The organism is Paenibacillus sp. F024, assembly GCF_057814255.1.
The window spans coordinates 115,343-172,638 of sequence record NZ_JBVASZ010000009.1 but is presented as its reverse complement, the minus strand read 5'-3'; the positions used below and the strand labels follow the sequence as shown (position 1 = coordinate 172,638).

General features: G+C 52.3%; 52 protein-coding genes and 1 riboswitch (2 of these 53 running past the window's edge). Of the genes, 18 read left to right on the top strand and 34 right to left on the bottom strand.

Annotated elements, in window-relative coordinates; genetic code table 11:
• The 9 genes from ACZYR9_RS12015 to rpoE form a co-directional block, all read right to left on the bottom strand.
• Nucleotides 1-331 carry the 5' portion of a hypothetical protein gene (locus tag ACZYR9_RS12015; RefSeq protein ID WP_488978726.1) on the bottom strand. The gene continues 59 nt to the left of window position 1, outside the view, so only the first 331 of its 390 coding nucleotides appear in the window; it begins with the start codon at nt 329-331; the stop codon falls past the left edge of the window.
• 87 nt (nt 332-418) lie between these two features.
• Entirely contained in the window at nt 419-616 is a 198-nt protein-coding gene (rpmE, locus tag ACZYR9_RS12010; RefSeq protein WP_488978725.1) for a 50S ribosomal protein L31, read from the bottom strand.
• Nucleotides 617-701: 85 nt separating this feature from the next.
• Nucleotides 702-1,976 carry a radical SAM family protein gene (locus tag ACZYR9_RS12005; protein ID WP_488978724.1) on the bottom strand — a complete coding sequence of 425 codons (1,275 nt, stop codon included), beginning with the start codon at nt 1,974-1,976 and terminating at the stop codon, nt 702-704.
• Between the two features lie 12 nt (nt 1,977-1,988).
• Nucleotides 1,989-3,296, bottom strand: coding sequence for a transcription termination factor Rho (rho, locus tag ACZYR9_RS12000; protein ID WP_488978723.1), 1,308 nt, complete (start codon nt 3,294-3,296; stop codon nt 1,989-1,991).
• A gap of 90 nt (nt 3,297-3,386) precedes the next feature.
• The gene (gene murA / locus ACZYR9_RS11995; RefSeq protein ID WP_488978722.1) at nt 3,387-4,640 is read right to left on the bottom strand and encodes a UDP-N-acetylglucosamine 1-carboxyvinyltransferase; all 1,254 of its coding nucleotides are present in this window, start codon (nt 4,638-4,640) and stop codon (nt 3,387-3,389) included.
• 243 nt (nt 4,641-4,883) lie between these two features.
• Nucleotides 4,884-5,738 carry a class II fructose-1,6-bisphosphate aldolase gene (gene fba, locus ACZYR9_RS11990; RefSeq protein WP_488978721.1) on the bottom strand — a complete coding sequence of 285 codons (855 nt, stop codon included), beginning with the start codon at nt 5,736-5,738 and terminating at the stop codon, nt 4,884-4,886.
• Between the two features lie 236 nt (nt 5,739-5,974).
• On the bottom strand, nt 5,975-6,367 hold the full coding sequence (locus ACZYR9_RS11985) for a response regulator (RefSeq protein WP_054817043.1): 393 nt from the start codon (nt 6,365-6,367) through the stop codon (nt 5,975-5,977).
• A 259-nt stretch (nt 6,368-6,626) separates the two neighbouring features.
• Nucleotides 6,627-8,228 carry a CTP synthase gene (gene pyrG, locus ACZYR9_RS11980; RefSeq protein ID WP_488978720.1) on the bottom strand — a complete coding sequence of 534 codons (1,602 nt, stop codon included), beginning with the start codon at nt 8,226-8,228 and terminating at the stop codon, nt 6,627-6,629.
• A 175-nt stretch (nt 8,229-8,403) separates the two neighbouring features.
• Nucleotides 8,404-8,985: a DNA-directed RNA polymerase subunit delta gene (gene rpoE, locus ACZYR9_RS11975; RefSeq protein ID WP_488978719.1), complete on the bottom strand. Its 582-nt coding sequence runs from the start codon at nt 8,983-8,985 to the stop codon at nt 8,404-8,406.
• A 471-nt stretch (nt 8,986-9,456) separates the two neighbouring features.
• Between rpoE and ACZYR9_RS11970 the strand changes: the two genes are divergently transcribed.
• Nucleotides 9,457-10,629 carry a S8 family peptidase gene (locus ACZYR9_RS11970; RefSeq protein WP_488978718.1) on the top strand — a complete coding sequence of 391 codons (1,173 nt, stop codon included), beginning with the start codon at nt 9,457-9,459 and terminating at the stop codon, nt 10,627-10,629.
• A gap of 6 nt (nt 10,630-10,635) precedes the next feature.
• Here the strand turns inward: ACZYR9_RS11970 and ACZYR9_RS11965 are convergent, their stop codons facing one another.
• The 3 genes from ACZYR9_RS11965 to speE form a co-directional block, all read right to left on the bottom strand.
• Nucleotides 10,636-11,136 carry a YwiB family protein gene (locus tag ACZYR9_RS11965; protein WP_488978717.1) on the bottom strand — a complete coding sequence of 167 codons (501 nt, stop codon included), beginning with the start codon at nt 11,134-11,136 and terminating at the stop codon, nt 10,636-10,638.
• A gap of 233 nt (nt 11,137-11,369) precedes the next feature.
• Nucleotides 11,370-12,239: an agmatinase gene (gene speB / locus ACZYR9_RS11960; RefSeq protein ID WP_488978716.1), complete on the bottom strand. Its 870-nt coding sequence runs from the start codon at nt 12,237-12,239 to the stop codon at nt 11,370-11,372.
• Between the two features lie 27 nt (nt 12,240-12,266).
• Nucleotides 12,267-13,094 carry a polyamine aminopropyltransferase gene (gene speE / locus ACZYR9_RS11955; protein ID WP_488978715.1) on the bottom strand — a complete coding sequence of 276 codons (828 nt, stop codon included), beginning with the start codon at nt 13,092-13,094 and terminating at the stop codon, nt 12,267-12,269.
• A 282-nt stretch (nt 13,095-13,376) separates the two neighbouring features.
• Here speE and ACZYR9_RS11950 point away from each other — a divergent pair, with 282 nt between their 5' ends.
• Nucleotides 13,377-15,449, top strand: a complete 2,073-nt coding sequence (locus tag ACZYR9_RS11950; RefSeq protein WP_488978714.1) for a transglycosylase domain-containing protein — start codon at nt 13,377-13,379, stop codon at nt 15,447-15,449.
• Nucleotides 15,450-15,550: 101 nt separating this feature from the next.
• On the opposite strand, the gene ACZYR9_RS11945 is transcribed toward ACZYR9_RS11950, so the two are convergent.
• From ACZYR9_RS11945 to ACZYR9_RS11925, 5 genes are all read right to left on the bottom strand, one after another.
• Nucleotides 15,551-15,991, bottom strand: coding sequence for a Dps family protein (locus ACZYR9_RS11945; protein WP_488978713.1), 441 nt, complete (start codon nt 15,989-15,991; stop codon nt 15,551-15,553).
• Nucleotides 15,992-16,029: 38 nt separating this feature from the next.
• Complete coding sequence (locus ACZYR9_RS11940) at nt 16,030-17,484, bottom strand: catalase (protein ID WP_488978712.1); 1,455 nt, start codon at nt 17,482-17,484, stop codon at nt 16,030-16,032.
• Nucleotides 17,485-17,614: 130 nt separating this feature from the next.
• Complete coding sequence (locus ACZYR9_RS11935; RefSeq protein WP_488978711.1) at nt 17,615-18,391, bottom strand: winged helix-turn-helix domain-containing protein; 777 nt, start codon at nt 18,389-18,391, stop codon at nt 17,615-17,617.
• Nucleotides 18,370-18,762: a Fur family transcriptional regulator gene (locus ACZYR9_RS11930; RefSeq protein WP_488978710.1), complete on the bottom strand. Its 393-nt coding sequence runs from the start codon at nt 18,760-18,762 to the stop codon at nt 18,370-18,372. The genes ACZYR9_RS11935 and ACZYR9_RS11930 overlap by 22 nt, the downstream gene beginning before the upstream one ends.
• 246 nt (nt 18,763-19,008) lie before the next feature.
• Complete coding sequence (locus ACZYR9_RS11925; protein WP_488978709.1) at nt 19,009-19,509, bottom strand: YwhD family protein; 501 nt, start codon at nt 19,507-19,509, stop codon at nt 19,009-19,011.
• 214 nt (nt 19,510-19,723) lie between these two features.
• Between ACZYR9_RS11925 and ACZYR9_RS11920 the strand changes: the two genes are divergently transcribed.
• The 4 genes from ACZYR9_RS11920 to ACZYR9_RS11905 all read left to right on the top strand — a co-directional run bounded on the left by ACZYR9_RS11920 (nt 19,724) and on the right by ACZYR9_RS11905 (nt 25,159).
• Nucleotides 19,724-21,931: a M1 family metallopeptidase gene (locus tag ACZYR9_RS11920; RefSeq protein WP_488978708.1), complete on the top strand. Its 2,208-nt coding sequence runs from the start codon at nt 19,724-19,726 to the stop codon at nt 21,929-21,931.
• Nucleotides 21,932-21,945: 14 nt separating this feature from the next.
• On the top strand, nt 21,946-22,758 hold the full coding sequence (locus ACZYR9_RS11915; protein ID WP_488978707.1) for a hypothetical protein: 813 nt from the start codon (nt 21,946-21,948) through the stop codon (nt 22,756-22,758).
• 250 nt (nt 22,759-23,008) lie between these two features.
• A riboswitch (cyclic di-AMP (ydaO/yuaA leader) is annotated at nt 23,009-23,148 on the top strand.
• 4 nt (nt 23,149-23,152) lie between these two features.
• Complete coding sequence (locus ACZYR9_RS11910) at nt 23,153-23,626, top strand: C40 family peptidase (RefSeq protein WP_488978706.1); 474 nt, start codon at nt 23,153-23,155, stop codon at nt 23,624-23,626.
• Between the two features lie 156 nt (nt 23,627-23,782).
• Nucleotides 23,783-25,159: a cryptochrome/photolyase family protein gene (locus ACZYR9_RS11905; RefSeq protein ID WP_488978705.1), complete on the top strand. Its 1,377-nt coding sequence runs from the start codon at nt 23,783-23,785 to the stop codon at nt 25,157-25,159.
• A gap of 108 nt (nt 25,160-25,267) precedes the next feature.
• On the opposite strand, the gene ACZYR9_RS11900 is transcribed toward ACZYR9_RS11905, so the two are convergent.
• Complete coding sequence (locus tag ACZYR9_RS11900) at nt 25,268-26,104, bottom strand: sulfurtransferase (RefSeq protein WP_488978704.1); 837 nt, start codon at nt 26,102-26,104, stop codon at nt 25,268-25,270.
• 77 nt (nt 26,105-26,181) lie between these two features.
• Here ACZYR9_RS11900 and ACZYR9_RS11895 point away from each other — a divergent pair, with 77 nt between their 5' ends.
• Complete coding sequence (locus tag ACZYR9_RS11895; protein ID WP_488978703.1) at nt 26,182-26,670, top strand: GNAT family N-acetyltransferase; 489 nt, start codon at nt 26,182-26,184, stop codon at nt 26,668-26,670.
• 19 nt (nt 26,671-26,689) lie between these two features.
• Here ACZYR9_RS11895 and ACZYR9_RS11890 read toward each other — a convergent pair whose 3' ends face one another.
• Together ACZYR9_RS11890 and ACZYR9_RS11885 are read right to left on the bottom strand one after the other, a co-directional pair.
• The gene (locus ACZYR9_RS11890) at nt 26,690-26,992 is read right to left on the bottom strand and encodes a 4a-hydroxytetrahydrobiopterin dehydratase (protein WP_488978702.1); all 303 of its coding nucleotides are present in this window, start codon (nt 26,990-26,992) and stop codon (nt 26,690-26,692) included.
• 11 nt (nt 26,993-27,003) lie between these two features.
• Nucleotides 27,004-27,297, bottom strand: a complete 294-nt coding sequence (locus ACZYR9_RS11885; protein WP_488978701.1) for a hypothetical protein — start codon at nt 27,295-27,297, stop codon at nt 27,004-27,006.
• Nucleotides 27,298-27,474: 177 nt separating this feature from the next.
• Here ACZYR9_RS11885 and ACZYR9_RS11880 point away from each other — a divergent pair, with 177 nt between their 5' ends.
• Together ACZYR9_RS11880 and ACZYR9_RS11875 are read left to right on the top strand one after the other, a co-directional pair.
• Nucleotides 27,475-29,076, top strand: coding sequence for an SWIM zinc finger family protein (locus ACZYR9_RS11880; RefSeq protein ID WP_488978700.1), 1,602 nt, complete (start codon nt 27,475-27,477; stop codon nt 29,074-29,076).
• On the top strand, nt 29,064-31,961 hold the full coding sequence (locus ACZYR9_RS11875; protein ID WP_488978699.1) for a DEAD/DEAH box helicase: 2,898 nt from the start codon (nt 29,064-29,066) through the stop codon (nt 31,959-31,961). Before ACZYR9_RS11880 ends, ACZYR9_RS11875 begins: the two co-directional genes overlap by 13 nt.
• A gap of 31 nt (nt 31,962-31,992) precedes the next feature.
• Here ACZYR9_RS11875 and ACZYR9_RS11870 read toward each other — a convergent pair whose 3' ends face one another.
• Nucleotides 31,993-32,145 carry a hypothetical protein gene (locus tag ACZYR9_RS11870; protein ID WP_488978698.1) on the bottom strand — a complete coding sequence of 51 codons (153 nt, stop codon included), beginning with the start codon at nt 32,143-32,145 and terminating at the stop codon, nt 31,993-31,995.
• A 176-nt stretch (nt 32,146-32,321) separates the two neighbouring features.
• Here ACZYR9_RS11870 and ACZYR9_RS11865 point away from each other — a divergent pair, with 176 nt between their 5' ends.
• Nucleotides 32,322-35,222, top strand: a complete 2,901-nt coding sequence (locus ACZYR9_RS11865; protein WP_488978697.1) for an ATP-binding protein — start codon at nt 32,322-32,324, stop codon at nt 35,220-35,222.
• Between the two features lie 6 nt (nt 35,223-35,228).
• Here the strand turns inward: ACZYR9_RS11865 and ACZYR9_RS11860 are convergent, their stop codons facing one another.
• A complete protein-coding gene (locus ACZYR9_RS11860) occupies nt 35,229-36,251 on the bottom strand; it encodes a metallophosphoesterase family protein (RefSeq protein WP_488978696.1) in 1,023 nt (340 codons plus the stop codon).
• A 351-nt stretch (nt 36,252-36,602) separates the two neighbouring features.
• Here ACZYR9_RS11860 and ACZYR9_RS11855 point away from each other — a divergent pair, with 351 nt between their 5' ends.
• A complete protein-coding gene (locus ACZYR9_RS11855; RefSeq protein WP_488978695.1) occupies nt 36,603-36,770 on the top strand; it encodes a hypothetical protein in 168 nt (55 codons plus the stop codon).
• A gap of 101 nt (nt 36,771-36,871) precedes the next feature.
• Here ACZYR9_RS11855 and ACZYR9_RS11850 read toward each other — a convergent pair whose 3' ends face one another.
• From ACZYR9_RS11850 to ACZYR9_RS11835, 4 genes are all read right to left on the bottom strand, one after another.
• Complete coding sequence (locus tag ACZYR9_RS11850) at nt 36,872-39,094, bottom strand: methyl-accepting chemotaxis protein (protein WP_488978694.1); 2,223 nt, start codon at nt 39,092-39,094, stop codon at nt 36,872-36,874.
• A gap of 159 nt (nt 39,095-39,253) precedes the next feature.
• A complete protein-coding gene (locus ACZYR9_RS11845; RefSeq protein ID WP_488978693.1) occupies nt 39,254-40,846 on the bottom strand; it encodes a UDP-glucose--hexose-1-phosphate uridylyltransferase in 1,593 nt (530 codons plus the stop codon).
• 43 nt (nt 40,847-40,889) lie between these two features.
• A complete protein-coding gene (galE, locus tag ACZYR9_RS11840; RefSeq protein WP_488978692.1) occupies nt 40,890-41,876 on the bottom strand; it encodes a UDP-glucose 4-epimerase GalE in 987 nt (328 codons plus the stop codon).
• Between the two features lie 41 nt (nt 41,877-41,917).
• Nucleotides 41,918-43,087 (bottom strand): galactokinase, encoded by a 1,170-nt coding sequence (locus ACZYR9_RS11835; protein WP_488978691.1) that lies wholly within the window; start codon nt 43,085-43,087, stop codon nt 41,918-41,920.
• A gap of 323 nt (nt 43,088-43,410) precedes the next feature.
• Here ACZYR9_RS11835 and ACZYR9_RS11830 point away from each other — a divergent pair, with 323 nt between their 5' ends.
• Nucleotides 43,411-44,307 carry an AraC family transcriptional regulator gene (locus ACZYR9_RS11830; RefSeq protein WP_488978690.1) on the top strand — a complete coding sequence of 299 codons (897 nt, stop codon included), beginning with the start codon at nt 43,411-43,413 and terminating at the stop codon, nt 44,305-44,307.
• Between the two features lie 32 nt (nt 44,308-44,339).
• Here ACZYR9_RS11830 and ACZYR9_RS11825 read toward each other — a convergent pair whose 3' ends face one another.
• Nucleotides 44,340-46,316, bottom strand: coding sequence for a sensor histidine kinase (locus tag ACZYR9_RS11825; protein ID WP_488978689.1), 1,977 nt, complete (start codon nt 46,314-46,316; stop codon nt 44,340-44,342).
• A gap of 372 nt (nt 46,317-46,688) precedes the next feature.
• Here ACZYR9_RS11825 and ACZYR9_RS11820 point away from each other — a divergent pair, with 372 nt between their 5' ends.
• Nucleotides 46,689-47,381, top strand: coding sequence for a response regulator (locus ACZYR9_RS11820; RefSeq protein WP_488978688.1), 693 nt, complete (start codon nt 46,689-46,691; stop codon nt 47,379-47,381).
• Nucleotide 47,382: 1 nt separating this feature from the next.
• Here ACZYR9_RS11820 and rluF read toward each other — a convergent pair whose 3' ends face one another.
• The gene (gene rluF / locus ACZYR9_RS11815; protein WP_488978687.1) at nt 47,383-48,087 is read right to left on the bottom strand and encodes a 23S rRNA pseudouridine(2604) synthase RluF; all 705 of its coding nucleotides are present in this window, start codon (nt 48,085-48,087) and stop codon (nt 47,383-47,385) included.
• Between the two features lie 182 nt (nt 48,088-48,269).
• On the opposite strand from rluF, the gene ACZYR9_RS11810 reads away from it, so the two are divergent.
• Both ACZYR9_RS11810 and ACZYR9_RS11805 read left to right on the top strand, forming a co-directional pair.
• Entirely contained in the window at nt 48,270-48,731 is a 462-nt protein-coding gene (locus ACZYR9_RS11810) for a hypothetical protein (protein ID WP_488978686.1), read from the top strand.
• Between the two features lie 134 nt (nt 48,732-48,865).
• A complete protein-coding gene (locus ACZYR9_RS11805) occupies nt 48,866-51,184 on the top strand; it encodes a transglycosylase domain-containing protein (RefSeq protein ID WP_488978685.1) in 2,319 nt (772 codons plus the stop codon).
• Between the two features lie 144 nt (nt 51,185-51,328).
• Here ACZYR9_RS11805 and ACZYR9_RS11800 read toward each other — a convergent pair whose 3' ends face one another.
• Nucleotides 51,329-52,669 (bottom strand): MFS transporter, encoded by a 1,341-nt coding sequence (locus ACZYR9_RS11800; protein ID WP_488978684.1) that lies wholly within the window; start codon nt 52,667-52,669, stop codon nt 51,329-51,331.
• 158 nt (nt 52,670-52,827) lie between these two features.
• Here ACZYR9_RS11800 and ACZYR9_RS11795 point away from each other — a divergent pair, with 158 nt between their 5' ends.
• Nucleotides 52,828-52,995, top strand: a complete 168-nt coding sequence (locus ACZYR9_RS11795) for a hypothetical protein (protein ID WP_488978683.1) — start codon at nt 52,828-52,830, stop codon at nt 52,993-52,995.
• Entirely contained in the window at nt 52,988-53,164 is a 177-nt protein-coding gene (locus ACZYR9_RS11790; RefSeq protein ID WP_488978682.1) for a hypothetical protein, read from the top strand. The genes ACZYR9_RS11795 and ACZYR9_RS11790 overlap by 8 nt, the downstream gene beginning before the upstream one ends.
• 208 nt (nt 53,165-53,372) lie before the next feature.
• Here ACZYR9_RS11790 and ACZYR9_RS11785 read toward each other — a convergent pair whose 3' ends face one another.
• Nucleotides 53,373-54,377 carry a hypothetical protein gene (locus ACZYR9_RS11785; RefSeq protein WP_488978681.1) on the bottom strand — a complete coding sequence of 335 codons (1,005 nt, stop codon included), beginning with the start codon at nt 54,375-54,377 and terminating at the stop codon, nt 53,373-53,375.
• Nucleotides 54,378-54,486: 109 nt separating this feature from the next.
• Nucleotides 54,487-55,017: a hypothetical protein gene (locus tag ACZYR9_RS11780; protein ID WP_488978680.1), complete on the bottom strand. Its 531-nt coding sequence runs from the start codon at nt 55,015-55,017 to the stop codon at nt 54,487-54,489.
• Between the two features lie 164 nt (nt 55,018-55,181).
• Between ACZYR9_RS11780 and ACZYR9_RS11775 the strand changes: the two genes are divergently transcribed.
• The gene (locus ACZYR9_RS11775; RefSeq protein WP_488978679.1) at nt 55,182-55,331 is read left to right on the top strand and encodes a hypothetical protein; all 150 of its coding nucleotides are present in this window, start codon (nt 55,182-55,184) and stop codon (nt 55,329-55,331) included.
• A gap of 38 nt (nt 55,332-55,369) precedes the next feature.
• Here the strand turns inward: ACZYR9_RS11775 and ACZYR9_RS11770 are convergent, their stop codons facing one another.
• The 3 genes from ACZYR9_RS11770 to ACZYR9_RS11760 all read right to left on the bottom strand — a co-directional run.
• A complete protein-coding gene (locus tag ACZYR9_RS11770) occupies nt 55,370-55,912 on the bottom strand; it encodes a DNA-deoxyinosine glycosylase (protein ID WP_488978678.1) in 543 nt (180 codons plus the stop codon).
• On the bottom strand, nt 55,909-56,826 hold the full coding sequence (locus ACZYR9_RS11765; protein ID WP_488978677.1) for a DMT family transporter: 918 nt from the start codon (nt 56,824-56,826) through the stop codon (nt 55,909-55,911). The genes ACZYR9_RS11770 and ACZYR9_RS11765 overlap by 4 nt, the downstream gene beginning before the upstream one ends.
• Nucleotides 56,827-56,934: 108 nt before the next feature.
• Nucleotides 56,935-57,296 carry the 3' portion of a class I SAM-dependent methyltransferase gene (locus tag ACZYR9_RS11760; RefSeq protein ID WP_488978676.1) on the bottom strand. The gene runs 838 nt beyond the window's last position, so the window shows 362 of its 1,200 coding nt (coding positions 839-1,200); its start codon lies beyond the right edge, outside the window; it ends in the stop codon at nt 56,935-56,937.

The following is a 57,296-nucleotide window of genomic DNA, read 5'->3' as shown; positions in this document are numbered from 1 at the left end:
CCTGCGCTTCGCGTTTGATGAAGGCTATCTCATCCATGCTTGTCCCGGCAGGTACATCGAGCCGCACGTGGGCTACAGGGCCATTAAGAGTGATCGTTGTGTTGGTGACCATTGGAAACCGTTCTTTCACGGCTGTTTCCATCACGCGAGCGTCATCGGAGTAGGTCCGGTATGACTTGCTTAACGGCATGTTCGGATTTACTTCCGTAATTCCCAGCAAGCCGTCTCTGCTGTGCGTCTTCACTTCCTGCCTTGCTTTAACGCTCCCGCAGCCCGTTATATAGCAGCCCAGCAGCAATGCCGTTACCAGAAAATAAATTCTAAATTTCATAAAAAAGCACCTCCTGCAGCACTAAGATACGTAATCTTAGAATAGCCACAGGAGGCGCGGTTCATGCTGTATAGAATCTGACAAAAATTAAATGCCGTATTTCTTTTTGAATTTATCGACGCGACCGCCGGCATCCAGGAATTTCTGCTTACCGGTGAAGAATGGGTGGCAAGCGGAGCAAATCTCTACGCGGAGGTTTTGCTTGATGGATCCCGTTTCAAACGTGTTACCGCAAGCGCAAGTAACCGTCGTTTGATGATATGTCGGATGAATAGCTTCTTTCATTACTCTTTCACCTCTTTTGCCCTGAAACACCATGTGAATCAGAGTTATCTTCTAGCACACATGATCGGATTATACCATGCAGCTATCAGCGTTGCAAGTGCTTCTTTCGCTTATCAGCCAGTTCTTGCGGAATATGCGTATAAGAGCCAAACACAACACCCGGAAGCTCCTCCCGGAAAATATCGAGCATCTGCTTCATTCCATAACGCTCACCGCGGGGCTTGGGAATCAGCTCCAAATAGCTTTCCGGATCTATGTTCAAATTCCTCAGCTGGATGAGCTTCAGATCGGTTCGGCGCACGAAATCGATCATGGCCTCCATCTCTTCCTCACGGTCTGTTACACCCGGGAAAATTAAATAGTTAATCGAAGTGACAACGCCATGATCCGCGGCATAGCGGAGTGATTTCTCTACATTCTTCAGCGTATAGCCGCGCGGCTTGTAGTATGCATTATAGTGGTCGTCCAGCGCACTGATCGTACTGACCCGCATCAGGTCCAGCCCTGCGTCGACAATACCGCGGATATGATCGGTCAGTCCCGCATTCGTATTAATGTTAATAAAACCCGTGCTCGTTTGACGACGGACCTCCCGCATCGCTTCGATAATAATCTTGGCCTGTGTCGACGGCTCGCCTTCACAGCCTTGCCCGAAGCTGATAATGCTCTCAGGGGCCTTGAGATGCTCCAGCATCACCTCAACGACTTCCTCAACGGTAGGCTTGAAGTTCATCCGGGTCTGCGGCGCAGGGAACCCGCTGTCCTCAGGCTGTTCGGAGATACAGCCGAAGCAGCCGGCATTGCAGGAGAAGGACACGGGAACGGCGCCTTCCCAACGATTCAGGAAGGTGTTCGAAGCCGTTAAACATTCGTATCCGAGTGCACAATTCGATAAGTGCTGATACAACCGGTTATCTTTGTATTGACCCAAAATTCGCTGAACCTGAAGCTCAAGTTCATCCGGATCACAATTCCGGGGATTCCAACGCTCAGGATCGTCACTCGCTTCAGCCGCGACGTAGAAACCTCCGTCCTTCCAAACGACCGCCGTGTAGCCGAACAAAGGAAGTACTTTGGTCTTATCGGCCTTCACATAGCCAGGCAGGAGCAGTCGGGTGAAGCCCTGCGGCAGCAAAGCGCCCACAGCCGATACTTCTCCGGGTACGATTTGCATTTCGCCCGTTCGAGTGTCGATGCCGATGGGGCGTGTATCCGGCAAACTGACAAGGGTAGCTCCCTCCGGCAGCGGAATAAGCTCTTCCTCTAAAATCTCCGTTACCGCGTCGCCGCTGCGTCCAAGACCCGTAAACTCCGGATGATCGTAAACGTTGCCGTCACGATCGGCATAAACCAAATTCATGAATCAACCCTCCTACGAGACAGAATGCTTCACCCGTCGGGAAGCGCTGCCCCCGCCCCCGGATTGCGGACTGCCACCGGTAGGCTCCAGCGTTTCCAGAAACTCTTGGTTCGTTTTTGTCTCGCCAAACTTCTTAAAGAAAGCTTCAATATAATCGTGGGAATCATTCATCCCTTTGCGTATCGCCCATACTTTATCAAGCTCCTCTTTGGTCAGCAGCATCTCTTCGCGGCGCGTTCCGGAGCGGCGAATATCGATCGCCGGGAAAATACGTCGTTCGGCCAGCTTGCGGTCAAGGTGAAGCTCCAGGTTACCGGTACCCTTAAACTCTTCATAAATAACGTCATCCATCCGCGAACCCGTCTCTATAAGTGCGGTGGCGAGAATCGTTAAGCTTCCGCCTTCCTCAATGTTGCGCGCGGCACCGAAGAAGCGCTTCGGACGGTGGAATGCGCCGGGGTCAATCCCCCCGGAAAGCGTGCGTCCTGTCGGCGGAACGACGAGGTTGTACGCACGAGCCAAACGTGTGATACTATCGAGCAATATAACCACGTCTTTCTTGTGCTCAACCAGCCGCTGAGCGCGTTCAAGCACCAGCTCCGCCACCTTGATGTGATTTTCCGGGACCTCGTCAAAGGTGGATGCGACCACTTCACCTTTCACCGAACGCTGCATATCCGTCACTTCCTCCGGACGTTCGTCGATCAGAAGAACAAACAATTCTACATCAGGATGATTCGTCGAGATGCTATTGGCAATTTCTTTAAGCAGCAGCGTTTTCCCCGCTTTCGGAGGGGCAACGATCAAACCGCGTTGTCCGAATCCTACGGGAGCTAACAGATCCATCAATCGGGTAGAAAGTTTAGTAGGGGAGGTTTCCAGGATTAGTTTCTTTTGTGGATAAAGAGGTGTCAGCGCCGGGAAGTGCAGGCGTTCCGCCGCCGTTTCCGGATCCTCTCCGTTCACGGCTTCCACATGCAGCAAACCAAAATACCGTTCGTTTTCTTTAGGAGGCCGGCACTTCCCTGAAACCATGTCACCGGAGCGAAGATCGAATCTGCGAATCTGGGAAGCGGAGATATAAATATCTTCACTGCTGGGCAAGTAGTTGATCGGCCGTAAAAATCCAAAACCCTCTTGCAAAACGTCCAACACGCCCTGCATAAACATCAAGCCGCTTTGTTCGGCTTGAGCACGTAAGATCGCAAAAATAAGTTCCTTTTTCTTCATCTGCCCGTAATACGGAATTTGATGCTTTTTAGCAAGCGTATATAATTCCGTGAGCTTCAGCGCTTCCAATTGCGCCAGATGCATATCCATACCTATCCAACCACCAAACTATTAAATTTTCAACTACAGAAAATATCTACTATAACCATACCCATTTCGAAAGAAAAGTATACCGAGGTTTCAATCCTGCTGACGCCAAACCTCGGCTCCCAGATTTGATAGATTGGTTACGAGATGATCGTAGCCCCGATCGATATATTCCACGCCAGTGATTTCAGTAACGCCTTGTGCAACGGTCAATCCCGCGATGACGAGCGCCGCTCCTGCGCGAAGATCGGTAGCTTTGACTTTGGCTGCCATAAGAGGTCCTCCCTCGATTATCGCCGAGCGCCCCTCAACTTTAATATTGGCCCCCATGCGAACGAGTTCAGGGATGTGCTTGAACCGGTTGCTGTACACATAGTCCGTCAGAATGCTGGTACCCTTGGCTTGCGTGAGCAGACTGCTCATAGGAGACTGAAGGTCCGTTGCAAAGCCCGGATAAACCAGCGCCTTCACATCCACACTTTCGTAATCAAGCTGCCCTACGACACGAATCGATTCGTCCATTTCGTATATATGCACGCCCATCTCCTGCATCTTGGCCGTAATGGCCTCCAAATGCTTAGGGATAACGTTGTCCACAATCACGTCACCGCGTGTCGCTGCAGCGGCAATCATATAAGTTCCCGCTTGAATTCGATCCGGAATAATGGAATGCCTGCAGCCATGAAGCGCATCCACACCTTCAATCCGTATGGTCTCGGTTCCTGCGCCTTTAATTTTGGCTCCCATCGAATTCAAAAGCGTTGCTACATCTATAATTTCAGGCTCTTTGGCCGCATTTTCGATCGTTGTGACGCCTTTGGCTCGCGAGGCCGCCAGCATAATATTTATCGTCGCTCCTACACTGACGACATCGAGATATATTTTAGCTCCGCGCAGCTCTTTTGCTTTGATGTGCAGGGCCCCGTTCTCATTGGTGACCGATGCGCCCAATGCTTCGAAGCCTTTGATATGCTGATCGATGGGCCGCGGCTCAAAATTACACCCGCCGGGCATGCCGATCGTCGTTTCCCGGAATCGACCTAACAGCGCACCCATTAAATAATATGACGCTCTAAGCTTTTTAACATTACCGTTAGGCATAGGCCTGGAAACCAACCGACTCGAATCTATGATCATTCTGTCTTTTTGCCAATCTACAGTTGCGCCAAGTTCCTCCAGAATCTCCGTATATATCGCAACATCACTCAATGCCGGTAAATTATCCAGCGTTACGGCGGATTCTGATAAAATGGCAGCCGGTATAAGCGCGATGGCGCTGTTCTTGGCTCCGCTGATTTGAACCGTTCCACGCAGCGGACGCCCGCCGGCAATCATCAGTTTTTCCATTTCGTTGTTCTTCCTCCTACTTCACCACAATAAGGCGTTCAAACAAAATACAAATAACTTTGCGTGCGGGATGATAACAAAACCCCTAACGAGGCCATTCAAGGATGAGCGCCCGCAATTCAGAGGCAGGTTTTCTTGTGATTAAAGAAAGCGTTCAGCTCACTGAAAATGCATTCTTTCTTTATCGTTTTAAAAAAACAGAAGGGAAACACACCTAAAACCGGTGTATTTCCCGCTGTATCCTTAAGCTTGGTTGGAACTTCCGAACAGCTGGATTTTGGATTTGACCACTTCAACCATGGCCTTGCGAGCAGGAGTGAGGTATTTGCGAGGATCGTACACTTTCGCATCTTTGTTCAGCACATCGCGGATCGTTTGCGTGCAAGCGACTTGATTCTCAGTATTGACATTGATCTTGCCTACACCTGCCGCAATGGCTTTGCGAATCATCTCATCCGGAACGCCGGAGCCGCCATGCAGTACAACCGGAACCGGAATGGCGCTCGCCACCTTCTCGATGATATCAAAGCGGATATTCGGCTCTCCTGCGTACATTCCATGCGCTGTACCTACAGCAATGGCCAGGCAATCGACTCCCGTTTCTTCGTAAAAACGGATCGCTTCTTCAGGCTTGGCCAAAGACGCGTCAGCCTCGTCCACACTAATATCGTCTTCTACGCCGCCGATGGTGCCAAGCTCTCCTTCAACGGATACGCCCATCGCATGAGCCGCCTTTACCACTTCTTTGGTCAAACGAATATTTTCTTCAAACGAGTAGTGTGAGCCATCGAACATAACAGAGCTGAAGCCGGCACGGATACATTTCATGGCCACTTCAAAGCTGCTGCCGTGATCCAGATGCAGCGCGATCGGAAGTCCGGACTTCTTCGCTGCAGCTTCGGCCAACGCTACCGTATATTCCATACCCATATATTTCAATGCACCTTCGGAAACACCAAAAATGAAAGGCGATTTTAATTCTTCGGCCGCCTCCGTAATTGCTTGGGCGAATTCCAGGTTATTCATGTTAAACTGGCCTACGGCAAATTTATTTGCTTTGGCTTTAGGTAAAAATTCATTCATAGAAACAAGTGGCATGGTATTTCTCTCCTCCTAGTATAAATTGAACTCTTCGGCTTGTATACCGTTCTAAAGTCATACTGGCCCATTATACCATACAAATGCGCAAACGAGAATCCCGGGGTCAATGTGCGTCCCGGTATCCACAGCTGTACTCGGGCTGGGGTGGATCGGTTTTTTTCCAGCATCAATCGAATGTTCGGTCTTCTTTGGAACGTAAGCTTTGTCGCTTCTTTAGAAAAAAGAGACCCTTTTCAGGATCCCACGGCGTATGAGCTGTTATTCGAGGAACGAAGATGCTGATTGACGGCTTGCCGAAGCTCATCAATATCAAAAGGCTTCGTAAAGTGCATAATCGCTCCAAGATCGGTTGCTTCTTTAATCATATCCAGTTCCCCGTAAGCCGTCATCATGATGACTTTGATCGAGGCGTCAATACTTTTGATGTGCTTCAAGATATCAAGACCGTCCATACCGGGAATCTTCATATCCAAAAGAACAAGATCAGGCGACACGTTTCTTACGATCTCCAACGCAAGCTTGCCATTGGAAGCTTGGTAGGTTTCGTACCCTTCGCTGCTGAATACCTCCATCAGCAAAATACGGATACCGTTCTGGTCGTCTACGATGAGCAATTTCTTCTTCAAATGAGTACCCTCCCGTTTTGGTTTCCCTAATCAAACCTGGAAATTCCGTCCTGATTTGTATACCTAACAAAATATTCTATACCGGGAACACGATTCCTGCTGTCTCCGGCAAAAAAATTTGAAAAGATTTACAAATCAAGCAGACATTACAGACTTCGTCCGTATTACCGATATAGGAGGGGCAACGCCCCCCTTTTCTATATTTATTCGGCTGTCCGCCTATCCATACGGAGGGCAGGGCACTCCAGACTAACCAATATTACCGTGCGTGGGAGTAAGCCGCTTGAACAAAGTGTTTAAACAGCGGCTGCGGACGGTTCGGTCTCGAAGTGAACTCCGGATGGAACTGCACCGCCAAAAACCACGGATGGTCCGGACATTCAATGATTTCCACCAAACGGCCGTCAGGACTTGTACCCGACACCTGCAAGCCTGCAGCTTCAAGCGTGTCGCGGTATTCATTGTTGAACTCGTAGCGGTGACGGTGACGTTCGTATACGAGTTCGTCCTCATAACAGCGCATCGCAAGCGATCCCTCTTTAATCTTGCAAGGATACAAGCCAAGGCGCATCGTTCCGCCCAAATCCTCAATATCCTTCTGCTCGGGCAGCAGATCAATGACCGGATAAGGCGTCGTAGGATGAATTTCCGAGCTGTTTGCACCCTCAAGCTTGAGCACCGAACGAGCATACTCGACGACAGCCACCTGCATGCCGAGGCAGATGCCGAAGAACGGAACTTTATTCTCACGGGCATAACGGATCGCCGTTACCTTGCCCTCAATACCGCGATCTCCAAATCCGCCCGGAACCAGAATTCCGTGTACGCCGCCCAATAGCTCACCGACGTTGTGGTCGTATATTTCCTCCGCATTCACCCAGCGGATTTTCACTTCGGTATTGCAATCGATACCGGCATGGCCCAACGCCTCAACAATACTCAGATAAGCGTCGTGAAGCGCTACGTACTTACCGACAATGGCGATTTCGGTCACTTCTTTAGGTGATTTAACGCGTTTAATCAGGTTTTCCCATTCCGTCATATCCGGCTCGTTTGTCGACAGCTTCAAGTGATTGACCACGATGTCGTCAAGCCCCTGCTCGCGAAGCATCATAGGAACCTCATACAGCGTCTCCGCATCGCGCGCTTCGATCACCGCACCCGGATCGATATCGCAGAACAGCGCCAGCTTACGCTTCATGTCTTCGGCCAGCGGGTGTTCCGTACGGCAGACGATCACATGAGGTTGAATGCCGATGCCGCGGAGCTCTTTTACGCTGTGTTGAGTCGGCTTGGTTTTGACTTCTCCAGCCGCCTTCAAATAAGGAATCAACGTGACATGAATATACATGACGTTATCCCGGCCGATGTCGCTTTTAATTTGACGTATGGCTTCAAGGAACGGGAGACTTTCGATATCGCCTACCGTACCGCCAATCTCAGTGATGACCACATCCGACTGGGCTTCGCGTCCGGCACGGAATACCCTCTCCTTAATCTCGTTAGTGATGTGCGGAATCACTTGTACCGTACCGCCCAAGTATTCGCCCCGGCGTTCTTTGGCAATGACCGAGGAATACACTTTACCGGTCGTGACGTTGCTGTTTTTCGACAAATTGATGTCGATGAAACGCTCATAATGACCAAGGTCAAGGTCCGTTTCCGCTCCGTCGTCGGTCACGAACACTTCTCCATGCTGGTAAGGACTCATCGTTCCCGGGTCAACATTGATATACGGATCGAATTTTTGAATCGTGACTTTTAACCCCCGGTTCTTGAGCAATCTTCCGAGCGACGCAGCTGTAATGCCCTTGCCAAGCGAAGAAACAACGCCTCCGGTCACGAAAATATACTTTGTCATTATGTAATACCTCCCAAGTTTAGCTTGCCTAAAAAAAAGAAAAAGCCCCCCGCTTCGGCGGGGCACTTTTATCCAAAAGGACCTCATGGTCCGTAACGTTTATCCAAAGCCCAGAAAATAGTTTACTCTGATCGGACCAAGCTGTCAAGGAGAAACGAGAAGCTGCTTTTATTTGTCATTTTTTATCGTCGTCAGCGTCTTCGTCTTCTTCATCCAGATCGTCGGCATCCTCTTCCAGCTCGGAGTCTTCATCATCTAGTTCGACATCATCCAACTCTTCATCCTCGGAATCCTCTTCTTCGAAGAATTCGGTCTCTTCCTCCACCTCTTCATCCGAGTCGAAGTCGTCGCGAGGCGAATCGTAGCTATCGTAATCCTCTTCTTCCGTGAATGCGTCTTCTTCTTCAGCAAACAAATCCTCATCATCAAGGTCGTCATCTTCGTCATTAATAATGCGCGGACGTTTGCCGCTGGACATGGCATCCTCGGATTTTTCCACAGGATACCAACGCTTCAGGCCCCACAGATTGGTGCCTACACACGCAAAACGGCCGTCAATGTTGATCTCAGTATATAGCTGTGCGATGACCTGCATGACTTCGTCATCGGACAGACCTTTAATTTTGGCAATTTCCATCATCAGATCCCGATAGTAAAACGGCGTATTCGCCGCCTTCAGCAATTCAAAGGCGAGATCCACCATAGGCATTTCCTTGGCTTGCTCCGCACCGATTTTAAGCAGGTTCTGAGCACTCATTTCGGGGCACATCCCTTCCGACATTTATATACGCTGCAACTGTTTTCAGAGGAGCGCAGGCGCTCACAGTCGTCAACTTTTACCACTACAATATCCACTATCTTCAATTAGTAAACCTTATTTTATCTAAAAATGCAACTGGTTGCCGGGGTTTTATAAGAAAAGCCCAAAATGAAACGAAGGATTCCTCATATGCCAACTCCCGAAAACCACCGGGCTGCCCTGTATGAAGAACCCTTCGCTCTGACTGTACCCTCAAAAGACCAAAGCCGGACTCATCGGCCCGCCACTTGTTCCTCTGATCCTGGAAGGGAGAACATTAGACACCCCCCTTGATATCCTATGTAAGCCCCAGCCCTTTGACACGGCCTGCAACCTATTTATTTGACATAAGGTTATGCGCTCATACGGAAGGATTCCCCACTACATACGATACATAAAGGAATGCTCGTCAGCCAGGGGGAAAAAACAATGAATCCTTCAACATTTGTCGCGTGGCTTCATGAAGCGGTGGACGATTCGAAAAATGCCGAGAGGCGGCATATCATCCGTTTTGCTCATGGGCACGATTACGCTGCCTTTGCAAGGCAATTCATCCGGCAGCGCAAAGCTTTGCCCCTGCTTCAGCACATTCAGCCTCTGAGGTTGATTCGCGGTATCTCATGTCCTTTGCGGACGGCAAAAAAGCTCAACTCCATTCCTTTTATCCACTTCATTGAAGAGGACAACCGTGCACAAGTACACAGCTTCAGGAATAAGAATATGGCAAGAACGCATTCACCCTCCGAAGACAGCAGGGGAATCGAGAAACCGGTCATTCCCTGGGGAGTCCGCCATATCCGTGCACCCCAGACTTGGACCAAATCACGGGGCGATCGAGTACGTATCGGCATCATCGATACCGGAGCGGATTATTCCCATCCCGATCTTCGCCATTGCCTCTCCCGCGGCGTGAACATTCTAAACCGCCATTTGCTTCCTATCGACGATAACGGCCATGGAACACATATCGCAGGAACCATCGCCGCTTATAACCAAAATAAAGGAATGATCGGCGTGGCACCCGGCGCGCTCATTCATCCGGTTAAAGCGTTCGATCACCAGGGCGGAGCCTTTGTATCGGACATTGTCAGCGGGATTGAATGGTGCGTCTCAAACGGTATTCAACTGATTAATATGAGCTTCGGCATGAAAACGTACAGCAAAGCACTGGAGGCTGCAGTCCTCAGCGCTTACCAGGCGGGTATCGTCATTGTCGCTTCCTCGGGCAACGAAGGTAAACAAGCGGAAGTGGATTACCCCGCACGGCTTCGCCAGGTTATTGCCGTCGGGGCCACTACGCGCAAGGGACGCATTGCACCTTTTAGCAACGTGGGCCGGCAAATTGATATCTATGCTCCCGGGGAGAAAATTTATTCCACCTGGCCGCGCGGCAAATACCATGAGCTGAGCGGCACTTCGATGGCCACCTCGCACGTGTCGGGAGTCATCGCACTCATGCTTGCGCGAAGACCTGGATTAAAGCCTTTCACGATCAAGAGAATTTTAAGCAAAAGCTCCAGGTTTATTATCAAATCCAGAAAAAAAATAAGCAGCATCAAAGAAATTCATGCTTTGCGCGCGGTAACAGCCTTAAACAAATAAAGTCTGCTAGCTGGTCAGGGGCGGCTGAACCGGACTCTTCCGCTGAACTACACGAAGCAAAAGACGGTATTCCCCGGCACTTTCGCCCATAACGGACAGCTTATAGCTCCAGTCAATCGTCAGCAGGTCCTCCGGAGCCTCGATGCCGTCTAAGCTGATCGGAGTATCCCTCTGCCATACCTCCAAACTGAGCGTTTCCGTTTCCAGTTCCATCCGACCCTGCGGGGTTTGCAAGTATCCTCTATGCCGCTTCCCGGGGATAAAGGTTTGTTCAAACCGGACATCCCCATGCCGTACGATACGAAGCTCTCCCTTTTCCGCCTTGACCGTAGTAACAGTTTGACCCATCTCCGCTTCCGGCGGCTCATCATAGCGAACGTACACCTGCTTCCCCTTGAAAAACAAGTCGCCTTCCATACGCCGCACGATGCGTTCCCCCGCAGCCAAGCTTTCTAAAGTAATGTCGACCCGGCGCCTGTGGTCAGACGCCGTTTGCTTGTCCGTCATTTCAACGATCCTCTCCCGTCATTTCTGGTATACTTATGGTATAGAAAAGCAGAGGCGACAGCTACTTATGATGCACCGCTACAGCCAATCCTGTTCCTGTACCGGACGGAGCTGACCGTGCTCACCCAGCGCCAAGCCTAAGGAGGCTGAGGCCCCTGAATATACGATTATACAAACAAAACCGACCCCTCCGCCTGAAAAAAGACGGAAAGGCCGGTTTTATCATTTATCGATTACTTTACCAAGCCCAGCAGCATTTCTCGGATCAGCTTGCTGGCTACGATTTGGGTTTGTTCTGTCGGATCATAGGCCGGTGCCACTTCGACAATATCGGCGCCGACGAAATTCAGCTCCGACGCAGCCATGGCGTGAATCGCTGCGAGCAGCTCTTTGGACGTAATGCCGCCTGCTTCCGCGGTTCCCGTGCCCGGAGCACACATCGGATCAAGCACGTCGATATCGATGGTCAAATAAACGGGGCGGCCGGCTAGCTCCGGCAGCACTTTCTTCAGCGGCTCGAGTACTTCAAACGGGTGGAAGTTAATGTTTTCGCGTCCGAACTGGAACTCCTCACGGGAGCCTGAGCGGATGCCGAACTGATAAATGTTTTTGCCGCCCATCAGCGCAGCCGCTTTGCGGACCGGCGTCGAGTGGGACAGCGGCTCGCCTTCGTACTGCTCGCGCAGATCGGCATGGGCATCGATATGAATCAAAGCGAGGTCCGGATACTTGGCATACACTTGCTGAATGACTGGCCAGGATACAAGATGCTCGCCGCCCAGACCAAACGGGAATTTGCCGTCAGCCAGCAGACCGCGTACGTACTCGCCGATGATCTCCAAGCTGCGCCCTGCGTTACCGAAAGGCAGCAGCAGATCGCCCGCATCAAAATAAGTGATTTCTTCAAGGCTCTTATCCAAATACGGGCTGTACTCCTCCAGACCGATCGACACCTCGCGGATGCGCGAAGGGCCGAACCGGGAGCCCGGACGGAAGCTGACCGTATAGTCCATCGGCATGCCGTAAATCACCGCACGGGACGCCGCATAGTCGTCCGAGCTGAGAATAAAGACGTTGCCGGAATATTTTTGATCGAGTTTCATAGGTTCTGATCTCCTTGGTTTTGGCGATTACTTCGTCAAATCTTCAACAAACTTCGGCAGTGCGAAGGCTGCTTTATGCAGGCGCGGCGTGTAATACTTCGTATCGATCTCCGGAATTTTCGTTTCGTCGACAGCAAGCGGGTCATACTTTTTGCTGCCCAGCGTGAACGTCCAGAGGCCGCTCGGGTATGTCGGAATGTTAGCGCAGTATACGCGCACAATCGGGAAAATCTCTTTTACGTCGCGGTTTACGTTGCGGATCAGGTCCGCCTTAAACCAAGGGTTGTCCGTTTGCGCAACAAAGATACCGTCTTCCTTAAGCGCATCGTAAATCCCTTTATAGAAGCCCTGTGTAAACAGGGAAACAGCCGGACCTACAGGCTCGGTGGAGTCCACCATGATGACGTCATAAGTATTTTTATGATCGTGAATATGCATGTAGCCGTCGTTGACGATCACCTCTACGCGCGGGTTGTCCAGTTCGCCGGCGATGGAAGGCAGGTACTTCTTGGAATACTCGATGACTTTGCCGTCGATTTCGACGAGGACCGCTTTTTCCACTTCCGGGTGCTTCAGCACTTCGCGGATGACGCCGCCGTCGCCGCCGCCGACGACCAGAACATGCTTCGGGTTTGGATGCGTATAAAGCGCAGGATGGGCCACCATCTCATGATAAACAAACTCATCCTTCACGGTAGTCATAACCATTCCGTCCAGCACGAGCATCGTGCCCCACTCGGCCGTTTCGATCATAGCAAGATCTTGAAAATCCGTTTTTTCAGTGACATGAGTCTTGCTGATTTTGGCTGTAATGCCGAAGTTATCGGTTTGTTTCTCTGTGTACCACAATTCCATATGTAATTCCACCTTTCGCATAAGCGCATTTTCATCGGCTTCCATCCCAATGGAGAAACCGCAGGACGGGCGGACAACTATTATTTTGGTATGTTTTAGCCGGTCTCTTGCATGTCAAATTGTATTATAGTGTATCTACCCGAAAATGCAAATACGAACGCAGGGAATCCAAAGGATTTTAAAAAAAATTTAACGTTTCTGTTACATTCGCATGAATACGGTTTTCTATGTTTTTCCATACTGGAGAATAGAACCTATTTTCTTTGGGAAGGAGTGAATGACATGAACGAGGAGCGGAGCAGACGGACTGCCGCGGAAAGCGATCCCTTCGATCGTTTAGTGAAGCGTATAAAGGCGTGGATCTCTTTTTCTTTTACTTGTCTTCTTCTGGGCGCGGCCGTGATGCTGGTTCTATTGCTGTTCATGCGTTCACAGTCGCTTCCCGTATCCAAAATGGCCATGGCCTCCGAAATGTACGATGTTCACGGTACCATGATCGAAGCGTACGGCGGGAGCAAAAACCGCCAGATGATCTCTTTGAAGGAAATGTCCCCGAAGGTCATTGAAGCGACACTGGCCATTGAGGACCGGAACTTTTACAGTCATTACGGCTTTGACCCCAAAGGCATAGCCCGGGCCGCCTGGGTCAACCTTCAGCATATGTCCAAGGTTCAGGGAGCAGGCACCATTACCCAGCAGCTCGCGCGGAACCTGTATTTAACGCACGAGAGAACTTGGGCGCGCAAAATGAAGGAAACCTACTATGCCGTGCAAATGGAGCTCCAAATGAGCAAGGATCAAATTTTGGAGCAGTACTTGAATCAAATTTATTACGGTCACTCGACATACGGTATTCAAGCAGCCTCCCTGCTGTTCTTCGGCAAGAACGCTTCAGAGCTGTCTCTTGCCGAAAGCGCGCTGCTGGCTGGGATCCCTAAAGGTCCGCGGTATTATTCCCCCTACTATGATTGGCAAAATGCGATGGACAGGCAACAAACGGTGCTGCAAACCATGGTCGAGGCCGGCTATATTACGCAAAATCAAGCGAATGAGGCGGCGCGGGAAAAGCTGAATATCCTGCCGTTGGAGGAGAAAAAGCCGATAACCGCGCCCTACTTCCGCGACTATGTACGGGGAGCCGCGACGGAGCTGCTTGGCATGGAGGAAAAGGAATTCGAGGAGAGCGGGCTTCGGGTCTATACATCTCTGGATCTGAAAGCGCAGAAGATTGCTGAAGAGGTCATCTCAGAGCAGCTGAAGGACTACCCGGAGCTGCAGACGGCACTGGTTGCGATCGACCCTCGCAGCGGCTATGTCAAGGCGATGGTCGGCGGGCGCAGCTACGGACAAAACCAATACAACCGCGCGTTCGCAAATACACGGCAGCCGGGATCGTCTTTCAAGCCGATCGTTTATTTAACCGCTTTGAAGGAAAAGCAGTTCTCCCCGGTTACCCGGTTTCTCAGCGAGCCGACGACATTCACCTATGATCAGGGCAGACAAACCTACACACCCAGCAATTTCGGCAATAAATATTTTGACTGGATTGATTTGCGGACCGCTATCGCCAAATCGGATAATATTTTTGCAGTGCATACCGTGCTGGAAACCGGACCGGAGCGTGTCATCGAGATGGCGCGGCGGATGGGCATCACGAGTCCGATGAAGCCTATGCCGTCTTTGGCGCTCGGCACCTTTCCGGTCAGCCCGTTCGAGATGGCATCAGCCTTCGGCATTTTGGCCAATCAAGGGGTTCGCGTCGAACCGACGGCGATTCTGCGCATCGAGGACCGGCGCGGACGCGTGCTCTACGAGGCCGCCCCGAAGCAGGAGACGGTCATCGAGCCCGCGTACACCTATGTGCTGACCAAGCTCATGGAGAGCGTGTTCGATCAGGGCGGCACTGGAAGCCGCGTATCGCGCGTGCTTAAACGCCCTGTGGCCGGCAAAACCGGCACGACGAACACGGACGCGTGGCTTGTCGGCTACACGCCGGAGCTGTCGACAGCCGTGTGGGTCGGATATGATAAAGACCGCAACATCAGCGCGGTTGAATCGCACCTCGCAGCGCCGGTCTTCGCCGAGTTCACGGAGCGTACGCTGGAGTCGGTGCCCCCCAAGCTGTTCCCGATCCCCGAGGGCGTCGTGAACGTCTACATCGATCCGGCAAGCGGCAAGCTCGCCAACGAGAGCTGTCCCGATTCGCGGATGGAGGCTTTCGTTGAAGGCACGGAGCCAACGGAATACTGCACGCAGCAGCCGGTACAGAGCGAAGGCGGCAAAGACACCCCTCCGGCCAAAAGAAATCAGAACGGCACATGGTGGGAAGACCTGAAGCGCTGGTGGAACAGTTAACGGATAAGGACGAAGTCTTGGGGACGCGAAAGGTGCGGAGCGAATCAGCGGCAGAACCGCAAAAAGAGGGGTGTGCGGACACCCCTCTACGTCGTATACGCTTATTTACCCAAAAACGAATTCAGCATCCATACATGCTTTTCGAGACTGGAATGAATGCCGAGCAGCATATCGCCGGTCGTTTCGTCTTTCTGCGATTCAGCCAGCTTCATACCGTCCTTCAATTCACCGACAATGATTTCAAAATCGTCAACGATCGATTTGACCATTTGTTCGGCCGTTTCACCGCCTGTTGCATCTTTGACGGAAGCCTGCTCCAAGTAGCCCTTCAATGTAGCGACAGGCTGACCTCCCAGCGCCAGCAGACGTTCAGCAAGCACATCCACATGGGCTGCCGCCTCCGTATAGAGCTCTTCAAATTTGGCATGAAGCGTAAAGAATTGCCGGCCCTTCACATACCAATGATAATTGTGGAGCTTAACAAACAAGACGGACCAATTGGCGATTTGTGTATTGAGCGTTTCGTGCAAGTTTTGCTGCATAACGTTTACCTCCCTTTTCTCTTAATTCTTTTTTCTATTTAGTTTTTCGGTATAAATTGGCTGATGTCGACGCCGAGGCCTTGCGCAAGTCTCATACCGTACTCACGGTCCGCACGGAAGAAGTTGCAAACGGCACGAAGTTGAATGTTTTCATTGGTCTGCTTCAAATCATTGACCAGATTGCTGATCAAATGATCGCGCTCCTGATCGGTGAAGCTGCGATAACGTTCGCCGGCCTGGGTGAAATCGTCCGTTTTATCGATACGCTGGCGTCCCGCAGCGCCATGAAGCGGTGAACGGCTTTCCGCATACTCCGGAGTCTCCTTCGGACTTTCCTCGAAGCTGTTCGGCTCGTAGTTGACCGGGCTAGGATCCTGCTTCACATTCATCAAGCCGTCTCGCTGATGATTTCTTACCGGAGCATACGGGCAATTGACCGGAATTTGCAGGTAATTGGCGCCCAAACGGTACCGCTGGGTGTCCGGATAGGAGAAGAGTCTGCCTTGAAGGAGCTTGTCCTCCGACGGCTCGATCCCGGGAACCAATACGCTCGGTGCAAATGCGGACTGCTCCACCTCTGCGAAATAGTTTTGCGGATTCCGGTTCAACGTCATGGTGCCGACCTTGTGCAAAGGATACATATCTTCAGGCCATACCTTGGTCGCATCCAGCGGGTCAAACGCAAAGCGGTCCAAATGCTCTACCGGCATCATCTGAACATGGAGCTCCCACTGCGGGAAGTTGCCCTTTTCGATGTTGTCGAACAAATCACGAGTAGCGTGGTTAAAATCTCCGCCCTGCACTTCGCGTGCCTCGTCAGCCGACAAATTCACAACGCCCTGAAGCGACTTCCAATGATATTTCACATAAACGACCTTGCCGTCCGCATTCACCCACTTGAAGGCGTGAACGCCAAAGCCGTCCATTTGCCGATAGTTGGCGGGAGTCCCGTAGTCGGAGAATACCCAGGTCATCATATGTGTAGATTCAGTAGACAAGGTCATAAAATCCCAATACCTTGCCGGATCTTGAATATTGGTGTCCGGAGCAGGCTTTAAGGAATGAACCATGTCCGGGAACTTAATCGCATCGCGGATAAAGAACACCGGCAGATTGTTGCCTACCAAATCATAGTTGCCTTCCTCTGTATAAAACTTCACGGAAAATCCGCGGGGATCGCGGGCCGTTTCCGGTGACCCTGTACCATGAATTACCGTAGAGAATCTTACAAAAACCGGCGTCTCCTTCCCTGCCTCCTGCAGGAAGTGAGCCTTCGTATATGCCTTCATGCCGGCTTCCGTCCGGAATACGCCATGAGCGCCTGCGCCGCGGGCATGAACGACACGCTCCGGAATCCGTTCGCGGTCAAAGTGAGCCAGCTTTTCAAGTAAATGATAGTCTTCCAGCAATGTCGGTCCCCGTTGACCCGCCGTTCTCGAATTTTGATTATCGCCTACCGGCACACCCTGATTTGTCGTCAGTCTGTTATTCATATCAAGCAGCTCCTTATATTTAAATTTAGACTTAATTTAAATCTTGATATGATATTAACATGCGCTGACCTTCAAATCATGATGTTCGAATGAAGATTACATGAAGGAAAGATGAAGGCGAAGGTACCGCTCACTCATCCGCCAGCCGGTAGCCGACACCTCTTACCGTAGCGATATACCGGGCTTTCCCGGCGGAATCGCCGAGCTTCTTTCTCAAGCTTTTCACATGAACGTCCACCACGTTGCTGCCACCGAAATACATGCTTCCCCAGATCTGATTCAAGATGTCTTCCCGTGAAAGCACCGCACCCTCCGATTGAAGAAAAAGCTGCAGCAGCTCATATTCCGTCTTGGTCAAATCAAGCCGCGCCTGCCCCCGGTACGCCGTCATTTTTCTGGAATCGACCAGCAAATCCTTAAAGGAGCTTTGGCCGGAGGAGGCATCGGATGCAGGTGCAAAACCGGAAGCCGGAGCGGCTTGGCTTATGCGCCGTACGGCCTCTAGGATATCGTCGGCAGGCCAGCTTATCCATTCGGCAGCCGAACCCGCTATCTCGCCTGACGGTATCAGCCCATTGACCAAGAAAAGAAGACGGGGCTGCTGCTGTGAATGTGAAAATAAAGAGGATGCGTACTGTGCGTCCCGCTCCACGTCTTGAGATGCCGTCAAATCATAGACGATCGAATGTACGGAAATCTCCTTCATCATTAAGGGATCATAACGATGGAACACAAGCACATCGAAGCAGTCCGAGGTCAGCTTTCCAATCAGCCCGCTCAACCGATTCGGAAACGGGCTGATCACAATCACTCTTTGCGTATGGGTGCATACGCTCCCCTCCGGCATTAGGCTTTGATCCATGATCTCAAGAGGCTGGGAATGATTTACGCCTTGAGCTGATTGCATGTACCGCACACCCCCTCGAAGACAACATGGGAATGATTAATCCTGTAATGGGTTGTCTTCTCCACCTCTGCGATCCATTCGGCTGGAGTCGGACTCAGCACTTCATCCACACGTCCGCATTGTTTACAAACAATATGATGATGATCGTCCACCCTTGCGTCATACCGGCTTGCCGCTTCTCCTAATTTAAGCTCACGAAGCAGTCCGACATCCGTCAAATACTTAAGCGAGTTATATACCGTAGCATAGGCGAACTGCTGGCCCTGCTCTCTTAATCTCTCCATCACCTCCGCGGCTGTCGGATGTCCATCGTCATATTGAACCGCTTCAAGTACCGCTTTGCGCTGTGCAGTTAAATTGATCTTGTTCATAGCTGCTCATCCCTTTATTTTATATTTAGATTTAGTATAAATCTTATATTTAACTTGGTCAACCAATCGACGTCAATGGACCTTGCCTTTTTTCGGCACGAGGAGGTATCCGGCCGTTTTCGGGCAACACAAAAAGGCAGACCGGAGGTCTGCCTTTTTGCTGTCCTAGTATATGGTGCATATACTAGGCATTAGTATACATCGTTATGGCAGGTCGTTCAATGACCGTCACATAATGTACAAAATTTACGCAAGCGCTTCTTTGAGTACGTTTTCGGAGCGTTCCCACATTCCGGGGTCGTTGTCGATCATCAATTTTTTGAGAGCGGCCTTCTCTTTTTCCCCGAGGTTGTCGAGCATGAAGCGGCGTTTTAGCGCGGCATCCATACGGTTTACATGGTCGGCGAGAATTTTCCAGCCTTTGCGTGCCTCCGGATCAACCGTCATCTCGCAGGAAGTCACTCCCGCGTAGTACTTTCCCTCTTCCTTGAAATCCACGGCCACCCAAACGATCCAGCAGGGACGGCCGTTTGGCACCTCATCCTTGTTTGTGGTAAACTTGATCCCTTTTTCAATCTTGCTCTTAGCGTGCAGCGCCCCCTGATCGATGTAAGCTTCTCCTTCGTCAATAATGACGCAGGACATTTGGCTCAGGTCGATCGAGCCTTGGCCAAACCCGCGGTGCTTCGTTTCTTTGCTGCTGACAATATTCAGCGAAGGCAATTTTTTCTTATCATTTATATCCATAAGGCACACCATCCCTATCCTTTATTCACAGTTCCGTAAAATCGGTCTCGCTCGTTATTATTGTAGCTAAAGTACAGGAGCATGTAAATAAACCGGGACCTGTCCGTATAAGTTGAAAAGCCCGAGAAACAGCCTTACTGATAAAAAGGCAGAAATAATCCTCGTCCTACATACATATACATGCTGTAGATGCTTGTCAACGGGGTGAATATGGATGAAAAAACGAATCGGCGGCCCCCTCGTACCCTGGGGCCTACTTACAATCTTCGTCTGCGGTGTCACACTGCTGACCAACGCCCTTCTGCCGGCCGACTTCCGTTCGGGAGCGCCTGCCACTGGATGGAAGCTTTCTGCCGAAGCCGCTTACCCTGCCGTTTTTCCTGCCGAAGGGGGAATAAATCCGCTGAGCCTGAAGCCCATAAGGTTAACTGCCGGGCATTCCATCGTCGGGGCGCCTCCCTGGCCTCAAGCCAAAGGACAAGCGGACGGCTCATCTACGGGCATTTTTTTGCCGACCGCACATGCTGAGCCGGTCAGCGGAAGAATGACGGAGCCGGCAGCTCCACCTCCCGCTCCGCCAAGCTTGCCGGTCAAGCCCGTGGAGAAACCGGCGCCCAAGCCGCTGTCCAACCGTATTGTCGAGTATCACCTGAACGTGGAGCTCGACGCAGAAGGAAAGATGATTAAAGGCACCTCATCGCTGACCTGGAAAAACCCGGGAAGTCAACCGGTGCAGGAGCTTTATTTTCACTTGTATCCGAATGCGTTCGAGTCAAAGAAAACGACGTTCATGAAGGAATCCGGAGGAAGGCTGCGCGACGATACCCAGAAGGAAGGCAGCTTCGGCAGCATGACGGTCAGTTCCATTCGGGCGCTTGACGGCTCCGAGATGGAGCTGGTCGACCGCATAGCGTATGTTCAGCCCGATGACGGCAACAAGGACGATAAAACCTTAATCAGGGTACCGCTTCCGAAGCCCGTCATGCCCGGGGAAAAAGTCAATTTGCATACCCAATTTTCCGTGAAGCTGCCGCAAGTCTTCGCCAGAATGGGCTATGCGAACGATTTTGTGATGGCCGGGCAATGGTTTCCCAAAATCGCCGTATACGAGCCCAAAGGCACACGGGGACGTACCGATGAAGGCTGGAATTTGCACCAGTATCATGGAAGTTCGGAGTTTTATGCAGACTTTGGCATATTCGACGTGAAAATCAAAGTGCCTTCCACCCATAAAGTAGCGGCTACCGGCTTCCCGACCAAGCCCGTCTCCGATGACGGCAAAACGAAAACCTACTCGTTTTACTCCGACGATGTGCATGATTTTGCCTGGGCCGCTTCGCCGCATTTTATATACCATGAAGAGCCCTATGCCACTTCGCATCTGCCCGGGGTCCGCATCAAGCTGTATCTCGATCCAAAGCATGAGCACCTGAAGGCCCGTTACATGACAGCAGCCAAAAAAGCGCTCGCCCGCTACTCCCAGTGGTACGGTAATTACCCTTACAATACGCTGTCGATCGTCGTGCCGCCGGAAGAGGCCAATGGAGCCGGGGGAATGGAATACCCGACGCTGATTACCGCATGGGGAGCTATCGAAGAAAATCCGACCCTGGAGCTGGAAAGGGTTGTAGTCCATGAGATAGGCCACCAATTCTTTTATGGTATGGTTGCCAGCAACGAATTTGAAGAGGCATGGCTGGATGAAGGCTTCACCTCTTATGCCGAAGACAAGTTAATGGAAGCGGAATACGGCGTTCGCCCGAATCTGCTCGTGGAATCAAGCTACATCACCCATCCGGCCGCACTCAAGAAGAACGCCTGGAGCTATGACGGACACCATCACTATGCCGAAAATGTATATACCCGGGCCAAGCTGGTGCTCAAAGCCATGGAACGTCAGGTCGGTCCGGAGACCATGGACAAGATCATGCGAACGTATTTTCAGCGCTGGAAGTTCAAGCACCCGACCACAACGGATTTTCAAAAAGTCGCAGAAGATGTAACGAAAACCGACTGGAAGCCGTTTTTTGACCAATATGTCTATAGCGGCATGATGGTCGACTACGCCATCACCGGGATCAAAGTGCAGCAGGTGACAGATAATGGCCAAACCTACTATGAAAACAGCGTACAGCTGCGCAAGCTTGGAGGTACCTATCCCAACGTACCTGTCCGGTTCCATTTTGCCGACGGCACGCAGCTCGATAAAACCTGGGACGGCGCCGACAGCGAGGTCATCATGAAGCTGAATCATGCCGCTCCGCTGAGGTGGGCGGCTATAGACCCGGATTACGTTATCGTGCTGGAGAACAAACGGATCAACAGCTATATGAAAACGGAAGTCGATTCGCAGCTATCGCTGCGATGGAACATGAGCGTTGTGAAAATTTTGGAGACCTTGTTCGGCTGGGTCGCATGGTGAGGGGAGTGAGGAACATGTGGAACCGGATCAAAACGGGCTGGAGCTTAGCCTGTGAGCAGCCTTTTGCCGTCTTTACCCTCTTTATATATCATCTCATTTGGGGCGTCGTGCTGTATAAGCTGATTCAATCCGTCGTCCTCCCCCTCCTGCATCGTTATCCGGGGAGCGACCTGCCAGTGACCGCTTCGCAGATATTCTGGATAGAAGGTCATTTTCAGATGATGAAGACGGATTTGCTGGAGCCGTTTTGGTGGTGGGGAATCAGCCTTCTAGGATTAAGAATGCTGGTCCATCCGATGCTCAATGCAGGAGTATACTACTCGCTTCGTCATCGGGACTTGAATGCAGGCTACCGGTTCGTGGAAGGCATCCGAAAGCTGTCTCTTCCCTTCCTCGGCCTCTACGCGGTCCAATTGGCGCTGATGCTCTCCCCGCTCTACTGGCTGATCCCCCATTCGATAGAGCTGTACGGACATCAAGCTTCCTATATGGCCTTTGGGAAAGCGCTGGCGCCGGCGATAGCCGGCTGCATCGTCTATTGGTTTATGCTTCAGCTGATCTTCCTGTTCCTTCAAATCGGAAAGGCCGATGGCAGATCTGCAATCTTTACCATGCTGTTTGTGATTCGCCATCTGCCTGCCATTATGCTGGCTTCTCTTACCGTAACAGGCATCGCTTTGGCGGTGTCCGCCGCCGTGATGGCATCCGCGTTCTTCTGGGCCGGCTTTTTGGCCTTGGTCGGATTACAGGCATACCGGCTTGTTCAAATGTTCTTCAAAGTGTGGGCCATCAGCACACAATATGCGCTTTGGACGGAGAAAGCGTAGCGAACACCATATGAAAAGATTGCAAACGCACCGGTCATTCCGACCGGTGCGTTTGTGCTGTCGCAAGCTGTTGAACCACGTCAGGCGGAAAAGCGCCGCCGTTTTGTGCTTTTCTATAAAGGGGTGATTTCATATCCCGAATTTCCTTAAACAAAAAGGTTTCACTTTAAACGGATAAAATATGTCAATTTTGTGACAAAGGAAGGAAAAGTGCATTTTTTCCCGAATATATCTACTCGGAATCAAAAAAATGAAAATTTTGCCGAATTTCTGTTTTAAGAAAACGGGGGATCCATTAACCGGGTGAATTGATCTCGACACCGTCAGTGATCATAGGGAACCTTCAACCGAACCCTTCAGCTAACCTCGTAGGCACCGGAAGGGGAAACATTTTTTGAAGAAGAAGCTTGTAGGTTTTGCACTTTCTTTAGCTATGTTTTGCAGCGTTTCCGTAGGCAGCGCATTTGCTGAAACCCCGCTAAGCGCAGCGGTAAACGCGGGTTTAGGCTCGCCTTACAAATGGGCCGGTACTACGACCAGCGGCTTTGACTGCTCCGGCTACACTTCTTGGGTGTTCGACAAGTTCGGTATCGATCTTCCTCGTTCCTCCAAAAGCCAAGCCCAAGCGGGTCAATGGGTAGCCCAAGACCAGCTCCGTCCCGGTGATCTCGTGTTCTACAACACCGACGGCAGAGGCATTTCCCATGTGGGCGTATATGTTGGAAACGGCATGTTCTACCACTCCGCTACGAACAAAGGCGTTACGATTAGTGAAATGAGCGAATCTTACTACGCCAATCGTTATGTGACAGCCCGACGTGTTTTGTCGGACGAGCAGTATCAACAGCTGATGACCGACACCAACTGATACGGTCAACGGATTCGCAATGCAACTTCGGAAGCCCTCAGCGTTTGGCCCGATCCGATCGTTCGTATAAACGGACGCACCGGACGGACAAGCCTGCAGGGCTTTCTATATTTCAAATAAACCTGCCGGATCCGGCTGTAAAGGGGCGTATGAGGCTTGATCTTGTTTCTGCACCGCAAGGATCTGCGGGTGGAGGATATGCCGGCGTTCGTCACGATCCGCGAACGCCGCTGCCCCAGCCTGCATGTGCTTTTGCTCGACCCGTTCCTGCTGAAACAGGAACGTCACCGCGAGCACAGCGGCGTCAATTTTCTGCAGCATGTCCGGCGGCTGCAGCAGCTTTATGCGGCAGCCGGCCAGCGGCTGCACGTGCTTTATGGCGAGCCGCAGGCCGCTTTGAGCCGGCTGCTCGCGGAGCATCCGGTGGAGGAGCTCGTGTTCCACGAGGACTACACCCCGTATGCGACGGTCCGGGACTGCGCACTGCGCGAGGCAGCTGAACAGTACGGCGTGCGCGTCACCGCGTACGGCGAGCTGCCGCTTATCGACCTGCGCGACTTTCAGCGCTGGTCCGGGCGGGATGAGCCGTACAAGGTTTTCACGCCGTTCTACCGCCGCTGGCGTGAGTATCTGCACGAGCGGTACCGCCCGGCGTCTGCAGTAACCATCGGCGACCTCCGGACGGTCCCGCTCGCCGATGGTGTGGCGCAAGCGTTCCCTCTCCCGCCGGAGCTGAGCGCCTTGCTGGCTCCGGGCGCTCTGCCGGAGCTGCCCGAGCCGGAGCAGGCGCTTGCAGACTTCCTCGGAGAACGTCTTGCAGGCTACGCCGAAGGACGCGACCGCTTCGCCCGCGACGAGACCAGCCGTATGAGCCGTCACCTGAACGTCGGCGCCATGTCGGTTCGCATGGTCTACGAACGGCTGATGGTTGGCGATACCGCTGTGGAGCCTTGGCTTCGCCAGCTTGCCTGGCGCGATTTCTACATTTATCAATCGTGGCTTGATCCCGACTACTTCCAATATGAGAAACGCTACGATTTCTCCGCTCTGGATTCTCAGCATTTCAGAGCCTGGACGCAAGCGCGCACCGGCATTCCGATTATTGACGCCGCCATGACCCAGCTGAACGCGACCGGCTGGATGCCCAACCGGCTGCGCATGATTACCGCGATGTTTCTGACCAAAAATTTATTGTGTCCCTTCCCTTATGGAGAGCGCTGCTTCCGTTACAAGCTCGCCGACTACGACAACGTGTTAAACCGGGGAGGCTGGCTTTGGTGCGCCTCGCTCGGCTTCGATGCCGTGCCGTACTTCCGGATTATGAATCCGGTAACCCAATCGGAAACGTACGACCCTTCAGGGGCCTATATCCGCCGCTGGCTGCCCGAGCTCGCCCGATTGACCGACAAAGAAATTCACCGGCCGCGTCCGCACGCCATCGTAGACTTGAAAGCCTCGCGAGCCAGAGCGATTGACGTATACAAAGACGTCTTACGGTCCGGTCAGCGTAAATCCGTCGATACCGACTCGTAAAGGCGAAAGCAGCCCCAGCCAAAATCATATAAAAAGGACTGGATCGGTCGCCAAACGGCAAACGATCGCAGTCCTCCAACCCGCGTCCGAAGCGGAAACGGCCATTCCTTATTCTTTTCCCGTCGCTACCGGGTTGTCCTTGTAGCTGATCCAATCGCTCCAGCTGCCCGCGTACAGCTTGACGTTGTCGAAGCCGGCCTCGCTAAGTGCCAGCACGTTAGGGCAGGCCGTCACGCCGGAACCGCAATAAACGATGATTTCATCGGCATTGCTCAGGTTGGCGAATCTGGCCCTTTGCGCCGGGGAATCCTTCCACCCTCCTGAAGCTTGCAATCCTTCTTTCCAGAAATACGGCTTCGCTCCCGGAATATGTCCGGCAACCGAATCGATCGGTTCTTCCATCCCCAGGTAACGCTTTTCCTCACGAGAATCCACAAGCACCGTTCCTTGGCGTGTCATCCCGTCCTTCACCTGCTCCACATTCGCCAGCATCTCACTGCGCACCTGCGGTGTAAATACGGCCTGGCGCTCCACAGGCGGCTCCTCCGTTACGGGATATCCCGCTGCCTTCCACTCCGAGTAGCCCTTATCCAGAATGTAGACTTCGTCATGACCGAGATACTTCAACAGCCACCAAAAACGCGATGCCATCGCGCCGCCTTGGTCGTCGTAAGCGACAACAACGGAATTCCGGTCGATACCCGCCCGTCCAAGCTTGGCAGCCAGCTCCTCAAGATCGGGAAGCGGATGGCGCCCTCCGTGCTTCTCTTTCGGTCCCGACAAATCGCGCTCCAGATCAAAATAAAATGCTCCGCAAATATGATCCATTTCATAGCTTTGTTTCCCTGCCTCCGGCTGGCCCAATATAAATCGGCAGTCCGCGATCACCACATGATCTTGGATGCCGTGCTCAAACAACCATTCTTGACTCCGTACATGCTTCATATCCAATCACTTCCTTTGATAGGGTGATATGCTGTATAGTTAACAGTATACAACGGAAGGGAGAAGCTGAAAAGAAAGTGGCACCCAACGAACCCCTGATTTTTACCATTGCTCCGCTCACAGAGGCGCACTGCCGCAGCATTTGCAGCTGGACTTATCCGCCGCCTTATCATACATACCATTTTCGTCCATGGGAGCTTATGCTGTCCGATCAAGAGGAGTTTGCCGATTCCGAAGTGCGAGTCAATCAATATCGTGCCGTACTGGACTCGAACGGGGAGCTGAGCGGGTTTGCGCAATTTTTTCCGCTTGTGAACGTTACCCGGTTAGGCCTGGGCATGCGTCCCGATCTGTGCGGCCTGGGCAACGGAATTTATTTTGTAGAAGCCATTGTAAAAGAAGCCAGACGGTTATCACCCCAAAACGAAATCGACCTGGAAGTGATGACCTGGAACGAAAGAGCCATCCGCGTATATACCCGTGCGGGTTTTGCCATCACGGATACTTACGCGAGGATGACTCCTACAGGCATGGAAGAATTCCACTGCATGGTATGGTCTGCATAAGGTTGGAAACGATTGACATTCATTTCCCAAAGCCTCCATAAGCTTCGTCACACCTTTGGGCACTGGCAAAGTCAAGCTCCGTCAATCCTCCGGCGTTCCACGAGGTAAGACGCAGCGTGACCAATCGATAATCAACGGAAATCATCGGATGATGGTTCAGCTCCTCCGCAATCCGGGCGACCTCCCCCACAAACCTGATGCTATCCATGAAAGCGGGGAAACGGTATTTTCTTGCGATCCATTTCCCGCTTTCTTCCAGCGACCAGCCTTCCAACCGGTTCAGACTCGCGTTGACTTCCTCGGCCGTTAATCTCCCGTTCATTCCCATCCCCCCTATACCAAATGGATGACCCTTGTAAATGCATTTCCTTGGTCAATGCGGATCAGATGCCGTTTAGGATCATGCGTTACCATGCAATTGCCGATGCTCATTTGCGTCTCTACGCCCAATCCGTAGAACAGGTCGTCCGCCAACGTCTTCAAGCATTCCCTTTGTTCCGCCTCGCCCATGAAGTTCCACTCTTCCGCCGACATCTCCAGAACATCGCAGCAGCCTTCGACACCCTGCAGCGCATCGGTAAAGTCGTTAATGATGTCGTTGTATTCCCTTCCGAATTTAATCCCCATGGCTACCCGTCCTTTTCGCGCGGTAATTTCCCTTTTGCCTCATTGTACCCAGAAAAACCATACGGCCGCAACCTGTAAGGGCCCAACTAAAAACTCCGCTCAGAACCAAATTCCTGCGCATTCGCAAGCAAAATCTGGTACACTATAAGGATAGACAAATGAGGCGGAGGGCGAAACATGCTCAAGCTGCAGATTCCGAAAAACCGAATACAAGAGCTTACGCGGCATCTGCAAAACGATTTTGAACTGGCGCGGCTCGAACACGGATGGGAGTACTTCCACAAAGGCCGTGTGACCGGACTCGAGCTGAAGCACGGTGTGGAAGTGCATGCCTTGGTTCGCGGGACGAAGGCCTGCGAGGTCATCCTCGACATAGACCACTTCGGCAAAAGCGAATGCAGTTGTTCCACCGCCAAAAACTGCGAGCACATGGCGGCGGTCGTCTTTGCCCTGTATGCTCCTTACGCGAGGCCCGAGCTTCTCCTGCAGCAGCTGAAGCAGGCTATTCTGGTTCGCAGCAGGCAGCAGCAAACGCGGTCGGTCAGCCGTGCGGCGGAAAAACGGCAGCAGGAACGGATCGAGCCGCCCGCAGCGGAGCAAAGTCCGGCGCAGTGGCAGCGGTTTTTCGACCAGCAGTTTTACGGCTTCTCGCTGTCCCAGCAGCATTCGATCGAGCTGTTCCACAGCGCGGTCAACGAAAAGCTAGCGCCCTACGGCGAGCATTGGAAGTCTCCCCTTAAGGAGCTTTACTCTTTGCATTTGCTGCTGTTCATCATGCGGAAGGTCGAGCAGTTTTATCAAGAGACGAAAACATCCTATCTCTCCTATTATATTGAAACCGGCTGTAGAACGGTCGGGAGGAAGTGTCAGGAGGAATTGCTTCGCCTAACACCCGCGCTTGATGTGGAAGCCTTGACGCAAGGCTATGCCGCGGAGTGGAAAGAAACGCTAAGCCTGATTGCCGATTCCGCTCTGTCCGGGAAGGATTCTCCTTTATCCTGGCCTACCGTATACCGCAGCGTTTGGTGGCGCATGGCAAACCACGCTTCATGGATTTCGGAGGAACGGAACCGGCTGCAGCGCATGCTAAAAGCCAAGGAACTGATGCCCAAGCGCCGGGATGCGCTGCTGATGGCCGATGCGCATTTTGCCGTCGTCGAAGGAAAAGACGAAGCAGCCAGGCGGCAAATGGAGCAGCTCAGCAAGCGTGAAGCGCGGGATTTCTTTCTCTATTTGCATCATTGTTACGAAAATCAGGAGTGGGACCGTATGCTGGCTTGGCTCCGGTGGCTGCTGCCAGTGGTACAGCGCGCCCAGCAGGAGGAATTGCGGCAGTTTTGCCAGTATTGGATGGAAGCTGCGGGACGGCAGACCGACGATTCGGAATGGGTGGGCGTCATGGTGGCTCTGCTGCCGCGCACGTACAACTTCTACACGGCCTACTTACTGAAGGCTCAGCGGTATAAAGCATGGATCGATTTGCAGCTTTCCAATCGCGTTTCCCCGATGAACCTGTACTCCGTCGATCTGCAAACCGTGGAGAAGCAGAACCCGGCGCTTGTACTGCCGTTATATCACCAGGCAGTGGAACGGTGCATTGCCGAGAAGAACCGCACCGCCTATAAAACCGCAACCATGCTGCTCAAAAAGCTGAACACTTTATATAAGAAGCTGGACCGACTGAAGGAATGGGAGGATTTCATCTACCGGCTTGCCGTAAAACACTCCCGCCTTCGGGCACTGCAAGAAGAGCTGAGGAAAGGAAAATGGATTCCATGATCGATACGGGAAGCATCAGCGTGAATGTGCGATGGGCTCCTCAGGGCGGATTTTTCCTTTGGGGCGCCCGGCACAACGGCGGCATTTGCGACGCTTACGACCTGCGGGACTGGTTGTTTGCCTGGCATGCTCCTTCCTTTTACGGTACGTTCATTGAGGTCACCGAATTGATGAATATGGAAGGCGTACTGCTTCCGACGTTGGAAGCGTTGGATTATTTGGCTGCGCCAAGCACCGTGATTCATCAGCGTCTGAACTTCAGCCGCGAGCTGAAAGAGCTGACGCAGCTGGCTCCGGCCGTCAAAGAGGCACTGATGCAGGGCCGTTTCATGCCCGATTTCGCCAAGTGGAAAGAAGGGACGCTGGGCTGGAAGCTCCAGCTCGATGAGGAAGCGTCTGCTCTGGTCGCTTCCCCCGTGGCGGAGCCGTGGATGGATCAGCTCATTCCTGCCTGGATTGAAGCGGACGGAGTGATGCGTCAAAGCCTTGAGCAGCTCGAACGCTCGCTGCCCTTGCTCTCCCGCGGCAAATCGGCCGCCGATCTGTGGATGGACGAGGAAGATTGGCTGATCTCCATCGGCTGGCAGTCTGACGGGACGCCTTTTCGAACATGCCTGAGGCTTGAGGAGCCCGCGGCTTCCGGGGGCGCTTGGCCGCTGCGCGTCGTGCTGCAGGACCGCGGGGACAAAGACGTGCAGTACGAGGTGGAGCCTTCCGCCGTCGCGGCTTGGGCCGCCGCGGAGACGAATGAAGCAGCAACCGCCGGGGTTCCCGAGGCTTGGCGTGACTATCTCGGGCGAGTTGTTCGCGACACCGCCATATGGCGGCGCATGCTTCCCTTTCTCTCCGAGGGAGAGGAGGGCTTGCGCAGCCTACTGACGCCAGATGAAGCATGGGAGCTGCTCGTGAAGGGCAGCCTCCGTCTGGTAGAGGCCGGCTACTCCGTATTCCTGCCGGCGTGGTGGGAACGCATCAGCAAATGGCGGCCCCGCCTCAAGGCGAAAATCAAGTCGTCGGTAGGTGCCGGTCCTCAGCCGATGTTCGGTCTCGGTCAGCTTATGCAGTTCGACTGGAAAATCGCTCTGGGCGACATCGAGCTGACGGAAGAAGAATTCCGCGAGCTGCTGGAACAAAACCGCAGATTGGTGCAAATCCGCGGCCAGTGGATACAGCTGGATCCCGTCCATCTCGCCCAGCTTCAAAGCGTGATGCATCAGGTCCAAAAGAACCAAGGCCTTTCCTTGCGGGATGTGCTGGAGCTGCATCTTCTGGGTACGAGCGACGGCGAGGAGGATAAGCAATTCCACCGCTCTCTGAAGATGGAGGTCGAGCTCAACGATCAGCTGCAGGAGCTGGTCGACCTTCTGAATCATGCCAAGCGGCCGCCGCTCATCGAACCCCCCGACAGCTTCCGCGGGACCTTGAGACCTTATCAGGTTGAGGGAATTTCGTGGCTCATGTTCCTGCGGCAATGCGGCTTGGGCGGATGTCTAGCCGACGATATGGGCTTAGGCAAGACGATTCAAATGATTACTTATCTTCTCCTGCTGCAGGAGAAGCATCTGGCTGAGAGGACGACGGAGCCGTCTCCCTCCCTGCTCATTTGCCCTACCTCCGTGCTGGGTAACTGGCAGAAGGAGCTCCAACGCTTTGCTCCCGATCTGCAGGTTCATCTGCATTATGGTCCGGGACGTGCCAAAGGCGGGCATTTCGCGGAAAGCTGCCGCGGCAGCGACCTTGTGCTGACAACTTATACCTTGGCACACCTCGATGAAGCGGAGCTCTCCTCCTTGCATTGGGAATCCATATGCTTGGACGAAGCCCAAAACATCAAGAATGCGTATACGAAGCAGGCGTCGTCCATCCGGAAGCTGACGGGACGGCACCGGATCGCCCTGACCGGTACCCCCATTGAGAACCGGCTGACCGAGCTGTGGTCGATTTTTGATTTTTTGAACCCCGGTTACCTTGGAACGCTGCGTGATTTCACACAGCGGTATGTCGGAGCCATCGAACGGACCCAGGATCAAGAGCTCATCGCCAAGGTACAGCGGCTCATCCGTCCGTTCCTTCTGCGGCGGGTAAAGAAGGACCCTTCGATTCAGCTGGATTTGCCTGAAAAATACGAGTACAAGACATACGTCTCACTCACTACGGAGCAAGCCACACTTTACGAAAATTATATCCGCGACATGTTCGAGCGCATCGATACGTTGTCGCCGATGGAACGCCGGGGCATCATTTTGGCAGCTTTGACGAAGCTCAAGCAAATATGCAACCATCCCGCCCTGCTCGCCAAAGAATCGGTCCGGCCGCCATGGCGCGGACGTTCCAACAAAGTGGAAAGACTGCTGGAGATGGTCCAGGAGCTGCGGCAGGAAGGCGATAAATGTCTCATTTTTACCCAATTTGTAGAGAGCGGTCTGCTGCTGCAGAGGGTATTCGAAGAAGAATGCCGTGTCAAAGTCCCGTTCCTCCATGGCGGAAGCTCCAAGGCGGAGCGTGATCGGATGATCGAGGTCTTCCAAAATGAAGCGGAGCCGGACACCTCCGATTCAGGCATTTTCCTGCTTTCTCTTAAAGCGGGAGGTACGGGCCTCAACCTCACGGCTGCCAATCATGTGTTCCACTTTGACCGTTGGTGGAACCCGGCGGTAGAGAATCAAGCGACCGACCGCGCCTTCCGGATTGGACAGACCCGCCATGTGCAGGTGCACAAGTTCGTCACGTTGGGTACGCTGGAGGAGCGTATTGACGAGATGATCGATAGAAAAATGGGGCTCAGCCAGCAAATCGTAGGCAGCGGCGAGCAGTGGATTACAGAGTTATCGACGGAGGATCTCAAGGATCTGTTCTCACTGCGCAGCGAGTGGGTCGATAGGTAAACCTGAAGGACCGGTTATCCGGTCCCTCATCCTATCGCTGCAGTATCAAGACGATGACGGCGATGATGTTATTTCTCCATCCCGGATAAGCATCCGCTTCCCGTTCGTCCAATTGGCGGGTGAAGGCCGCTTCATATAAGCTCGTCACATACTGTTCTTTACAGCGAACGGTATCTATCTCCAAAATTCTTTTGCTTCTCAGCCTTCAAAGCGATGATAGGCGAGAAGCCGAAGGGCAGCATTTTTTCATTTTGAACTGTAAACACGAAATACCGAGAAAGGAAGCGTGCCGTACTTTGTCGAATAGTTAGATTCAGCCAGATCAACGGCTGGCCATCATTTCACTAAGGCGGACCCTTTATGAATATGACTCGATCGAAAATTTCTCTGGCCTATATCACTAGTATCCTTGCATTGCTGGCACTGGTCAGCATCTCCAGCTTCATTGCCTCCAGAAACACAGAATCTAGACTGAATTCCATCGTCAATGAGGTCATCCCTTTATCGAATCTTGCAGAAGAATTATTGATCACCTTGGTTAACATGGAATCAGGCTTACGCGGATACGAGGTCACCAGTGAACCGATGTATTTAGAGCCTTACGATGCAGGCAAAGTTGAGCTTCAAAAGCTTCTGGCCGAAATGCAAATCTATGAGCAAAAATATCCTCGTCTGCACAGCGCGATGGCGAGCGAAGCCATTCCGCAAATCGAGCTGCTTCTCGATCATTACAGCAGTCAAATCAACCTGATAGAAAAGGGACAATTGGACCTCATGCGAGAACGGATCGCTTACGGAAAAAGCCTGATGGACCGTTACCGTCAAATCCATACGAAGCTGACGTCTGCCATCGATGAAGTTGCTAGGCAGACCTACGATTCCGCTCATAGAGCAGAGACCATCGCCCGAGTAGTCATCGCACTTGGCGGAAGCGCCGCCCTGGTGATCGGCGGACTATCCATCCTCATGTTCAACAGGGCCAACCGCGCGGAAGCGGCGCTTCGCAGAAGCGAAGAGAATTACCGCATCATGGCGGAAAACCTGGAAGCGCAAAACGAGGAAATTATCGCTCAGCAGGAGGAGCAGGAAGCGATCCTCGCAAAGCTCTCACAGCGCGAGCTTGAGCTGGAGGCGATAACGAATTATCAAGAAAAGCTGACCGGCTCCATCAGCATGGAAGATTTTCTGGCTTCCTCCGTTCCCGCTCTTCTTCACTCGCTGCAGCATGACTCCGCCATGCTTGTCATGAAATCGGCGGATCCGGAAGCAAAGGAAATTGTATATGAGGTACTGTACTCCATAGGATATCCTTCCCATTTGTCGTCATTACGGGAGAGCGAGCTGTCGGGACCCGCACTGCGGGTCCTGACGGAAAAACAGGCGCTGACCTCCATCAGGGATATGACACAACAGGAGCGAGGCTTCCATCAAGGGCTCGAGCACGCGATCGACCGCTATTTTCCGCTTTTTAATGATCAACATGAACCCGTCGGATTTTTGCTGCTTACCGGATACGCAACGGAGCAAAGCGACCCCAGAGCCCGTCTTACCAAAGGATTGATCCGTCAATTCGAGCTTGCTTTTCTCGCCCAACAAATTAATGAAGAGAGACGGCGGCAATCCATACGGCTGGAGCAGCAAAGCGAGCAGCTTCAGCAGGAAAAAGGCTTGATTGAAGAGCAGCACGACTTGATTGAGAACATCCTGGAATCCACGCATGAAGGGATGATGATGTGCGATGCCCGGGGGCAGTGGATATTTGCCAACCATCGGATGGATGACTTTTTCCCATTCAACCGTCAAAGCGGTGTCCCCGTCACAACCATTTTCCAAACCATACTGGACACCACACCGAGTTTTTCCGCCGTTTTTCAATCGATTCAAGGGCTGCTGCGCGGCGATATGGACAGGATGACCGAGCGCTTCTCGTTCCTCTCGCCAGATAACCAGCCAAAGCATCTGGAGCTTTACGTAACGAAGGTCGGTGATCACCGTCAGGAGGAGCAAGGCTTCCTGTTCGTTTTCCGCGACCGTACCGAAGAGGAAAAGGCGGACGAAATCAAAGACGAATTTGTCAGCATCGTATCGCATGAACTGCGTACGCCGCTGGCCAGCGTTCTCGGATTTATCGAAATCCTGCTGCATCGCGAATTAACCCCTGAGAAAAGGAAACGTTATTTGCAAACCATTTATAATGAAGCGATGCGTCTGTCCACGCTGATTAATGATTTCCTGGATCTGCAGCGCATGGATGCAGGGAAGCAGACCTATCATTTTGCTCCTGTCGAGCTTCAAAGCCTGCTCCGGGAAGTCGCTGAACAGTGGCAGGGAAAGCAGGACCATCATATAAGACTTCATTTGCCGGGCCATGAGGTATGGGTTCATGCGGACGCAGACCGGATGAAGCAGGTGGCCCATAACTTGGTGAGCAACGCCATCAAATATTCCCCGGGTTCCGAACAGATCGATCTGACATTGGAACAGGACGGGAGCCAGGTTCGTATTCTCATTCAGGATTACGGGCTTGGCATACCGGATGAAGCGAAGGACAACATGTTTGCCAAGTTTTACCGGGTCGACAATACCGACCGCAGGCAAATCGGCGGCACCGGTCTTGGGCTTGCCATTGTCCGGGAAATCGTCGAAGCGCATCAAGGAACGATCTCTTATGAATCCACTATGGGTCAAGGCACCACATTCACCGTTGAGCTTACAGCTTATGAGATCCGCAGTGCCGAAGGAAGCATCATGATTCTGGAGGATGACGATAACCTAGCCAAACTGATCGGGGAAACGCTCAGCAAGCTGCGGGTTCCGACCATGCATGTCCGTTCTTCAGAAGAGGGCATCATTGCGCTGCACCGGATTCGCGATCATGCGCCGCTGCTTTGTATCGTCGATATTCATTTGGAAGGCACGATGAATGGCTGGGATTTTATGGCCGAATTATACCGTCATCCCAAAACTCATCTCACGCCGGTCATTGTTTCCACCGCATTGGAGCCGCCTCAAAACTACCATGAGAAAGATATCGAGAAATTTTTGCGCAAGCCGTTTTCCATGGAGAAGCTGCTGCAGGTTGCAAAACATCTGCTTCAGCACACGCAGCGGCAGCCGGCTTACATTTTCCCTGCACAGGATGAGGAGATCATTAAAGCCACCCTTAAAAAAAATGGGATCGAAGTAGAAGAAATCACCCGCCGATCCGATCATATTCAAATTGAGCCCAAAACCGCACATAAAACACAAATGGAGGAGTAAACGGCATCACAATGGACCATCCGGCATGCTAATAGAAGAATGCATCGGGTTGGTCCATTGAATCGTATAAACGGCCTCCGGCACCCAGCTCCTATGACCGAAATCACGCCCCCGGATCGATACACGGTCGGAATAAACGTCGACGATGAGCCCTTCGCTCCTTCCTTCTTTGAACGTGTAAGGTCCCGCCTTGTGCGAGGGTTCACGGACAGAGGAGCTGTTCACCATCACGAAGCCGTCACGCACAATGGTCCGCGGCTGTGCCAGTTCCCGGTGGGAGTGTCCCGAAAACAGAATGACCTGAGGATGTGAAGACAACAGCTCCTTGAGCTTTTGATGCTGAACTACGCCTCTCCCGCTCCCTTCCCGGCCGCTCCCGGATACCGTATTCGGGAGCGGTTGGTGCAAAAAGACGAACACCGGTTTTCTTTCGGAGTCTGCTTCCCGCAATTTCTCTTCCAGCCACTTCAGCTGGTCAACGGATAAAAAAGCATCCTCTTCCACCGTCGGATCCGATTGTCTATAACGCTCCGTTCCAAGAAACAGAAACCGGAAGCCTTGAATCTGCCGCTCATAGTAAACCCTAGGCTCCCCGATGAAGTTCAAAAATCTCTGACTGGCGGCCGTATCCGTTTCGCCGTTGGGGAATGTGCCCGGACTCCAACGGCCGTGCCGGTCATGCCACATGCGGTAAAACTCATGGTTGCCAATGGTATAACAAATCCGCCGAGGATGAGAATGCTTACCTAACGTTTGGCCGAGCGTGCGGTAATCCTCAGGATTTCCGTTGCCCAGATCTCCGTTGATCATGAGCGCCTCAGCTTGGGGAACCATATGGTGAAGATCTTCGAGCGCTTGTTCGAATTTCTGTATGGCGCGTTTGTCCCAGCTTTGGATATGGATGTCGCTGAGTACGGCGAAGGTCATGATCCGATCGATTTGCGGGGTAGTGGCTGTCCCTCTCGCCGCACCAAGTGCCAGTCCGGCGGCAAGCGCCGCACAGAGCATGGCAGCGGTTCGAATATTCATTTTTTTCTCTCTCCTATCGACAGATATAATGGATATGGATTTAATATGTCGATTTTCCCCGCCGATTACCCTAATCTCTAGACCTCATGTTATAATATGGATATTCCTTGGAACTGGGGGAGATGGCTTTATGTTTTATTCGTAACAGCTACCCTTCGAATGTCAGTCCGTGAGCTTCTCTGTTCGGTAAAGATGTTCTTACCGCAAAAAATTTTTAAATGAACGTGTTTCAAAAAGCCGCAATTGCGGTTATAGATAACTTGATGCGCAAATCCTACGTAAAATGACGTAGAGTAAACAAGAACAACATCCTGAAATGCCGGGATTTGTTCTATAAATGGAGGTTAACGAATGCGTTACGCCATCAGCTACAAAGGAAAAATACTCGGAGAACCGATGACCCGTGATCAAGCGGAGGTGGCACTGAAGCGATTGAGCCTTTGCTTTAATAACCTGAAAATCGTTGAAGTCACTTCCAGCTCAGCGACGCAAGCGTTTTCAGCCAAGCATATTGGATGAGTAAGCCGTTCAAAGTTCTGGTTCATATCGAATGATGCCAGAGATCATACACAAAAACCGCAAGCTCATAGGCTTACGGTTTTGCTCATGATCCCTTTCTATCACTTTCTCGATTCCGTCAATTGGAACTGGTTTACGAGCTGCTGCAGGAATGCGGTAATAGCTTCCACATGGGTAGAAGTTTGTCGTACCTGAACAATATCGGTCAGCAGCTCCTTGACTTTACCTTCCACTTCCGTCGATATTTTACGGTTTTCCATACTTACGGCGGCAATGCTCTCCATCAGTCCGACCACTTCTTCAACGACCTGCGTTTTAAGCGAGTCTTCATTGGAGGCACTGCCCAGCAGCTCCGAAGCTGCGGCCACCAGCAGCCTGCCCTCCTCGACGACCTTCGTCCCTTCCTCCATCGATGCATAAGCTTCCGAGGCATTACGGTAAATCGATTGTACCGTTTCATTAATTTCGGAGGTGGAAAGGCGCGTCTGATCCGCCAATTTACGAATCTCCCCGGCTACAACCGCAAAGCCCCGGCCATGCTCACCTACACGCGCAGCTTCAATCGATGCGTTCAGAGCCAGCAGATTGGTTTGCGCCGATATTCCTTCAATCACCTGCAGCACGTTTTTGATTTGCTGCGTCGTGTTCATGAATGTAGTGATCGTTTGGTTCGTATCGGCTACTTTGCTGGAAATCTGGCCCATTTTATCACCGATGCGGTTTACTTCGCCTTGCGCCACCGCAATTTGCTGCGATGCCTTTTCTTCCAATACCCGCAAGGTCTCCTTCATCTCGCCTACCGTGTCTTTGGCCACATCGATGTCCTTAAGCTGTTTGCGAATACTGTCCAGCATATCATGAATCTTATCGCTCATTCGTTCGGTCGATCCCGCAGTCGAGTCCGCCGAAGCATTCAAGTGCCGCTGGCTGACGAGCACGTCGGCGGATGCTTGCTTCACCTTAAGCATAATCCCTTCCAGCGAATCGATCATATTGTTGATCCATTTGGCGAGCTCCCTGGTTTCGTCGGCATCGAACGTATCCGGCTTCAGGCGCTGTGTCAAATCCCCTTTTCCTTCAGCATTAATCCGGATGAACCGGTTAATTCGCTTCAGATGCTCGGTTGTGGGCTTTGTACCATTGCGGTGCAGTATCCATGCGGTGATCAGTCCCCCAAGGATATGAAAAGCACCGACCAGCACGGTGGCCGACACCGCCGAGATTCCGCTAACCAACAGCAAATAGACGAGTAAGGCCGCAAGCAATCCCAAGATTCCTGTGACCGGCAGTTGGAGCTTAAAAAGCTTCCAGTTCATGCTGCGTATACGGTAAACCTCTTCCAAATCTCCCTCACACATCATTCCCCATTGGTCTGGACAATGAGGCAATTGAAACGTAATTCCTTTGCCGATGACCGGAATGTGCCTGTAATCGGAATAACCTGGAAATTCCACGAACAGGTTGCTTCCGTTACGAATCGTGTTCATTACACCGGGATGCAGCTCTCCTGTAGCCGGGTCCGTAAACATCAGCTCAAGCTCCGTATGCTCCTTGACGGTAACCTTGCCCCAATCCGTCGTCACGCCGTCCTTCAAGTTTTCGCCGTGGGTAAAGGTCCGGTCTTCAAATCTGCTTCGCGAAAGTGCGGTTCCAGGTACAATATGCGTTTGCAGCGACGGCTGCGCCATAAAAATATAATTATCTCCCGAATCCGGATACACGTGACCGGACTCCCGTTGAATCAAATCCCCTATGACGTCGTTGGGTACTCGTCCGCATAGCGTGCCTTTCCACTCGCCTTCCATCACTATCGGACTGATAAAAAGTATGGTCATCTGATCATGAAACGATGATGTGGTAGGACCGATCTCGAGCGTGAGCGGGTCGGCATACGGGCCAAACAGACATTTGCGTCCTTCACGCACATCGCGTGAATACTGGAGCCCCGACTGAATCTGACTGTGCTGGTCATACTGTCTGCCTTGGTGGGGCTGATAGGTTGAAAACGCTACCCTGCCGGCTGCGTCTAAAAAGAAGATCTCGGAAAAATCGGGAGCGCGGTTATGTACGGAAGCGAACAGCCTGTCCCACCCCTGGGCGCGGCTCAGCTGTTCGTATGAATCGACGTCTCCATCCCCCAAAGCCAATTGGTCCTGCAGCCGATCCAAATGCCCCCAATACTCATTCGTCCAGGCGATCAATAGCTCCATTCGTGTGCTGGCGATCCCTTCGAAGATGTTCTCTACATCATCCTTCAATACCCGATTCAATCGGTAGGACCACCACAGCGGCAGCCCTTTGCGAAAGCCTAACCAATCAAACATGATGTACCCCCATCCTAAGACCTACTTTTTTATATGTGTTAATTATTATAACATATATTAGGACTTTTGGATGATTTTTTTACATATTTATGTAAGAAAATCTGCTGATCCGATATATCAAAAAGCCTGATCGTCATGAATAACGATCAGGCAGCAGCTTTATAACTGAACTCCCAAGTACCGCAAAAAACGTCGGAAGCCTTGACGGCCAAGCGCATCGCGCTTATATACGCCCGCGTCCTGCAGCACATCCGAAAATTTGCGGCCGACTTCATCCCGAAGCACTGCTGAAGCCTCTTCGTCTGACAGTACCGTGCCATAGCGTACGATCAGTTCGTTTAGCCAATCCTTATGCTTATGAAGCGGATGCCCGGGGTCCAGAGTCATACGATCGTCCAGTGCGTTTTCTTTGGTCAGCCATCTCGCCGCCAGATCCAACTCGTCCTTCAAACGGCCCGGGAGCACGGCTAGCCCCATAACCTCAATCAAGCCGATGTTTTCCTTTTTGATATGATGCAGCTCCCGATGCGGGTGGAAGATCCCTTCCGGATGCTCCGCGCTGATTCGGTTGTTGCGCAGAACAAGATCCAGCTCGTAAGTGCCGTCCGATTTTTTGCGGGCAATGGGAGTGACGGTGTTGTGCGGCACCTTTGCATCCCGCTGCTCGGAGTAAGCTTCAATGTTGAGCGAGGGATCGCTGTAAGCTTTCCAGCTCTCCAAAATCATAGCCGCAAGCTTTAACAGCAGCGGCCGGTTACAGCTTGAGATGCGGATGACCGACATGGGCCATTTGAGGATACCAAGCTTCACTCCCGCAAAGTCCGGATGGCCGAAGCTTTCCTCCACTTCCGCCCGTTCCATCGGAAACCGGTGCCGTCCGCCCTGAAAATGGTCGTGGTTCAGAATCGATCCCCCCACGATCGGCAGGTCAGCATTTGAGCCGATAAAATAATGCGGAAACTGGTCGACAAAGTCGAGCAGCCGTTCAAGGGTCAACGTTGTCGTCTTCATCGGCCGGTGTTCCCCGTCGAAAATAATGCTGTGCTCATGATAATAAACGTAAGGGGAATATTGGAAATACCATGTTTCACCCTTCAGCTCCAGCGGAATAACCCGCAGGTTCTGCCTTGCAGGGTGATTCAGCCTGCCCGCATAACCCACATTCTCTATGCAGAGCAGACACTGGGGATAATGGCTTTGCGGGGCGTTTTTGAGCATGGCGATTTCTCTGGGATCCTTCTCCGGCTTAGAGAGATTCACAGTGATTTCAAGCTCTCCATACTCGGTCGGTACAAGCCAATACAAGTTCTTACGGATCCGATCCATGTGAATATAGTTAGAATCGATACACAGATGATAGAAAAAATCCGTTGCCTGCTCTATGCCGTCCCGCTTCGCCATGGTCCAAAACCGGTCTGCCAGCTCCGACGGCCGCGGCATCAGCTGGCCCATGATACGGGCATCCATTAAATCGCGCAGCGTCGTATGAGGATCCTCCAAGATTCCCGTTTCAGCGGCATAATCCAGTAGTGGTTCAAGCAGCTCCGCAGGACGATCCGCCGCAGGCTCCGTCAGCTCTCCCACGTAAGGCTCGCTAATGCGGAGCAGATCCAGCAATCCGTTACGCGCGGCATAAACATCCAGCGGCTCGAGCAGCTTCTTCACCTGTCCGAACTGGAGCAGGCGTTCCACCAAGTAGGCTGCCTTCCGGTCAGGGGTATTCAAGCCCGTTACTTGTTGGTTGTTCTCCATTGCCACCGCTCCCCCTTTTGTCTATTGGTTACGCCGTCCCGTCTTATTTGCCGTAGCCATTCGGATGGTTCCGATGCCAGTTCCACGCCGAGGCGATGATTTGTGTAGGGTCGTCCCGCTTCGGCCTCCAACCCAGCTCGCCCTTCGCACGTTCCGAAGAAGCCACGAGGATGGCCGGGTCTCCGGCACGGCGCACTTCCATAAAGGCAGGAATCGGATGTCCCGTCACTTCCCGCGCGATGCCGATCACTTCCTTCACCGAGAAGCCCCTGCCGTTACCGAGATTGTAGATGCTGCTGTCCCCGCCGCGGCGCAGCTTCTCCACCGCAAGAATATGCGCATCCGCAAGGTCGGTCACGTGAATATAATCGCGGATACACGTTCCGTCAGCCGTCGCGTAGTCATCGCCGAAGATGGAAATGTGAGGCCGCTGCCCCAGCGCCACCTGCATAATAATCGGCACCAGGTGCGTCTCCGGGGAATGATCCTCGCCGATTCCGCCCCCTTCATGCGCGCCTGCGGCATTAAAATAACGCAGCGATACATATTTGATTCCGTGGGCCGTATCGAACCAATGCATCATTTTTTCCATGGCCAGCTTCGTTTCCCCGTAGGTATTGGTCGGCAGCGTCCGGTCGGTTTCGAGAATCGGAAGGTTCTCCGGCTCTCCATAGGTGGCTGCGGTAGAGGAGAAAACGATTTTTTTCACGCCGTATTCGTTCATTTTTTCCAGAAGACACAACGTTCCGTACACATTGTTATGATAATACTTTCCCGGTTTTTGCATGCTCTCGCCAACAAGCGAATTGGCTGCGAAGTGAATCACCGCATCAATGTCGTTTTCTTGAAATACCGTATCCAAAAACTCCGCATCCCGAATGTCCCCTACGTACAGCTTGCCGCCAAGCACCGCATCGCGATGCCCCTGCTGTAAATTATCAACTACCACGACCTCTTCTTCCTTAGCCAGCAGCTCCGCTACCGTATGCGAACCGATGTAGCCCGCGCCTCCAGTCACCAAAATAGCCATCGCCGTTTCTCTCCTTTGATTTCCTCAAATAGGCCGCTTCTCTAAACTTCCTTGACTCCGTCTCCAATGTCGCAGACATAAAATTCCGGATTTAAGCCGGTTTTTGCAGCATATTTGCGACCGGCTTCTTCGATTAACCGCTCAACGCTGTCCCGATGGACAAGCGATACTGTACAGCCGCCGAAGCCGGCGCCGGTCATCCGCGACCCGAGCACACCCGGAATGCTCAGCACCGCCTCCACCATCGTGTCCAGCTCAAAGCCCGTCACCTCGTACAGATCGCGCAGCGAGCGGTGAGAATCCGTCATAAGCTTGCCGAATGCGGTTAAATTACCTTTTTTCAGCACCTGAATGGACTGCAGTACACGATCGATTTCTTCTACTACGTGCCGCGCCCGTTTCTTGACGGTTTCATCCTGAATGAGGAGCTTGGCTCCCTCGAATTGTTCCAAGGAAAGCTGTCCAAGCAGCGTAACAGCCGGATACAGCGCCTGCAAATCACGCACCGCCTGCCCGCATTGGACGCGTCTTTCGTTATATTGGGAATCGACAAGACCGCGCTTTTTCTTGGTGTTGCCGATCACAAGCTTATATTGGCCGCTTTGGAACGGCACATGCTCATATTCCAGCGTATCGCACATCAGAAGAATGGCATGATCCTTCTTCCCCATCGCAACCGCGAATTGGTCCATGATCCCGCATTGTACACCCACAAACGTGTTTTCCGCCTTTTGTGACAGCAGAGCAATCTCCACCTTGTCCACGGGCTGCCCTTCGAGGGTCCGCAGGCCGTAGGCCGTCACCACCTCGATCGAAGCAGAGGAAGACAGCCCGGAGCTGTTAGGAATGGCGCCGCTGTACAGGAGGTCATAACCTCCAACCGGTACGCCCCTTGCTTTCAGCTCACAAATAATGCCTTTGGGATAGTTGATCCATCCGTCTTCCTGATCGTAGGCCAATTCCCTAATGGAAATATGTTTGCGGAGAGGGAAATTCATTGAAGCGAACCCCACTTGGTCGTCATCCCGTTTCCGAATCAGCATCGTCGTTCCGAAGGTGAGTGCCGCAGGAAACACGCAGCCCCCGTTGTAATCTGTATGCTCACCGATCAAATTCACTCGCCCCGGAGCGTGAAACGCTCGTATAGGATAGGAATGATCTGCCCCGTAAATCTTCACGAACCGCTCCTGCAAAGCTTGAATTTCCGTCATTCAGGGCTTCACCTCGTATACCATAGTATATTGGAAAATCTCCCTCTTGTTCTGATCATCTGTACATCAAGTATAACGCATACGGTTCTGCCGGCACTATGGAAGGATGTGAGCATAACATGGATAAATGTTAGCTTATTACTGGGTCCGCTGCCCATGACATGGTATAATTTAATCCTATACAATATGTATCAGAATACCTCTGGCGAGGCCTTTCAAGGATGAGTGACCGCACCACCTTTCCGTAGACGGTTTTAACGGAAGCCGGCCTGGGGGATCCGCCGCATACCATGGCTTTCATAGAAAAGGAGGACCGCCTGTCTATGCCTGTTTCCTCATCGGCCCAACGCAAAGACAGCTATTACGTTGTATCGAATCCGGAGGCCGCTCCCGAGGGCAGCCCGCTCAAGGTATTGTTCTCCGGCGACAGCCAAACCAAGCCCGGACACCAACCGGGTCCGAAGGTCGTCGACTACTACCTCCTGCATTACATCTTGTCCGGGAAAGGCACATACGCTTGTATGGGGAGAACCTATCAGCTCGGAGCGGGCGACAGCTTCCTGATCGAGCCGGGCAAGCTGATCCACTACGCAGCCGATTGGGATGAGCCTTGGCATTACCGCTGGATTGCCTTTGAAGGTTCTCAAGCGGCCGCCATGCTGAAAGAGATCGGCCTCAGCTCGCTTGCCCCCGTCGTCCACACCGGACGCAGACGAAACATCGGCGTGCTGTTCCACCGGATCCGGCTCGCCTTTCAATCCCGCAGCGCCGGTGCCAATCTCCAAGCCAACGGCATCCTTCATCTGCTGTTTGCGGAGTATGCCCAAGCACTTCGTCCGCAGCAGGCAAGCGCCCCCCGCCAAGTCACGGGCGGAGAGGAGACAGTACAACAGGCGCTGCAATACTTGACCGCACAGTATGCCGAGCCGATCACCATCGAGCTGATGGCCGAAACCTTGGGCTACAATCGTGCATATCTGTCCACGCTGTTCAGACGGCATACCGGGCTGACTCCCGTATCGTTCCTGCTGCAGCTGCGGCTCGATAAGGCACGCCATTTGCTCCGGGAAAGGCCGGAGCTTACCGTGGAACAGATCGCCTCGTCGGTTGGCTTCCAGGATCCGCTTTACTTCTCCAAACAGTTCAAACGGCATTACCAAGCATCGCCTACGGGATACCGCGATTCGGTACTGCGGCTTCAGCCGATGCCCGAAGTATAACGGTTATTTATGGGCTGTGCATGCCAATCACTTCACTCGCTGGAACTCACAAGCGGCAGCGTGAACGCAATGCAGGCGCCCTGCCCAGCCCGGCTTTCCGCCCAGATCCTTCCTCCATGGTATTCGATGATCTCCTTGGCGATTGCAAGTCCGAGGCCGCTTCCGCCTCCCGCCGTATTTCGCGACTTGTCCTTTTTATAGAAACGGTCAAATACGTAAGGCAAATCTTCAGGAGCAATCCCGGAGCCGTTATCTTGTACTCGAACCACTAACGATCGCTCGTCGATGATGAACTGAAGCTGGATCATACCGCCTGGCGGCGTATGTTTGACCGCATTGTAAATAATGTTGGTGAGCACCTGATCGATTCGGTCAAGATCGACTTTGACCAGTCTCCGAGAACTAACCGCAGGCCCAAACGAAGAAGTGACCGTCTCAAACCGCAGCCCGGCGTCTGCCATCTCCAGCTCGTAACGCTCATCGAAATAGTGGATCAATTCGTCCGTGCCCACGGAGTGAATATTGAAATTCAACTGACGTGCCTCCAGCTTGGAGAGCTGAAATAAATCGGAAATCAACCGGTTCAAGCCGGTAATGCGGCCCAAAATCAGCTTTAAATATTTTTGCCGCTGCTCCGGCTGGGTCACCACGCCGTCAATCAAGGCTTCCGCATACCCTTGAATCAAGGTCATCGGCGTCCCCAAATCATGTGATATGTTGCTGAGCAAATGCCGGCGCGATGTCTCCATCCTTCCCAGATCCTCGTTCATCTTCTCCAGGCTGCGGTTGATCCGTTCCAGCTCAGCCGTGCGTTCGCGTATTTTGTGCTCCAAACCGGTATTGAGCTCTCTGAATTGTCTCGATAACGTCTCCACCTCCGTAAAAGCCTTGGCCGACTTTACGCTCAAAATAAACGCCGTCATAAACACGCATACCAGCAGCCCGTAGGATGAAACTTCACCTATTGTAATCCATTGGTTATAATATAGAATATCTAGGATAACAGTAAGAATATAAACCCATAGGCCAATCAGAGCGAACAGCGCACCGTCCCTTTTTCGAAGGAACGCCCGGTAGATGCCAAGCACCAATACAGCGCATACAAATAACGTGACCGCTTGAAACAACGGAACCGTAAACGTTATCCATGGGGGAGGCAAAAAAAGTGCCGCCGCGGCAAATAGCAAGCCGAGCCATTGCACTAAGCGTACGTACCCCCGATGTACTTCATTCGGATACAAAGAACGAACAAACATCATGATGACCGGAACACCGAGATAAAAGCATATATATTCAAGCCTAAGCGCCGTCAGCCAAGGGAAGCCCGGTACAAAATAATACATTGCGCCTGTGCCGATAAACATGGCTCGAATACCGATAAGAACGCAGAATAGTCCAAAATAAAACGGACCCAGCTCTTTACGGCGCAGAGCAAACAGCCCGATATGATACAGCCCCATGGAGAGCAAGCTGCCGATCAGCAGCATGTCCAAGGCTAAATCCGCCCTCGATTCCTGCTCCAAACGCTCCAGCTCGCCCAGTTCAATCGGATTCCAAATGCCTCCCAAGCGATGATGATAATTGGACACTTGGATCACGATGTCCATAGGATAGCTTTGGTGATCTATTCGGATCAACTGAGGGGTGTACATCGGCTTGGACGAGTACGGGTCTTGCCCCAGTTCGCCGCTTTCGCCTGACAGCACGCCGTTTACCCATATTTTATAGGCTGTACGGATATATGGAATCCGCATACCGATGACAGACTCTGTTTCGTCCAGCTTCACCCGAAGATGGTAAGTCGCAGAGCCTGAACCGCCGATCCGCTCCCCGTTGACGGGAAGACCGTTCCAGGACCCGGGAAGGCGGATGGTCACCTGGTTGTCCGTTGTTTCCGGACTCGATGAGTTCAGCTGTTCCGGGCCAAGCAGCTCACCCCAATAGAAGTCCCACTCGCCGTCCAGCCGTATGGTCCCGCTTTTGTCAAAACGGTAATCCTTGAGATCCATCACCCCTTGCACCGCACGGGGCTTTTCTTTGGGATTTCCGAAGTCCGCACTGCCGCACCCAAGAAGCAAACCCGTCCATAAAACTATGGAAATGAAAGCCCAAAACCATTTATAATAAAGAGGATATTTGGAAATCGATACCACTTCTTTCCAATCACTATACTGGCTTCTTTTTAACGAAAAAGAAAGTATACATGTTCAGCGAAGCTGAAAGCTTTCTTTATTACAAGAAAACCCTTTTTCATCGCGGTCGCTCATCCTTGAATGGCCCCGTTAGCGGTTTTCTTATAACCTATTTTATCTCACAGTGTATTTTCTGGAAACGGAAAATTATACGTTAAGTCCGTCCGCAACAAGTTTGGAGGAGAAAGCATGGCTGGAGAAAAAATCTTAATCGTTGATGATGAAGACGAAATTATAGAATTAATCACTTTATACCTGCGCAAGGAGGGTTATGAGGTATTGTGCTCCAACAGCGGTGCCGAAGCGCTGGAGATGGTAGACAAGCATCGCCCGGAGCTTGTGATCCTGGATATTTTACTGCCGGAGATGGACGGTATTGAAGTATGCCGACAGCTCCGCAAATCATACAGCACTCCCATCTTGTTTCTGAGCTGCAAAAGCGAGGATATGGATATCATCCTTGGCTTTAGCATCGGCGGTGACGACTATATCACTAAGCCGTTCAGTCCGGGGCAGCTGGTTGCGCGGGTCAAAGCCCATTTGCGCCGCAGCCAATTGCTCGAGCAGCATAAAGAAGAGTCCCAGCACCTTACGTTTCCGGGACTTGAAATCGATTTATTAAGCCGTACCGTAAGAGTAAACGGCGCCTTGGCACCGCTATCCTCCAAAGAATTCGATCTGCTTCTGCATTTGGCCAGGTCTCCCGGGAAAGTCATTCCGCTGGAGAAGCTCTATAAACTGACTTGGGGCGTCGACAGCAACGGGGATACGCGCACCCTGCTTGTCCACATCAGCAATCTCCGCAAAAAAATCGAAGAGCATCCGGGCGACCCCAAATATATACATACCGTACGCGGAGTCGGCTACAAATTCAGCATTTGAATCACGTGTGTGCATCATGCCCGATCTGACGAAATAAAACGTTAAGCTCATCGGGCGTGAGATCGCGCCACTGCCCTGACGGCAAATCGGCAAGCTTGATATTCATAATACGCACCCTTTTCAGTCTTCGCACCTCATAACCGAAAGCTGCGCACATCCGCCTGATTTGCCGGTTAAGTCCCTGGGTTAAAATAATGCGGAACTTACGATCATCCAAACGCGTGACCCGGCATGGTTTCGTTACGGTTCCAAGTATGCGGACGCCGCTGGACATCCCTTGTACAAATACCGGAGTGATCGATTTGTCCACCGTAACGATATATTCTTTTTCATGCTCGTTTTCCGAACGCAATATTTTATTGACGATATCCCCGTCATTGGTAAGCAAAATAAGCCCTTCGGAATCCTTATCCAGCCGTCCGATCGGAAAGACCCGCTCACGATGCCCTACAAAGTCTACGATATTGCCTCGGATATGCCGTTCCGTCGTACTGGTGATGCCGACCGGTTTATTCAGGGCGATGTATACATGCTTCTTTTTAGCCCCTATTCTTTTCCCGTCAATCCGTACTTCATCGTCCTCATTCACTTGACTGCCCAGCTCCGCCAATTGACCATTAATGGTCACGCGCTTGGCTTCAATCAGTTTATCTACTTCCCGGCGGGAACAAAAACCGGTTTCGCTGATAAATTTATTAATTCGCATGAACACCCTACTTCCGGATATCATTGGCTTTTTTTACTGCCTTATTATATCATGCCGATTTCCGGTTTCAAAAAAATTCCGTAATTCTGTTTCAAGGTTTTTCGATAGGGGTAATAGAAGGGTACACGGAAGTGTGATGTGCTTTTGCCTTACTTAATTTAAAAGTCGAAGGAGTGTTAACCATGACACGTAAAAAAACGCTGCCGACGATTACAAAGCCGTTTGCCCATGTACACAATACCCTGACCGCCATGGGGTTCAAGGAAACCGGCTCCCGGGACGGTTGTCAGTACGAATTGAAATTCCGCGAGCCTGTAACGATGAAGGAATATCCATTTTGCCTAAATACCCGTACTCTGGAAAACGGCCAAACGCAGGTTGATTTGAGCTCTGCCGGCTTTGTCTGCAAGGAGCCTGTTTCTGAATCGGTGTCCGCAGCCGCAGAGGAAATATTGTCCGAGCTGAGGCAATATTTGGAAAATGGATCAGCTAAGAGCAAATCCACTCCCATCGACGAGGCGATGAACACCATGGCAAACAATGAAGAAGAAGTCAAACGCCTTGGCAAGTCAATGGCCAAGCTGCCTACAAACACACAGGTACGTCAAAGCGGCATGATTCCGGATCCGGTGCAATACGATTAAAGCCTTTAGCCTTAAACCAAAGAGCCCCGTCCGGGCGATACCGGCCCGGGGCTCTTTTTTTAGCTTGACCACCAGCTTAAAAAGGGGGCTGGCTGCGAATACGTTAACAGAGCTAAAAGGGGGTATAGATAGAGATGAAACGTTCTCCGTTATGGGGCTGGTTGAGGAGAAACTCTAAACATTCGAATCCGGCGGTGTCCCCCAAAGAGCCGTCCGGCGTGAAGCAGCGTCTGCACGGTTCACCCGGGAGCACCCATGTGGACGCGCTTCAGGCCGCACGCGCCGCATGGGGCAAAGCGTCCGGAAGAGCACCGGGTATAAGCGGCCCCCCTGGAACTGCTGCCGGAAAGCCGGAACAGAAGCCGTTCAAGTCGGAGGTCGCCGGAGCGGAGATATCCTCACCGCCTAAAGCTGCCAAATCCCGGAACTGGAGGCCCAATCGCCGGATCCTGCTTTGGAGTGTTCTGCTGTTGTTTGTGGCCGGCACAGCTTCCCTCGGCTTATTCGCATCCTGGGTTCGCGGCCTGGACATCAGCAAGCTGGAGCACCCTCTCCCCGAGCCGAGCTTCGTTATGGATGCCGGCGGACAGCCGGTTTCCCAGCTTTCCTCCTCCCGCATCATCCCTGTTCCGCTTGCGGATATCCCGGCGGACCTCAAGAACGCAGTGATCGCCGTAGAGGACCGCCGCTTCTATGAACATGCGGGATTCGATGTCTGGTCCATCGGGAGAGCGCTGATCCGCGATTTGCAGTCGGGCTCACTGAAGGAAGGCGGCAGCACGATTACACAGCAGCTGGCCAAAAACCTGTTTCTGGATTCGGATAAAACAATAAGTCGTAAATTGAAGGAACTGGGTTACGCCATCAAAATCAATTTTACCTATACCAAGGATGAAATCTTGGAGCTGTACTTAAACAGCATTTATTACGGCGAAGGACGTTGGGGCGTGGAAGGAGCGGCTCAGCAATATTTCGGCAAGCCGGTAAAAGAGCTGACACTCGCGGAATCGGCAGTACTTGCAGGACTCCCTAAAGCGCCGACACTCTACTCTCCTGTCAAAAATCCGGATAAGGCTCTGGAACGCCGCAACCTGGTGCTTTCCCTGATGCTGGAGCAGGGGGTTATTGACGAGCCTGCTTATGCCAAGGCCGTAGAACAGCCGATTACGCTCAAACCAGACAACGGAGAATCGCTCAAGGGTCAGTATCCTTCCTTTGTCGACTATGTGATGGACGAGGCGGAAAAGCTGTACGGCTTTACGGAGCAGCAAGTGCTGACGCTTGGCCTCCGCATTCATACAACAATGGATGTAAAGGTGCAGAAGGCTGCTGAAGAGGTGTATCGTACCGATGCGCTGTTTCCGCCGGGTCCGGGAGATCGGCCTGTTCAAAGCGGAATCGTCGTTCTCGATCATCGTACCGGCGGCATCCGTGCGATCGTCGGGGCACGCGGGTCTCAGGTCTATCGCGGCTTCAACCGCGCTACGCAGCTGAAACGCCAGCCCGGCTCTTCCTTCAAGCCGCTTGCGGTCTACGGCCCTGCGCTCGAACGGGGTTACACGCCCGACTCGTGGCTTTACGACGGAGAGCTCGACATCGGAGGCTACCGGCCTAAAAACTGGGATGGACAGACGCGCGGGCAGGTTACATTGCGGGAAGCCGTGCTGCGTTCATGGAACATCCCTCCCGTCTGGCTTCTCAACGAGATCGGTATTGACGCGGGGATGGACTATGTACAGCGTGCAGGCATCACTTTGCCGGGGGAGGACCGCAACTTGAGCCTGGCTCTCGGGGGGCTCTCCGGGGGCGTGTCCCCGCTGCAGATGGCACAGGCCTACGGTGCCATCGCCAATCAAGGGGTAATGCAGCAGGCCCATGCCATCACAAAGATCACAACCAAAGACGGGCAGCCCCTAATCGAGGCCCAGCCACAGCCGACGACGCTAACGGCTCCCGTTCACGCCTATACGCTGACACAGCTTCTGCAGGAAGCGGTGGCTGCCGGAACGGGGAGAGCAGCTGCGCTGCTTGACGGACGCCCTACGGCAGGGAAGACTGGTACGACCCAGCTTCCGGCTACACCTGAATTTGCAAGTATAGGCGCCAATGGAGCGAAGGATGCCTGGTTCGTAGGGTACACGCCCGAGCTGACCGCCGCCATCTGGCTCGGCTATGACCAAACCGATCAGAAGCATTACCTCACAACCTCGGGCGGTGCAGTGCCTGCCCAGCTCTTCCGTGAGATCATGACCCGGGCGTTGAAGGATGTGCCGGTCAATCCGTTCCCCGTCCCTCAGGAAGTGCTCGCCGCACAGCAGGCCCAAAGGCAAGCTCAACAGTCCGCATGGCAGAACATGTATCGTAATGAAGATCGCAAACCCAAACGCGATGAAAAGAAGGACCAGGAAGAGAAGAAGGATAAAAAGAAGGATAAAAAGGAAGATGACGATTAACCTATAAAGTTAAACTTAACGACAATAGACCGATCCTCTATGGAGGGCCGGTCTATTGTCTTAATAACGGCTATTCGATCCGACATTTTAACGACACAGAGTTCTTCAACGGGTACAGCCCTTCTTAACTTAGAGTTCACCCAGCTATTTGGCCGGAACCGTTGCATTTTCCCGCTTATGGAACAAAAACAGAGTGGAAGCCAGCGCAACCAGCGCGACAATGAAGCCATAAAGGAACAGCCGATGCATCCCGGTCATAAATTCCGGAGCAGTTGTCAGCAGCGCCCCCATAATCGTCACCCCTGCCGCTGTCCCGATATTACGGGCAAACACCTGCAGGGAGGTGGAGATTCCCTTCTGATGGGCATCGACGAGCTGCTGTGAGCCGATAACGGAGACGGTAACCAGCAATCCGAAGGCCATCCCCTGCAGCAGCATCACAATATTAATGAACCAGAAGCCTCCCTGATCCGGTAAAAATAACAGAAGCAGGCCGGACATCACCAACAGAGCGTTACCTATCACAAGCAGCGGACGATATCCGTATTTCAGAATCCATTTGCCTGCGGGTACCCCCATGAGGCTCCAACCGATAGACATCCCAATCAACGCCAATCCGCTCATAAAGACGGAATATCCCTGATGCTGCAAATAGTATGGAATATAGCTCGATGCTCCGAATAAAGCCGCGCAGGTCAAAAAGGCGTTCAGGTTCATCCACGCGACCGTCCCGTTTCGCATCAGCTCCACCGGCACGATAGGGGACGGATGCTTTCGCTCATTCCATATGAAAAGCCCCATAAACAGCAGGCCTAGCAAGGTATACAGCAAATAGCCTTCTGTCACCACCGTATTGAGAAGGAGCAGCCCGATGCCCAGCCCGAACAAAAGCGAACCCGTATAATTGATCGTGCTTTTACGGGCTTGATAGACTTCCCGATAAGGAATCAACAGCAGCAAGGAGGCCAGACAAATCGGGATATTGATGTAGAAAATCCACCGCCATGATAAATGCTCGATAAACAAACTGCCCAAAAGGGGTGCCAATATAGCCGATAATCCCCACATGCCTGTAAAAAACGCCTGGATTTTGCCCCGGGCTTCCACGGAAAACAAATCGCCGGCAATGATGGCCGGGAAAGCGATCATCGCTCCGGCCCCTAGCCCTTGCACGCCGCGGTACAGGACCAGCTCCAGCATCGAAGAAGCCATTCCGCACAAAATGGAGCCCAGCAAAAAAATGATGATTCCTGCGGCCAGCACCTTTTTCCGTCCGAATATATCTGAAATCCGTCCGCTAAGCGGCGTCACAATTGTACAGATAATCATATAAGAAGCGAAGCTCCACGCATAAAGCTTGATATTCCCAAGTTCTTCGGCGATTAAAGGCATCGTCGTATTCATAATGGTCGTATCCATAGAGGAAATCAGCACGGCAAGCACAATGCTGGTCATTACAGCCAAGCGGTTCCACTTGAGGCTCATCACGTTTCCTGCCCTTCCGGTCCATACCTTTGATTTTTTGCAGCAATTCCAATATATCACAGCTTCTGGGTTTGATCTACCAGCGCATGAATGATTCTCCCCTCGGATAGGATAAGAAAAGACCGCATATTATCGCTGCTGATAGGAGGAGCTTACTGATGAAAATCGAAACCAAATCTTATCAAATTGCCCGTTGGCCAAAACAATCCGAATCGGAGATGATCGGAATCATCCGGGAGGCGGAATCGAAGCTTGCCGAGCTGACCGGAAATACCATCACTTTAATTGCTTATTCCAAGTCGGAAGAGGACGATGCGCATGGCTGAAAATAACGATTCACGTTCCACTTCAGCACACGGACACGACGGACCGACCATTGCACCGGGCTTAAATACGCACGATCCTTTAGAGGAAAAAGCCTCCCGCGAGGAAATCGAGCACGGGGATTCCACCTCGGTCACTCGTCTGTATCTGGATCGGACACCGGATGAATAATCATCCAAAAACGAGGGCCGTCCCTGTCACATCGGTGACTGTTGGGACGGCCTCAGGTGCAGTTTTTATGGCTAAGTTTTAGTAGAATTTCGATCCGGAGGAGATTCACCCATGCAGAAAAATAATGGACGAAAAAGGATATTCGCGCATATGACCATGCCAAGCGGCGCTGGCCTCAGCATATGAACAGTTGCCCGCCTTGACCATTTTAATCGTCATCATCGTCATCATGCTTTCCGCGGTCTTTGTCATGCCCCTTCCCCTTGTCGTGCTCCTTATCCTTTCCTTTGCCTTTGGGCTCGGGTTGGGAATGTTCGGCCGGAGGGATCGTCGCGGCAGCATTGGCGCCGTCGTTCCACTTGATATCCAGCTCCCATTTGTCAAAAGCGACATTCTGCAGATTGAGCTCTGATGCCAAACGCTGCTTCAAAGCCTGCTCCCAGGCCGTTTTATCTTCAGGCAGTCCCTGCATCAGCAGCAGCAGCATTTGCTCAGCCTCAGCGCCCTTCATGCGGATCTCCGAGCGATCCTTCATCTGGATATACACTTTGGCGTCTGCTTTATTGCCCTTCGGCTCATGCTCCAGCTTGAGCTCCAGCTCTTTGCTTTTCAGTTCAAGCTCGAATTCTTTCCAAGCCCACGCCTTAGGGGGCTGCCCCGAAGCGCCGTTTGCGACGGCTGCAGATGGCTTCTCCGCCGGTACAGCAGAGGCTCCGGCTCCGGCATTCACCTCGGCCGGAGGCAGAGTCCGCGAAGCCACCTCGCTGCCGGCCGGCTTTGCTTCCGCAGGCGGCGCCGCTTCCACCGGTGATGCCGCTTGCACTTGCGCGGGGGCATCCGGACGGTCTGCCGCAGGCAATGCAGGAGCCGCTTCTGCCGTTGAGCTTTGATCTACAGCTTTGATATAAGCCGCCTGATTTTTACTGTTAAAGATGATGTCCAACGTATCGCCCTGCTTCAGTTCGGCCATCGTCGCCTTTTTTAAGTTCCGGTACACCCACACATCGGCCGCGAGCGGATATGTTCTTTCCATCCCCTCATAAGCTACGGTGATTTTGCGGTTAGCATCGTCCAGCCCGACGAATTGGCCCTTGGCCTGCTCTGAAATTTCCGCCGATACCGGCTGGTCTCCGATCCAAGCCGTACCGCCGATCAGGCTGATGATCAATAAACCGGCAAGCGCAATCCATGCGATTTTTTTTCTATCCCTCATTGTTCCCCCTCCTGCTTCAAAATGTTCCCATCCTTCATTACCCCAAGATGTCCGGTTTGAAGAGTCACAATAAGGTTCGCACGTTCCGCCAATTTTTAGGGCATCCTTTTTACACCCATTCCCAGCGATGCTCATATTTGAGCAGACGCGGATGCATTTCCCCGATTCCCTTTCCTGCGATAAAGAGGCGGAGCTTTCTGATCCAAGCTTCGAACGAATCATAGGCGGCCAGCATATTGGCCATATCGCCGGTCACATGTACGAAGAACGGCCCAGCATATTTCTCTTCAAGAAAACGGAAGGCCGTATCGACCGGAGTGTATTTTTTGCGTTTGCTTTCAAACGATTCGATCACATAATGCAGATCGGTCCCCGTGTCATCGAGCATGGCCTCGAGCGCTTCCACCCTGCGATAGTAAGGCGTGAAGGTGCCCTTGACCATTCGGCGGAGCGTCTCTTCATGAAGAGGGTAAAAAACGATCTTGGCCAGCTTCCGCCGATCAGTCAGCTCCAAAATCTTTTCCACATCGCTCTCCTTCAAATCTTCAAAGCTATCGTATACCCAAAGGCTGCCTCGTTCCTTATCCCGCGGATCAGGCGGCTCGTAGCCGAAAGGCACCCGGATGTTATCACGCGCCATGTTCTCTACCTCCTTAGCCGATTCCTTTGGATTAGTATACCATGAAGCCGTTGTCCCATACCGGAAGGTAGGGAAATCGGATCGCCGAAGTATATTTTCCCAGTCTGTGGAGCACGTTAAATCATGAAATCTGACGTTGGTAAGCTGAAAAGGAGGACTACGGCATGTCGGAGAACAAGAAGCACCAGGGCAACTACGAGGGAACGGCATCCATGGAGGCGGAAAACCAAAGCATGGAATTTGTGAACGATACGGTAGAGGACATCAAATCCACGAAAAACCTGATCGGCGCTATTCAAAAAGAAAAGGATTAACGATCTTAACACCCGGCTGGATGGCCAAGCCGGGTGTTTTACTGTTCTGCCCCGCTTAACCAAGCCTCGCGAAGCGGCTGCCATGCCTTCAGCTTGACGCTGAACGCCGCTGCCCGGGCCGGACTCGACGACGGCAGCAGCGTACAGCGCAAATGCGCAGCTTCCTTCAGCAGCGGCTTTACATGACGCCGGTACAACTGCTCCGAAGCGCTGCCGTTAAAGAAAACAAACCGAATATACGGGCAGCGCCGATAAAAACGTTCAAAATCGTTGGCCTCCGGCCGGCGAATCCCCGCATCAAGACTGCCCTTGCGCTCACATGCGCGCAGCACGTCCCAAAGCGCTACGCCGCGCGATAAAGCAAACCGCAGCCGATCCTCATAAGAAGGTTCCGGCTCTCCTCCGTCCAGCAGCGCATAGAGCAGCCGCCAAAAGTGGTTCCGAGGATGCCCGTAATACTGGCCGATGTCAAGCGACGCCTCCCCCGGCATGGAGCCAAGGATCAGGATCCGGCACGCTTGATCAGCCACCGGCGGAAATCCCGTCAGCAGCTCCCTTGGATGCCGTTCCTCTTCCTTCATCTTACATCCGCCCCTCTGCTTGGACTCACGATTTTCCTTGACACTTCCCGTTCCACCGCCGAACGAAGCGGCAAATTCAATATGACCAGACCGGCGACAAAAAGCAGCCCTCCTCCGATCACATATACCGTAATCGGATCGCGGTAAAACAAATACGACCACAAAATCGAAAACAGCACCCAAGTGTTGCTGACGATGACTACAGTAGGGAAAGATACCCGCTTTAGCGCAAGCGAGAACCAATAGAAGCTTAGCCCCGTAATGACCCCGAGCAGTATCAGAACCAGTAAACCGTAAGTGCTGAATTCTCCAGACCAGGTGAAGGTCCAGGGCATCGGAAGCGCCAGCAGAACCGTGCACACCAGAAAAACGGAAAAATTCATGTTCCCGGCATCCATCTCCTTGATCAGAACCTTCTGGCTCAGCACGTGAAACGACGTGCCAAGCGCTGCAAGCCCATACAGCAGCGTAGTTACCATACCGCCTTGGAAAAAATCGGACAGGGAGAGGCCGTTCCAGCTGATCAGGATCACGCCGGCAATGCAAAGCCCCGCAGCGATCCAGCCTCTGGCCGAGACATGCTCCTTAAACCAAAAAGCGGACAGCACCAGCAAAATCACTGTCTGAATCGGTCCGATCAAAATATTGCCATACGAATAACCGATGGACAAGGCTATGCTTTCAAACAAATAATTGCAGCATTTTCCTACCGCCCCGATCCATATCCACTTCATGTTAAATCTCAGCTTCACGACGCGATCCTTCAGGAGCAGCAGTCCTCCCAAAAACATAATGCCAAATGCAAACCGGGCAAAGGCAATGGTCGTGCTATCGACAAAGCCGGTGATTGATTTGATTAATACCCCGACAAAGCTCCATGACAGCGTCGCCAGCAGCAGCAGTAAATACCCCAAAATCCAGCACCTCTAAATTAAGCTTCCTTGGATGAAGGCTTTTTGAATGATTGTTTTATTGTAGCACAAGTTGTCGAAAGCTGATGGAAATTTCCCTTCACCATCGGACTATGACTTTAACAGAGGTGCCAGCTCCTCCTTCATGGCGCGTTCGAAATACAGATCGGCCTGAAGAAAATCGCGGAAGGCGATATAGCTCTCCGCCAGTTTGGACTGTTCCACAGGCGGCAGCGGCTTCTCGCTCCGTACCGCACGGATAAGAATATTTTTCGGCGTATGCTCCATATCGATGAATTCGAGCAGCTGAGTGCGATAGCCCAGCAGCTCCAACAGCTTGGCGCGAATGGCGTCCGTAGCCAGAGCCGAAAAACGCTCCTTCAAGATCCCGTGCTGCAGCAGCGGCTCCAGCACCTCACTGCGAACCTGCCGGAAAAGCTCATGCTGGCAGCAGGGCACCGACAAAATGACCG

What these genes read in the sequence shown, in the direction of transcription:
- rpmE (WP_488978725.1), bottom strand. Translation starts at nt 616, where the DNA reads ATGAAAGAAGCTATTCATCCGACATATCATCAAACGACGGTTACTTGC.
- ACZYR9_RS12005 (WP_488978724.1), bottom strand. Translation starts at nt 1,976, where the DNA reads ATGAATTTGGTTTATGCCGATCGTGACGGCAACGTTTACGATCATCCG.
- rho (WP_488978723.1), bottom strand. Translation starts at nt 3,296, where the DNA reads ATGGATATGCATCTGGCGCAATTGGAAGCGCTGAAGCTCACGGAATTA.
- murA (WP_488978722.1), bottom strand. Translation starts at nt 4,640, where the DNA reads ATGGAAAAACTGATGATTGCCGGCGGGCGTCCGCTGCGTGGAACGGTT.
- fba (WP_488978721.1), bottom strand. Translation starts at nt 5,738, where the DNA reads ATGCCACTTGTTTCTATGAATGAATTTTTACCTAAAGCCAAAGCAAAT.
- pyrG (WP_488978720.1), bottom strand. Translation starts at nt 8,228, where the DNA reads ATGACAAAGTATATTTTCGTGACCGGAGGCGTTGTTTCTTCGCTTGGC.
- rpoE (WP_488978719.1), bottom strand. Translation starts at nt 8,985, where the DNA reads ATGAGTGCTCAGAACCTGCTTAAAATCGGTGCGGAGCAAGCCAAGGAA.
- ACZYR9_RS11970 (WP_488978718.1), top strand. Translation starts at nt 9,457, where the DNA reads ATGAATCCTTCAACATTTGTCGCGTGGCTTCATGAAGCGGTGGACGAT.
- ACZYR9_RS11965 (WP_488978717.1), bottom strand. Translation starts at nt 11,136, where the DNA reads ATGACGGACAAGCAAACGGCGTCTGACCACAGGCGCCGGGTCGACATT.
- speB (WP_488978716.1), bottom strand. Translation starts at nt 12,239, where the DNA reads ATGAAACTCGATCAAAAATATTCCGGCAACGTCTTTATTCTCAGCTCG.
- speE (WP_488978715.1), bottom strand. Translation starts at nt 13,094, where the DNA reads ATGGAATTGTGGTACACAGAGAAACAAACCGATAACTTCGGCATTACA.
- ACZYR9_RS11950 (WP_488978714.1), top strand. Translation starts at nt 13,377, where the DNA reads ATGAACGAGGAGCGGAGCAGACGGACTGCCGCGGAAAGCGATCCCTTC.
- ACZYR9_RS11945 (WP_488978713.1), bottom strand. Translation starts at nt 15,991, where the DNA reads ATGCAGCAAAACTTGCACGAAACGCTCAATACACAAATCGCCAATTGG.
- ACZYR9_RS11940 (WP_488978712.1), bottom strand. Translation starts at nt 17,484, where the DNA reads ATGAATAACAGACTGACGACAAATCAGGGTGTGCCGGTAGGCGATAAT.
- ACZYR9_RS11935 (WP_488978711.1), bottom strand. Translation starts at nt 18,391, where the DNA reads ATGCAATCAGCTCAAGGCGTAAATCATTCCCAGCCTCTTGAGATCATG.
- ACZYR9_RS11930 (WP_488978710.1), bottom strand. Translation starts at nt 18,762, where the DNA reads ATGAACAAGATCAATTTAACTGCACAGCGCAAAGCGGTACTTGAAGCG.
- ACZYR9_RS11925 (WP_488978709.1), bottom strand. Translation starts at nt 19,509, where the DNA reads ATGGATATAAATGATAAGAAAAAATTGCCTTCGCTGAATATTGTCAGC.
- ACZYR9_RS11920 (WP_488978708.1), top strand. Translation starts at nt 19,724, where the DNA reads ATGAAAAAACGAATCGGCGGCCCCCTCGTACCCTGGGGCCTACTTACA.
- ACZYR9_RS11915 (WP_488978707.1), top strand. Translation starts at nt 21,946, where the DNA reads ATGTGGAACCGGATCAAAACGGGCTGGAGCTTAGCCTGTGAGCAGCCT.
- ACZYR9_RS11900 (WP_488978704.1), bottom strand. Translation starts at nt 26,104, where the DNA reads ATGAAGCATGTACGGAGTCAAGAATGGTTGTTTGAGCACGGCATCCAA.
- ACZYR9_RS11890 (WP_488978702.1), bottom strand. Translation starts at nt 26,992, where the DNA reads ATGAACGGGAGATTAACGGCCGAGGAAGTCAACGCGAGTCTGAACCGG.
- ACZYR9_RS11885 (WP_488978701.1), bottom strand. Translation starts at nt 27,297, where the DNA reads ATGGGGATTAAATTCGGAAGGGAATACAACGACATCATTAACGACTTT.
- ACZYR9_RS11880 (WP_488978700.1), top strand. Translation starts at nt 27,475, where the DNA reads ATGCTCAAGCTGCAGATTCCGAAAAACCGAATACAAGAGCTTACGCGG.
- ACZYR9_RS11875 (WP_488978699.1), top strand. Translation starts at nt 29,064, where the DNA reads ATGGATTCCATGATCGATACGGGAAGCATCAGCGTGAATGTGCGATGG.
- ACZYR9_RS11865 (WP_488978697.1), top strand. Translation starts at nt 32,322, where the DNA reads ATGAATATGACTCGATCGAAAATTTCTCTGGCCTATATCACTAGTATC.
- ACZYR9_RS11860 (WP_488978696.1), bottom strand. Translation starts at nt 36,251, where the DNA reads ATGAATATTCGAACCGCTGCCATGCTCTGTGCGGCGCTTGCCGCCGGA.
- ACZYR9_RS11855 (WP_488978695.1), top strand. Translation starts at nt 36,603, where the DNA reads ATGCGTTACGCCATCAGCTACAAAGGAAAAATACTCGGAGAACCGATG.
- ACZYR9_RS11850 (WP_488978694.1), bottom strand. Translation starts at nt 39,094, where the DNA reads ATGTTTGATTGGTTAGGCTTTCGCAAAGGGCTGCCGCTGTGGTGGTCC.
- ACZYR9_RS11845 (WP_488978693.1), bottom strand. Translation starts at nt 40,846, where the DNA reads ATGGAGAACAACCAACAAGTAACGGGCTTGAATACCCCTGACCGGAAG.
- galE (WP_488978692.1), bottom strand. Translation starts at nt 41,876, where the DNA reads ATGGCTATTTTGGTGACTGGAGGCGCGGGCTACATCGGTTCGCATACG.
- ACZYR9_RS11835 (WP_488978691.1), bottom strand. Translation starts at nt 43,087, where the DNA reads ATGACGGAAATTCAAGCTTTGCAGGAGCGGTTCGTGAAGATTTACGGG.
- ACZYR9_RS11830 (WP_488978690.1), top strand. Translation starts at nt 43,411, where the DNA reads ATGCCTGTTTCCTCATCGGCCCAACGCAAAGACAGCTATTACGTTGTA.
- ACZYR9_RS11825 (WP_488978689.1), bottom strand. Translation starts at nt 46,316, where the DNA reads ATGGATCTCAAGGATTACCGTTTTGACAAAAGCGGGACCATACGGCTG.
- ACZYR9_RS11820 (WP_488978688.1), top strand. Translation starts at nt 46,689, where the DNA reads ATGGCTGGAGAAAAAATCTTAATCGTTGATGATGAAGACGAAATTATA.
- rluF (WP_488978687.1), bottom strand. Translation starts at nt 48,087, where the DNA reads ATGCGAATTAATAAATTTATCAGCGAAACCGGTTTTTGTTCCCGCCGG.
- ACZYR9_RS11810 (WP_488978686.1), top strand. Translation starts at nt 48,270, where the DNA reads ATGACACGTAAAAAAACGCTGCCGACGATTACAAAGCCGTTTGCCCAT.
- ACZYR9_RS11805 (WP_488978685.1), top strand. Translation starts at nt 48,866, where the DNA reads ATGAAACGTTCTCCGTTATGGGGCTGGTTGAGGAGAAACTCTAAACAT.
- ACZYR9_RS11800 (WP_488978684.1), bottom strand. Translation starts at nt 52,669, where the DNA reads ATGAGCCTCAAGTGGAACCGCTTGGCTGTAATGACCAGCATTGTGCTT.
- ACZYR9_RS11795 (WP_488978683.1), top strand. Translation starts at nt 52,828, where the DNA reads ATGAAAATCGAAACCAAATCTTATCAAATTGCCCGTTGGCCAAAACAA.
- ACZYR9_RS11790 (WP_488978682.1), top strand. Translation starts at nt 52,988, where the DNA reads ATGGCTGAAAATAACGATTCACGTTCCACTTCAGCACACGGACACGAC.
- ACZYR9_RS11785 (WP_488978681.1), bottom strand. Translation starts at nt 54,377, where the DNA reads ATGAGGGATAGAAAAAAAATCGCATGGATTGCGCTTGCCGGTTTATTG.
- ACZYR9_RS11780 (WP_488978680.1), bottom strand. Translation starts at nt 55,017, where the DNA reads ATGGCGCGTGATAACATCCGGGTGCCTTTCGGCTACGAGCCGCCTGAT.
- ACZYR9_RS11775 (WP_488978679.1), top strand. Translation starts at nt 55,182, where the DNA reads ATGTCGGAGAACAAGAAGCACCAGGGCAACTACGAGGGAACGGCATCC.
- ACZYR9_RS11770 (WP_488978678.1), bottom strand. Translation starts at nt 55,912, where the DNA reads ATGAAGGAAGAGGAACGGCATCCAAGGGAGCTGCTGACGGGATTTCCG.